General features: G+C 62.9%; 51 protein-coding genes (2 of these 51 running past the window's edge). 27 read left to right on the top strand and 24 right to left on the bottom strand.

What is annotated here, in order from left to right:
* Window positions 1–1,808, top strand: partial view of a TonB-dependent siderophore receptor gene (locus AAZU54_RS02685; RefSeq protein WP_434726485.1) — the 3' portion only. The gene continues 589 nt to the left of window position 1, outside the view; only the last 1,808 of its 2,397 coding nucleotides appear in the window; its start codon lies off the left edge, out of view; the stop codon is at window positions 1,806–1,808.
* 126 nt (window positions 1,809–1,934) lie between these two features.
* Entirely contained in the window at window positions 1,935–2,450 is a 516-nt protein-coding gene (gene sodC / locus AAZU54_RS02680) for a superoxide dismutase [Cu-Zn] SodC (protein WP_405128939.1), read from the top strand.
* A gap of 33 nt (window positions 2,451–2,483) precedes the next feature.
* Here sodC and AAZU54_RS02675 read toward each other — a convergent pair whose 3' ends face one another.
* Complete coding sequence (locus AAZU54_RS02675) at window positions 2,484–4,073, bottom strand: rhodanese-related sulfurtransferase (protein ID WP_434726484.1); 1,590 nt, start codon at window positions 4,071–4,073, stop codon at window positions 2,484–2,486.
* On the bottom strand, window positions 4,070–4,678 hold the full coding sequence (locus tag AAZU54_RS02670) for a cysteine dioxygenase (RefSeq protein WP_186553477.1): 609 nt from the start codon (window positions 4,676–4,678) through the stop codon (window positions 4,070–4,072). Before AAZU54_RS02670 ends, AAZU54_RS02675 begins: the two co-directional genes overlap by 4 nt.
* 259 nt (window positions 4,679–4,937) lie before the next feature.
* On the opposite strand from AAZU54_RS02670, the gene AAZU54_RS02665 reads away from it, so the two are divergent.
* The 6 genes from AAZU54_RS02665 (at window position 4,938) to AAZU54_RS02640 (ending at window position 11,472) form a co-directional block, all read left to right on the top strand.
* Entirely contained in the window at window positions 4,938–6,008 is a 1,071-nt protein-coding gene (locus AAZU54_RS02665; protein WP_186553476.1) for an LLM class flavin-dependent oxidoreductase, read from the top strand.
* Between the two features lie 81 nt (window positions 6,009–6,089).
* Window positions 6,090–7,046, top strand: coding sequence for an ABC transporter substrate-binding protein (locus AAZU54_RS02660; RefSeq protein ID WP_405128937.1), 957 nt, complete (start codon window positions 6,090–6,092; stop codon window positions 7,044–7,046).
* A complete protein-coding gene (locus AAZU54_RS02655) occupies window positions 7,043–7,510 on the top strand; it encodes a tripartite tricarboxylate transporter TctB family protein (protein ID WP_312156524.1) in 468 nt (155 codons plus the stop codon). The genes AAZU54_RS02660 and AAZU54_RS02655 overlap by 4 nt, the downstream gene beginning before the upstream one ends.
* Before the next feature lie 9 nt (window positions 7,511–7,519).
* On the top strand, window positions 7,520–9,022 hold the full coding sequence (locus AAZU54_RS02650; RefSeq protein WP_405128935.1) for a tripartite tricarboxylate transporter permease: 1,503 nt from the start codon (window positions 7,520–7,522) through the stop codon (window positions 9,020–9,022).
* A 144-nt stretch (window positions 9,023–9,166) separates the two neighbouring features.
* Window positions 9,167–10,129, top strand: coding sequence for a Bug family tripartite tricarboxylate transporter substrate binding protein (locus AAZU54_RS02645; protein WP_405128934.1), 963 nt, complete (start codon window positions 9,167–9,169; stop codon window positions 10,127–10,129).
* A gap of 20 nt (window positions 10,130–10,149) precedes the next feature.
* Window positions 10,150–11,472 carry an LLM class flavin-dependent oxidoreductase gene (locus tag AAZU54_RS02640; protein WP_434726483.1) on the top strand — a complete coding sequence of 441 codons (1,323 nt, stop codon included), beginning with the start codon at window positions 10,150–10,152 and terminating at the stop codon, window positions 11,470–11,472.
* Window positions 11,473–11,496: 24 nt separating this feature from the next.
* Here the strand turns inward: AAZU54_RS02640 and AAZU54_RS02635 are convergent, their stop codons facing one another.
* Together AAZU54_RS02635 and AAZU54_RS02630 are read right to left on the bottom strand one after the other, a co-directional pair.
* Entirely contained in the window at window positions 11,497–12,090 is a 594-nt protein-coding gene (locus AAZU54_RS02635) for an eCIS core domain-containing protein (RefSeq protein WP_434726482.1), read from the bottom strand.
* On the bottom strand, window positions 12,077–12,640 hold the full coding sequence (locus AAZU54_RS02630) for a TetR/AcrR family transcriptional regulator (RefSeq protein ID WP_434726481.1): 564 nt from the start codon (window positions 12,638–12,640) through the stop codon (window positions 12,077–12,079). The genes AAZU54_RS02635 and AAZU54_RS02630 overlap by 14 nt, the downstream gene beginning before the upstream one ends.
* 89 nt (window positions 12,641–12,729) lie before the next feature.
* Between AAZU54_RS02630 and AAZU54_RS02625 the strand changes: the two genes are divergently transcribed.
* Together AAZU54_RS02625 and AAZU54_RS02620 are read left to right on the top strand one after the other, a co-directional pair.
* Window positions 12,730–13,461 (top strand): SDR family oxidoreductase, encoded by a 732-nt coding sequence (locus AAZU54_RS02625; protein WP_186553469.1) that lies wholly within the window; start codon window positions 12,730–12,732, stop codon window positions 13,459–13,461.
* Between the two features lie 27 nt (window positions 13,462–13,488).
* A complete protein-coding gene (locus AAZU54_RS02620; RefSeq protein ID WP_434726480.1) occupies window positions 13,489–14,079 on the top strand; it encodes a 2-hydroxychromene-2-carboxylate isomerase in 591 nt (196 codons plus the stop codon).
* 139 nt (window positions 14,080–14,218) lie between these two features.
* Here the strand turns inward: AAZU54_RS02620 and AAZU54_RS02615 are convergent, their stop codons facing one another.
* The 6 genes from AAZU54_RS02615 to AAZU54_RS02590 all read right to left on the bottom strand — a co-directional run bounded on the left by AAZU54_RS02615 (window position 14,219) and on the right by AAZU54_RS02590 (window position 19,427).
* Entirely contained in the window at window positions 14,219–15,451 is a 1,233-nt protein-coding gene (locus AAZU54_RS02615; RefSeq protein ID WP_405128930.1) for a DUF1835 domain-containing protein, read from the bottom strand.
* 145 nt (window positions 15,452–15,596) lie between these two features.
* The gene (locus AAZU54_RS02610) at window positions 15,597–15,890 is read right to left on the bottom strand and encodes a DUF7693 family protein (RefSeq protein ID WP_186553466.1); all 294 of its coding nucleotides are present in this window, start codon (window positions 15,888–15,890) and stop codon (window positions 15,597–15,599) included.
* An 8-nt stretch (window positions 15,891–15,898) separates the two neighbouring features.
* Window positions 15,899–16,444 (bottom strand): cupin domain-containing protein, encoded by a 546-nt coding sequence (locus AAZU54_RS02605; protein WP_186553465.1) that lies wholly within the window; start codon window positions 16,442–16,444, stop codon window positions 15,899–15,901.
* 108 nt (window positions 16,445–16,552) lie between these two features.
* Entirely contained in the window at window positions 16,553–17,758 is a 1,206-nt protein-coding gene (locus AAZU54_RS02600) for an MFS transporter (protein ID WP_405128929.1), read from the bottom strand.
* 86 nt (window positions 17,759–17,844) lie between these two features.
* Window positions 17,845–18,378 (bottom strand): cytochrome b, encoded by a 534-nt coding sequence (locus tag AAZU54_RS02595; RefSeq protein ID WP_392468597.1) that lies wholly within the window; start codon window positions 18,376–18,378, stop codon window positions 17,845–17,847.
* Window positions 18,375–19,427 carry a catalase family peroxidase gene (locus AAZU54_RS02590; RefSeq protein WP_434726479.1) on the bottom strand — a complete coding sequence of 351 codons (1,053 nt, stop codon included), beginning with the start codon at window positions 19,425–19,427 and terminating at the stop codon, window positions 18,375–18,377. The genes AAZU54_RS02595 and AAZU54_RS02590 overlap by 4 nt, the downstream gene beginning before the upstream one ends.
* Window positions 19,428–19,552: 125 nt before the next feature.
* On the opposite strand from AAZU54_RS02590, the gene AAZU54_RS02585 reads away from it, so the two are divergent.
* Together AAZU54_RS02585 and AAZU54_RS02580 are read left to right on the top strand one after the other, a co-directional pair.
* The gene (locus AAZU54_RS02585) at window positions 19,553–20,074 is read left to right on the top strand and encodes a sigma-70 family RNA polymerase sigma factor (protein ID WP_186553461.1); all 522 of its coding nucleotides are present in this window, start codon (window positions 19,553–19,555) and stop codon (window positions 20,072–20,074) included.
* Window positions 20,071–20,823, top strand: coding sequence for an anti-sigma factor family protein (locus AAZU54_RS02580; protein WP_312155520.1), 753 nt, complete (start codon window positions 20,071–20,073; stop codon window positions 20,821–20,823). Before AAZU54_RS02585 ends, AAZU54_RS02580 begins: the two co-directional genes overlap by 4 nt.
* A gap of 1 nt (window position 20,824) precedes the next feature.
* On the opposite strand, the gene AAZU54_RS02575 is transcribed toward AAZU54_RS02580, so the two are convergent.
* Entirely contained in the window at window positions 20,825–21,553 is a 729-nt protein-coding gene (locus AAZU54_RS02575) for a DUF899 domain-containing protein (protein WP_186553459.1), read from the bottom strand.
* Window positions 21,554–21,772: 219 nt separating this feature from the next.
* Window positions 21,773–22,432: an HAD family hydrolase gene (locus tag AAZU54_RS02570; protein ID WP_312155522.1), complete on the bottom strand. Its 660-nt coding sequence runs from the start codon at window positions 22,430–22,432 to the stop codon at window positions 21,773–21,775.
* Window positions 22,433–22,525: 93 nt separating this feature from the next.
* On the opposite strand from AAZU54_RS02570, the gene lexA reads away from it, so the two are divergent.
* The 4 genes from lexA to AAZU54_RS02550 are packed head-to-tail and all read left to right on the top strand — an operon-like array spanning window position 22,526 to window position 28,265.
* The gene (lexA, locus tag AAZU54_RS02565) at window positions 22,526–23,143 is read left to right on the top strand and encodes a transcriptional repressor LexA (RefSeq protein ID WP_312155523.1); all 618 of its coding nucleotides are present in this window, start codon (window positions 22,526–22,528) and stop codon (window positions 23,141–23,143) included.
* Entirely contained in the window at window positions 23,143–23,760 is a 618-nt protein-coding gene (imuA, locus tag AAZU54_RS02560) for a translesion DNA synthesis-associated protein ImuA (RefSeq protein ID WP_186553456.1), read from the top strand. The genes lexA and imuA overlap by 1 nt, the downstream gene beginning before the upstream one ends.
* A gap of 9 nt (window positions 23,761–23,769) precedes the next feature.
* Window positions 23,770–25,188, top strand: coding sequence for a Y-family DNA polymerase (locus tag AAZU54_RS02555; RefSeq protein ID WP_186553455.1), 1,419 nt, complete (start codon window positions 23,770–23,772; stop codon window positions 25,186–25,188).
* A complete protein-coding gene (locus AAZU54_RS02550; RefSeq protein ID WP_434726478.1) occupies window positions 25,185–28,265 on the top strand; it encodes an error-prone DNA polymerase in 3,081 nt (1,026 codons plus the stop codon). The genes AAZU54_RS02555 and AAZU54_RS02550 overlap by 4 nt, the downstream gene beginning before the upstream one ends.
* A 93-nt stretch (window positions 28,266–28,358) precedes the next feature.
* On the opposite strand, the gene AAZU54_RS02545 is transcribed toward AAZU54_RS02550, so the two are convergent.
* Together AAZU54_RS02545 and AAZU54_RS02540 are read right to left on the bottom strand one after the other, a co-directional pair.
* On the bottom strand, window positions 28,359–29,180 hold the full coding sequence (locus tag AAZU54_RS02545; RefSeq protein WP_434726477.1) for an aldo/keto reductase: 822 nt from the start codon (window positions 29,178–29,180) through the stop codon (window positions 28,359–28,361).
* Window positions 29,168–30,073 (bottom strand): LysR family transcriptional regulator, encoded by a 906-nt coding sequence (locus AAZU54_RS02540; RefSeq protein WP_186553452.1) that lies wholly within the window; start codon window positions 30,071–30,073, stop codon window positions 29,168–29,170. The genes AAZU54_RS02545 and AAZU54_RS02540 overlap by 13 nt, the downstream gene beginning before the upstream one ends.
* 118 nt (window positions 30,074–30,191) lie before the next feature.
* Here AAZU54_RS02540 and AAZU54_RS02535 point away from each other — a divergent pair, with 118 nt between their 5' ends.
* From AAZU54_RS02535 to AAZU54_RS02520, 4 genes are all read left to right on the top strand, one after another.
* Window positions 30,192–30,890 (top strand): CoA transferase subunit A, encoded by a 699-nt coding sequence (locus tag AAZU54_RS02535; RefSeq protein ID WP_312155145.1) that lies wholly within the window; start codon window positions 30,192–30,194, stop codon window positions 30,888–30,890.
* A gap of 34 nt (window positions 30,891–30,924) precedes the next feature.
* Window positions 30,925–31,581, top strand: a complete 657-nt coding sequence (locus tag AAZU54_RS02530) for a CoA transferase subunit B (RefSeq protein ID WP_186553450.1) — start codon at window positions 30,925–30,927, stop codon at window positions 31,579–31,581.
* 151 nt (window positions 31,582–31,732) lie between these two features.
* The gene (locus AAZU54_RS02525) at window positions 31,733–33,151 is read left to right on the top strand and encodes a short-chain fatty acid transporter (protein WP_392468618.1); all 1,419 of its coding nucleotides are present in this window, start codon (window positions 31,733–31,735) and stop codon (window positions 33,149–33,151) included.
* Window positions 33,152–33,341: 190 nt separating this feature from the next.
* Entirely contained in the window at window positions 33,342–35,567 is a 2,226-nt protein-coding gene (locus AAZU54_RS02520; protein ID WP_434726476.1) for a TonB-dependent siderophore receptor, read from the top strand.
* A gap of 35 nt (window positions 35,568–35,602) precedes the next feature.
* Here the strand turns inward: AAZU54_RS02520 and AAZU54_RS02515 are convergent, their stop codons facing one another.
* Window positions 35,603–36,496, bottom strand: a complete 894-nt coding sequence (locus AAZU54_RS02515) for a dihydrodipicolinate synthase family protein (protein WP_392468624.1) — start codon at window positions 36,494–36,496, stop codon at window positions 35,603–35,605.
* A 33-nt stretch (window positions 36,497–36,529) separates the two neighbouring features.
* A complete protein-coding gene (locus AAZU54_RS02510; RefSeq protein WP_434726475.1) occupies window positions 36,530–37,312 on the bottom strand; it encodes an aldolase in 783 nt (260 codons plus the stop codon).
* 154 nt (window positions 37,313–37,466) lie between these two features.
* On the opposite strand from AAZU54_RS02510, the gene AAZU54_RS02505 reads away from it, so the two are divergent.
* Both AAZU54_RS02505 and AAZU54_RS02500 read left to right on the top strand, forming a co-directional pair.
* Window positions 37,467–38,009, top strand: a complete 543-nt coding sequence (locus AAZU54_RS02505) for a helix-turn-helix domain-containing protein (RefSeq protein WP_186553445.1) — start codon at window positions 37,467–37,469, stop codon at window positions 38,007–38,009.
* 10 nt (window positions 38,010–38,019) lie between these two features.
* A complete protein-coding gene (locus AAZU54_RS02500) occupies window positions 38,020–38,802 on the top strand; it encodes a helix-turn-helix domain-containing protein (protein ID WP_186553444.1) in 783 nt (260 codons plus the stop codon).
* A gap of 103 nt (window positions 38,803–38,905) precedes the next feature.
* On the opposite strand, the gene AAZU54_RS02495 is transcribed toward AAZU54_RS02500, so the two are convergent.
* Window positions 38,906–39,490 carry a LysE family translocator gene (locus AAZU54_RS02495; protein WP_186553443.1) on the bottom strand — a complete coding sequence of 195 codons (585 nt, stop codon included), beginning with the start codon at window positions 39,488–39,490 and terminating at the stop codon, window positions 38,906–38,908.
* Between the two features lie 277 nt (window positions 39,491–39,767).
* Here AAZU54_RS02495 and AAZU54_RS02490 point away from each other — a divergent pair, with 277 nt between their 5' ends.
* On the top strand, window positions 39,768–41,339 hold the full coding sequence (locus tag AAZU54_RS02490) for a TerC family protein (protein WP_186553442.1): 1,572 nt from the start codon (window positions 39,768–39,770) through the stop codon (window positions 41,337–41,339).
* Here AAZU54_RS02490 and rarD read toward each other — a convergent pair.
* Window positions 41,302–42,189: an EamA family transporter RarD gene (gene rarD / locus AAZU54_RS02485; protein WP_434726474.1), complete on the bottom strand. Its 888-nt coding sequence runs from the start codon at window positions 42,187–42,189 to the stop codon at window positions 41,302–41,304. The genes AAZU54_RS02490 and rarD overlap by 38 nt on opposite strands.
* A gap of 33 nt (window positions 42,190–42,222) precedes the next feature.
* Entirely contained in the window at window positions 42,223–43,803 is a 1,581-nt protein-coding gene (locus AAZU54_RS02480; RefSeq protein WP_434726473.1) for an EAL domain-containing protein, read from the bottom strand.
* 305 nt (window positions 43,804–44,108) lie between these two features.
* Here AAZU54_RS02480 and hppD point away from each other — a divergent pair, with 305 nt between their 5' ends.
* Window positions 44,109–45,185, top strand: a complete 1,077-nt coding sequence (gene hppD / locus AAZU54_RS02475; protein ID WP_186553439.1) for a 4-hydroxyphenylpyruvate dioxygenase — start codon at window positions 44,109–44,111, stop codon at window positions 45,183–45,185.
* Here hppD and AAZU54_RS02470 read toward each other — a convergent pair.
* Together AAZU54_RS02470 and AAZU54_RS02465 are read right to left on the bottom strand one after the other, a co-directional pair.
* On the bottom strand, window positions 45,182–46,009 hold the full coding sequence (locus AAZU54_RS02470) for a CSS-motif domain-containing protein (protein ID WP_186553438.1): 828 nt from the start codon (window positions 46,007–46,009) through the stop codon (window positions 45,182–45,184). The genes hppD and AAZU54_RS02470 overlap by 4 nt on opposite strands.
* A 129-nt stretch (window positions 46,010–46,138) precedes the next feature.
* Window positions 46,139–46,828, bottom strand: coding sequence for a type 1 glutamine amidotransferase domain-containing protein (locus AAZU54_RS02465; protein WP_186553437.1), 690 nt, complete (start codon window positions 46,826–46,828; stop codon window positions 46,139–46,141).
* 200 nt (window positions 46,829–47,028) lie between these two features.
* Here AAZU54_RS02465 and AAZU54_RS02460 point away from each other — a divergent pair, with 200 nt between their 5' ends.
* Complete coding sequence (locus tag AAZU54_RS02460; RefSeq protein ID WP_434726472.1) at window positions 47,029–49,143, top strand: ATP-binding protein; 2,115 nt, start codon at window positions 47,029–47,031, stop codon at window positions 49,141–49,143.
* Here AAZU54_RS02460 and AAZU54_RS02455 read toward each other — a convergent pair.
* Both AAZU54_RS02455 and AAZU54_RS02450 read right to left on the bottom strand, forming a co-directional pair.
* On the bottom strand, window positions 49,133–50,758 hold the full coding sequence (locus tag AAZU54_RS02455; RefSeq protein WP_434726471.1) for an ATP-binding protein: 1,626 nt from the start codon (window positions 50,756–50,758) through the stop codon (window positions 49,133–49,135). The genes AAZU54_RS02460 and AAZU54_RS02455 overlap by 11 nt on opposite strands.
* Before the next feature lie 99 nt (window positions 50,759–50,857).
* Window positions 50,858–51,913, bottom strand: a complete 1,056-nt coding sequence (locus AAZU54_RS02450) for a tetratricopeptide repeat protein (protein WP_186553435.1) — start codon at window positions 51,911–51,913, stop codon at window positions 50,858–50,860.
* A 605-nt stretch (window positions 51,914–52,518) separates the two neighbouring features.
* On the opposite strand from AAZU54_RS02450, the gene AAZU54_RS02445 reads away from it, so the two are divergent.
* Together AAZU54_RS02445 and AAZU54_RS02440 are read left to right on the top strand one after the other, a co-directional pair.
* A complete protein-coding gene (locus tag AAZU54_RS02445; protein ID WP_186553434.1) occupies window positions 52,519–53,895 on the top strand; it encodes a hypothetical protein in 1,377 nt (458 codons plus the stop codon).
* Complete coding sequence (locus tag AAZU54_RS02440; protein WP_434726470.1) at window positions 53,895–55,271, top strand: aminotransferase class I/II-fold pyridoxal phosphate-dependent enzyme; 1,377 nt, start codon at window positions 53,895–53,897, stop codon at window positions 55,269–55,271. Before AAZU54_RS02445 ends, AAZU54_RS02440 begins: the two co-directional genes overlap by 1 nt.
* Before the next feature lie 97 nt (window positions 55,272–55,368).
* Here AAZU54_RS02440 and AAZU54_RS02435 read toward each other — a convergent pair whose 3' ends face one another.
* Window positions 55,369–55,960 carry the 3' portion of an acetyl/propionyl/methylcrotonyl-CoA carboxylase subunit alpha gene (locus AAZU54_RS02435; protein ID WP_434726469.1) on the bottom strand. The gene runs 1,148 nt beyond the window's last position, so the window shows 592 of its 1,740 coding nt (coding positions 1,149–1,740); the start codon falls outside the window, past its right edge; its stop codon occupies window positions 55,369–55,371.

The raw sequence follows: 55,960 nt of genomic DNA, 5'->3' as shown, positions 1-55,960 counted from the left end.
GGCGCTTCGAGCAATTCTCGGTACGTGGCTTCAGCCTGTACAACAGTGACGTTGCCTACGGCGGCCTGTATGGCGTGCTGCCGACCTATTCGATCGACATGGAGATGGTCGAGCGGGTCGATATTCTCAAAGGCCCCGGTGCCTTGCTCGGCGGCCTGGCGCCCAATGGCAGTGTCGGCGGTGGGGTCAACATCGAACCCAAGCGCGCCGGCGACGCGCCGCTGACCGAGTTCACCGCGCTGTACGCCTCGACTGGCCAAGGCGGCGGCCATATCGACATCGGCCGCCGCTTCGGCCCAGAGCAGCGCTTTGGCCTGCGTTTCAACGGCGTGCGCCAGTCGGGCGATACCGAGTGGGATCATCAGTCCGTCGAGCGCGAGGCGTCGGTGCTCGGTTTCGATGTTCGCGGGGAGCGTGCCCGGCTGTCGCTGGATGTTGGCCATCAGCAGCGCGATGTCGACGGCACGATGGAGCGCGTCAGCTTGAACGCAGGAGTGAAGGTGCCGGATGCCGAGGACGTGCACAGTAACTTCGCCCAGCCATGGACCTATTCACGGGCCAAGGACACCTTTGGCGCCTTGCGGGGCGAGTTCGATGTCAACGACAACTTGATGCTCTACGGCGCGCTGGGTGCGCGCAAAGGCGACTATGACTTTTTGCGTCACGCTGTGCAGGTGGTCAACGATGCCGGGCGCTTCACCGTCAGCCCCAGGACCTTTCACCGCGAAGAGGAGGTGGTCACCGGCACGGTCGGGGCGCGCAGCTGGTTCAACACCGGTGCCGTGGGCCATACCGTGAATCTGAGCCTCAATCGCTTCGACATGACTTTCGACAACAGCGGCGCCCGCTACCGCAATGGCGTGAGCAACCTGTTCGACCCGGTGACCCTGCCCGAGCCGGGCACGCCGACCCGCGCCGACAACCCGACACACACCGAGACTGTGCTTTCCAGCCTGGCCTTGGCCGATACCTTGAGCTTTGCCGATGACAGCGTGCTGCTGACCCTCGGTGCCCGCCTGCAGCGGGTGGAGGTGAACAGCTCCGAGCCTGGCGAACAAGACCAGGTCTACGATGAGCGCGCCACCTCGCCGGCGCTGGGGTTGGTCTGGCGCACCAGCGAGCAACTGTCGCTGTACCTCAACTATATGGAAGGCCTGACCCAAGGCCAGCAGGCACCGGAAACGGCAGCCAACTACGGCAAGGTATTTGCGCCTTATCGCAGCAAGCAGGTCGAGCTCGGCGCCAAGTACGACCTGGGCAGCTTCGGCGCTACGCTCAGCCTGTTTCGCATCGACAAGCCGTCCTACTACACCGACAGCCAGAACAACCTGCGCGCCGACGGCGAGCAGCGCAACCAGGGCCTGGAGCTGAATGTATTCGGTGAGCCGCTAGCCGGTGTGCGCCTGTTGGGCGGCGCGATGTTGCTCGATGCCGAACAGACCCGCACCGCTGAGGGGCGCTTCGACGGCAATCGCGCCGTTGGTGCGCCAGTGGTCAATGCCAACCTGGGCGTGGAGTGGGATTTGCCCTACGTCCAAGGCCTGACCCTCAGTGCGCGGGCGATTCACACCAGCAGCCAGTACCTGGATGCGGCCAACCAGCAGAAAGCCGAGGCCTGGCAGCGCTACGACCTCGGCGCGCGTTATGCCCTCAAGCTCGGCGACAAGGATGTGACCCTGCGCGCCAGCGTCGAAAACGTGTTGGACAAAGCCTACTGGGCCTCGGCCAACGTTCCGGAGGGCACCGCCACCGGCCTGACCCTGTCCACGCCACGGACCTGGCTGGTATCGGCCACCGTTGGCTTCTGAGCCAGCCAGCGCATGGGTTAAGTGTTTCAGACTGTAGCTCGATGGAATCGCGGCACAGCGTTGCAGTCTCACTGCTAACGCTTGCGGCGATCATGCCCAACGCCATTCCAGCCATGGAGAAGACTGATGAAAACCCTGTTGATGACTGCATTGCTCGCCAGCGCAGGCCTGGCCCAGGCGGCACAGACCGTAGAGCTCAAGCTCGCCGGAGCCGATGGCCCGGGTAAGTCGATTGGCACCGTGAGCATCGAGCAGAGCAAGTATGGCGCGGTGCTCACCCCCGACCTCAAAGACTTGCCGCCAGGCGTGCATGGCTTCCACCTGCACCAAAAGGCCTCCTGCGCGCCGGCAGAAGAAAACGGCAAGGCGGTTGCTGCAGGTGCAGCGGGTGGCCACTGGGATCCAGACGCAACCAATGCGCACAAGGGGCCGTACGATGACAGCGGCCATCGCGGAGACCTGCCGGCCCTGTATGTCGGCGCCGATGGCAAGGCCACCTACCCGGTACTGGCGCCGCGACTGAAGCTTGCCGATTTCAAGGGCCATGCGCTGATGGTGCATGCCGGCGGCGACAACCATAGCGACCATCCGGCAAAACTCGGTGGAGGCGGCGCGCGGGTTGCCTGCGGTGTCGTCGAGTAAGCGCAACGGGCCGCATTAGCGGCCCGTACTTTTTCAGGCTTGCAGCACGCGGAAACCGTGGGTGCCATCGCGCTCCAGTTGCGCGATCAGGCCGAACTCCCAATCCAGGTAGCCCTGCATGGCTTCACGCGGGTTATCGGTGCCTTCATAGGGGCGGCGATAGCGATCGGTGCGGGGCACGGCCAGATGGCTTTCGCCGCTTTCCAGCGCCAACCCTGCGTCGATCCAGCGGGCGGTGCCGCCTTCGAGCAGATAGACCGGCTTGCGCGTCAGTGCTTGCAGGTCGACCGCAGCGAAGCGCGCCAGCAGGCTGCTGCCGCAGGTCAGTACATAGCGCTCGGCGACCGGCAGTTGCTCCAGCGCTGCCGGCAGTTGGGCGCGGATGGCCCAATGGGCGCCGGGGATGTGCCGCTTGACGTAGTTGGCACTGGTGGTGAAGTCGAGCACCACGGTGCCTGCCTCTTCAAGCCAGCTGGCCAGCTGGTCGACGCCAATCTCGTTGACCTGGGGCAGGGCAGGCAAGGGCGCTTGCCAATCGCCGGACTCGCTCAAATCGGCTGGGCGAAGGTCATCGAGCACGGCCACCTGCCAACCCAGCTGCGCCAGCCACGAGGCGCTCATGTTGGCGCGCACGCCGTCATCGTCCAGCAACACGATCCGCGCCCCACGCACGCTGGCGACATGATCGGTTTCCTGCACCAGCTGGCCACCTGGCACCGAGCGGCTGCCGGGCAGGTGCCCCGCTGCATATTCCTCTGGGGTGCGCACGTCGAACAGGTAGGTGGTGCGCGCGGTTTCAGCCTGCCAGATGTGCAAGCCCTGCAGGTCGAGGCGCAGCACGCCCGCTTTGTCAGCCACCTGGCGCGCTCGCTGCGCTGCGTTGCGGCGGGTGCTGTCGCTCACTTCGCTGAACTGCCGCGCTTGGCCGTGGGCCAGCTGTTGCCCGGCCAGGGTCCAGCCGATGGTGCCATTGCGCAGGGCGGCTACCGGGTTGGGGATGCCGGCATTGAGCAGGGATTGAGTGCCAATGATGCTGCGCGTGCGCCCTGCGCAGTTGACGATGACCTGGGTATTGGGATTGGGCGCCAGCTCAGCGACGCGCAACACCAGCTCTGCTCCCGGCACACTGATGCCACCAGGAATGCTCATGGTCTGGTACTCATCGAAGCGGCGGGCGTCGAGCACCACCACATCGGCCTTGGCATCGAGCAGTGCCTGGACCTGTTCGGCGCCCAGCGACGGCGTGTGCCGAACGCTCTCTAGCAGTTCGCCAAAGGCCTTGCTCGGCACGTTGACGTCACGAAACAGCTCACCACCCGCCTCGCGCCAGCCGGCCAGGCCGCCTTCGAGCAGGGCGACATCGCTGTAGCCGAGCGTCCGCAGGCGCTGGGCAGCGATGGCGGCCAGCCCTTCGCCGTCGTCGTAGAGGGTAATGGCGGTATCGCGGCGCGGCACGCGCGCGTAGATCTCCAGCTCCAGCTTCGACAGCGGGATGTTGGCGGCGAACAGCGGGTGGTGTTGGGCGAACGGATCCTCTTCGCGCACGTCGATCAGCGCCAGCTCTTCGAAGGCCAGCAACGCACGGCGGATGTCAGGGTAACTGCGGGTGGCGATTGTGCTCATGGGGCGGAGTTCTCTTTGGACAGGTCCCAGATATTGGGCAGTTGGCTATTGCAATAGCCGGAAATGAAGGCTTTCTCGGCGCCGTCCACGGCGTACACAGCACGATGCACCGCACCGATGTTGGCGCCGTAGACGTGGATGCTGATCGACACTTGGTCGGCGAAGGCATTGCTCACCTGGTGGATGTCGCCAATGCGCGGCGAGACCGCTTCTACCTGGCCTGGGTCCAGGCGTATCGGCGCCCCCACAGCTACCAGGGGGCCCTGTTCGCTTTGGGCAAAACCCTGGGAGTACTCGGCGCCGCGCAGCATGCCGATCAGGCCCCACACCCGGTGGTCGTGGATCGGCGTGCGCTGCCCCGGGCCCCAGACGAAGCTGACTACCGAGAAGCGCTGGCGCGAATCGCAATGCAGCAAGTATTGCTGGTAACGGTCCGGGTCAGGCTGGGCCAGCGCCTCGGGCAGCCAGTCGTCGTGGGCGACCAGGCTGCGTAGCAAGGCTTGGCCCTGGTCGAGCAGGGTGGCTTCGTCGGGGTGTTGTTCGAGCAGCTCGGAGAGGGCGCCGATGAACTGACGCAGGCGCTCCAGGCGTAACGGTTGGCTCATGGTTCAGGCTCGCTCTGACGGTTGAAGGTAACCCTAGCAAACCCTCTTGATATTCTCAAAATGCAAAATGTGCATAAGCTAATATGCAAATACTGCATTTACAGTGAGGCGATTTTGTTCTGAAATCTACGCATGTCGAATGCATGAGGTTATGCCTAAAACGAATTTCACAAGGCAAGACCAAGTCGATAACTTATAAGCATTCGATTATTTAGATTTAAAAAGCATATCTCTCTTTCGCCAAGCTAAGGTCCTTCCCATGAGCGTTCAATTCATCGGCATGATTGGCCATCGGCTGTCCTCGGAGATCTTCGCCCCGCAAGGGCCGATCTTCGACAAGGCCTACATCACCCAGTCTGCGCGCATTCACGAACAGGCCGGCTTTGACCGTATTCTGGTCGGCTACTGGTCGGATCAGCCGGACGGCTTTTTGGTCACCGCACTAGCCGGCCAGGCGACTTCGCGCATTCACTTCCTGTTGGCCCATCGCCCAGGGTTCGTCGCGCCGACCTTGGCCGCACGCAAGCTGGCGACCCTTGAACATCTGCTCGATGGTCGCTTGGCGGTGCATGTGATCAGCGGTGGTAACGACGTCGAGCAGCGCAAGGACGGCGACTACCTGGAGCATGATCAGCGCTACGCGCGCACCGACGAGTTCCTCGATGTGGTGCGCAAGGTCTGGACCAGTGAAGCGCCGTTCGATCACGCCGGCACTCACTATCAGGCGCAGAATGCCTTCTCGGCGATCAAGCCGCTGCAACAGCCACACTTGCCGATCTACTTCGGCGGCTCGTCCCCCGCCGCCCTGGCGGTGGCCGGCAAGCACGCCGATGTGTTCGCCCTGTGGGGCGAGTCGCTGGAGCAGACCGCCGAGACCATCGCCGCAGTGCGCCAGCAGGCTGCGCAGCATGGCCGCGAGGTGCAGTTCAGCGTGTCGTTCCGGCCGATCATTGCCGCCACCGAGGAGGCTGCCTGGGCCAAGGCCGAAACCATCCTTGGCCAGGCGCGCCAGCGCATCGAGCAGGCCGGGCCGGTGATTGCCAACAAACCGCAGAGCGTCGGCGCCCAGCGCCTGCTCGAGACCGTGGCCAAGGGTGATCGGGTCGATGAACGGCTGTGGACCGGCATCGCCGGATTGGTCGGCGGTGGGCACAACTCCACCGCGCTGGTCGGCACGCCTGAACAGGTGGCCGATGCCTTGCTCGCTTATTACGAGCTGGGCGTCAGCACCTTCCTCATCCGCGGCTTCGATCCGCTTAGCGATGCCGAGGAATATGGCCGCGAGCTGATTCCGCTGACCCGCGCCAAAGTCGCTGCACGCAACGCCTGAGCCCTTTTTCCAATCGATAGCGACGAGACCGCACGCGCGGATCGCCACCTGCTGTGTCGCAAGCGACACCTGGAGACGAACGTGCGTTACCTGAAAACCTGGGCCGCCGCTGTGCTGGCCACCACCCTGAGTGTCAGCGCCGCCGCGCAGACCCTGGTCGTCGGCGATCAGAGCTTCAATGCCCGCGCCGTGATGGAAGCGGCCGGGGTGCTCGACGACTTGCCGTATACCCTGGAATGGAAGCAGTTCACCGCAGGCTCGCCGGTGGCCGAGGCGCTCAACGTCGGCAGCCTCGATATCGGCCTGCTAGGCGATGCGCCGCCGCTGTTTCTCGGCGCTTTGGGCGCGCCGATCAAAGTGATTGCAGTGACCCGGCAGAACCTTGGCGGGGTGGCCATCCTGGCGCGCAAGGACTCCTCGATCCACAGCCTGCAAGACCTGCGCGGCAAACGTGCGGCGATCTGGAAAGGTTCGTGGAGCCAGCAGCTACTGTTCAGCGCGCTGGACAAAGCCGGCGTACCGCGTGACTCGCTGGAGCTGCGCTACCTCAGCGCGCTGGACGCCTCGCACGCGCTCGATGGCGGCTCGGTGGATGTGATTGCCACCTGGGAGCCCTATGTCACCCAGCAGGAGCGCCAGGGCGCGCGGGTGCTGGCGACCGCCGAAGGGCTGATCCCGGCGCAGAGCTTCGTGGTCGCCAATGCCAAGGCAGTCGACAGCAAGCGGGCGCAGATCAACGATTTTCTCCAACGGATGAAAAAGGCCCGTGAGTGGACCTTGAAGGATCCGGCCAACACCGAAGCCTATGCCGATGCCTGGGCCAAGCGCACCCGCGCCGACCGCGATATTGCCCGGGTCTGGTTCGCCCGTGCGCGCACTGAGCTAGCGCCACTTAGCCCACAGGTGATCGTCGATGCGCAGAAGACCGTGGACTTCTTCGCAGGCCTTGGGCTGATCAAGGCCTATCCTGCGGCCGACCTGTTTGACAGCTCGTTTGCCGCCGCACTGCAACCGGCCACCGCGCAGGCCAAGCCATGAACAGCCTGCGCCTGGGGCTTGGCGATGCCCGCGAGGTGATCGCCGGTGGGCTGTTTTTGTCCTTCGCCACGCTCGGCGTGGTGCTGGCCAGCGATTATCCGCTGGGCTCGGCCATGCGCATGGGCGCAGGTTACTTTCCATTGCTGGTGTCGGCGGCCTTGGGCGTGCTGGGCGTAGCCCTGCTGCTGCGCGGGTTGACCGTGCGCGTCGAGGCGCAGGCAGGCGGCACGCTGTTCAGCTGGCGGCCGGGGCTGTTGGTCAGCGGCAGCATCCTGGCCTTTGCCTGGTTGCTGCCAAGCCTGGGCCTGGCCCTGGCAACGCTGCTGATGACCGTACTCAGCGGCCTGGCCCGACGCCAGGCGCGCGTCGGCGAGCTGGCGCTGCTGGGCCTGGCGCTAGGTGTGTTCAGCGTGCTGGTATTCGCCTACGGCCTGGGTTTGAACCTGCCCGTGCTGCCGACTTGAGAGACCGATATGGAACTGCTCAACCACCTCGGCCTGGGCTTTGAGGCCGCCTTTACCCTGAACAACCTGCTGTACTGCCTGATTGGCGTCACTCTTGGCACCCTGGTCGGTGTTCTGCCGGGCCTGGGGCCGGTGGCGACCATCGCCATGTTGCTGCCGATCACCTATGGCCTGAGCCCCGCAGCGGCGCTGATCATGCTGGCGGGGATTTATTACGGCGCCCAGTACGGCGGTTCGACCACGGCCATTCTGGTCAACCTGCCGGGCGAGTCGTCGTCGGTGGTGACGTGCCTGGACGGCCACGCCATGGCGCGTCAGGGCCGGGCCGGGGCGGCCCTGGCGATTGCCGCGATCGGCTCGTTCGTGGCCGGCAGCCTGGCGATCCTGTTGCTGGCGGCGGCGGCCACGCCGTTGGCCGCCTTCGCCTTGAAGTTCGGCCCAGCCGAGTACTTCTCGCTGATGCTACTGGGGTTGGTCGCGGCCATCGTACTGGCCCAGGGCGATTTGCTCAAGGCCTTGGCCATGACCATCCTCGGCCTGCTGCTGGGGCTGGTGGGTAGCGACGTCAATTCGGGGGTGGAGCGCTTCACCTTCGGCCTGCCGCAGTTGTCTGACGGCATCAGTTTCGTGGTGATCTCCATGGGCCTGTTCGGCATCGCCGAGATCATCGCCAACCTTGAGCGCGAACAGGCCGGTAGCAGCCAGGTGGCCCCGGTTGGCCGCTTGTTGCCGAGCCGCGACGACTATCGCCGCTCGTGGAAGCCGATCCTGCGTGGTACTGGCTTGGGCGCGCTGCTGGGGATCTTGCCTGGGGGGGGCGCCATGCTCGGCGCGTTCGCCGCCTACCTGGTGGAAAAGCGCCTGGCCAAGGATCCGTCGCGTTTCGGCCAAGGCGCCATCGAAGGCGTCGCCGCGCCAGAGTCGGCCAACAACGCCGGGGCACAGACCTCGTTCATTCCGATGCTGGTGATGGGCCTGCCCTCCAACGCGGTGATGGCGCTGATGGCGGGGGCGATGATGATCCACGGCATCGTTCCCGGCCCGCAGGTGATCGACGAGCGCCCAGAGCTGTTCTGGGGGCTGGTGGTGAGCATGTGGATCGGCAACCTGTTGCTGCTGGTGCTCAACCTGCCGTTGGTGGGCATTTGGGTGCGGCTGCTGCGGGTGCCGTACCGGCTGCTGTATCCGGCCATTTTGCTGTTCTGCTGCATCGGCGTGTACAGCCTCAACAACAGCCTGTTCGACGTGGTGCTGAGCATGGCCTTCGGCCTACTGGGGTATCTGTTCATCAAGCTGCGCTGCGAACCGGCGCCGCTGTTGCTGGGCTACATCCTCGGGCCATTGCTGGAAGAGAACCTGCGCCGCGCGATGCTGCTGTCGCGCGGCGATGCGACGGTGTTTTTCACCCGGCCCTTGAGCCTGACCCTGCTGGTCATCGCTGCGCTGTTGGTGTTGCTGCTGCTGTCGCCGCGGCTGCGGGCCACGCGCAAGGTGGCTTTCAGTGAGGACTGAGGGGCTGCTAGGGCGCCATCGTGGGGCAAGCCCGCGCCTACGCAAGCAGCGCGGTGTGGGCGCGGGCTTGCCCCGCGATAGCGCCAGAAGGGCTGTAACAGACCATCAAACCACATCAAACAATGATCAAAAAATGAGCCAGCCATGAACCTAAAGAAACTCATCCTCGCCACCCTGGCCCTAAGCGCCGCCACCTTGGCCCAGGCCGACAACTGGCCCAGCCGCCCGCTCACCCTGATCGTGCCATTCCCCCCAGGCGGGGCCGCCGACACCGTTGGCCGCTACTACGCCGAACAGCTCTCGACTTCCCTTGGCCAACCGGTGGTAGTCGACAATAAACCCGGCGCCGGCACCGCGATCGCCGCTGAAGCCGTCGCCAAAGCCAAGCCCGATGGCTACACCTTGTCATTGGCCACCGCTGGCCAGTTGGCGATCCTGCCCAACTTGCAGGCAGTGCGTTACGACCCGATCAAGGACTTCACCCCAGTGGCCGTGTTGGCCTCGGTGCCCAATGTGGTCGCGGTAGGGCCACAAACCAAGATCGACAGCCTGCAGGCGCTGATCGATCAGGCCAAGGCCAAGCCCGGCGCACTGAGCTATTCCTCCTGCGGCAATGGCACGCTCTGCCACCTGTCTGGCGAACTGCTGAAGAACCTGGCCGGGGTCGACCTGCTGCACGTGCCGTACAAAGGCAGTGCTCCGGCCGTGACCGGGTTGCTCGGTGGTGAGGTGGATGTCGCCGTCGACACCCTGACCGTGCTCGCCCCGCAGATCCAGGCTGGCAAGCTCAAGGGCCTGGTGCTGACGAGTGCCGAACGCTCACCGCTGCTGCCCTCGGTACCCAGTGCCGACGAAGTCGGCCTGCCAGGCTTCGTCGCTTCCGGCTGGTTCGGTATCGTCCTGCCCAAAGGCGCCGAGCCGGCACTGGTCGAACGCCTGAACAACGCCATCGAGGTGATTGCCGACAAGCCAGAAACCGCCGAGCGCTTCGGCCAGCAGGGCATCAGCGTCGAGCGCAGCAGCCCGGCCGGTTTTGCCCAGGTGATCGCCGCCGACAAGGCGCGCTGGGGCGAGGTGATTCGCACCGCCCAGGTTCATATCGAATAAGCATCAGGAGCCGATCAGCCATGCGCAACCGACAGATCAAACTGGGCGCCCTGACCATGGGTTGTGGCGGCCCGGGCCGGCACAATCTATGGCTCGACCCTGAGCTGCCAGCCGATGCCAGCGTCAACATCGACTGGTACATCGACATTGCCCGTCAGGCCGAAGCGGCCTTGTTCGACCTGATGTTCATCGTCGACAGCCAGTACATCACCCCCGGCTCGCCGTCGCATTACCTCAACCGCCTAGAGCCGCTGACCCTGCTCTCGGCGCTGGCGGTGAGCACCCGTCACCTGGGCCTGGTCGGCACCTTGACCACCTCCTACAACGAGCCGTACAACGTCGCCCGGCGCTTGGCCTCGCTGGACCTGATCAGCAAGGGCCGCGCAGGCTGGAACGTGGTCACCAGTGGCGATGCCGGCACGGCAGGCAATTATGGCCGCGACGAGCACTATGACTACGACACCCGCTATGCGCGGGCGCAGGAGCATGTCGAGGTGGTGCAGGGGCTGTGGCGCTCCTACGAGGACGATGCGTTTCCCCGTGATCGGCGCACTGGCCAGTTTCTCGATCCGAGCAAGCTGCATGCCCTGAATCATAAGGGCACGCACTTTTCGGTCGTGGGGCCGCTGAACATCCAGCGCTCACCCCAGGGCCAGCCGGTGATTTTCCAGGCTGGCGACTCCGAGCAGGGGCGGGCGCTGGGCGCGGCCACGGCCGATGTCATCTTCACCCACGCCGCGAGCATCGAGCAGGGGCAGGCGTTCTATCGCGATGTCAAAGCCCGCGCCCAGCGTCTGGGGCGCGATCCAGAGCAACTGCTGGTGTTGCCCGGTGCGGAAATCTATGTCGGCGACACCGATGAACATGCCCGCGAAATCGAGCGGCATTACCATCAGCTCGATCACAGCTTCGAACTGGCGCTCAAGGAGTTCGGGCGCAATTTCGGCTGGCACGACTTCAGCCAGTACGAGCTGGATGCACCTTTTCCGCAACAGAGTCTGGAGTACGCGCGCAGCAGCTTCTTCACCAATGCCAAGCGCATTGCCGAGCAGGCCCGGGACAAGGGCTTGAGCCTGCGCCAGGCGGTCGAGTTCGGTCGCCAGTTGCGCCCCGGGGCGTTCGTCGGTTCGGCGCAGAGCGTGGCGGCGAAGATGGCCGAATGGTTCGAGGCGCGGGCGTTGGATGGCTTCAACATCTACATCGGCCATCCGGGGCAGTTGCGCCGCTTTACCCAGGAGGTGGTGCCATTGCTGCAAGAGCGTGGCGTGTACCGAACGGCCTATGAAGGAACGACCCTGCGCGAGAGCCTGGGGCTTGCGATTCCCCGCTTCAGCGCCAGCTGACGGCAGCCTGCGACGGGCTGGCGCTCAGCGCGCCTGCCCCGAACGGCGCTCGCGCAAGGCCTTGGCTACTTCGGCCTCGACCTTGTAGGCCGGTGCCTCCAGCGCGTCGTAGTTGCGCGTGTAGCGCCTTGCGAACTCTTCCACACCTAATTGTTGGTACTGCTGCACATGCTTGAGCTCGTGGGCCCACAGCGCGACATTGTCGTCGGCGTCCTGGGCATGGCGAAAAATGATGGTGTCGATCAGGGTCACCGCGTTGACATCAGGGTTTTGCAGCAGGGCATTGGCGGCGCTGATTTGCTGTTCATTGCCGACCCGAAAGCGCGCAGCATCGAGCACGGCGAAGTCGTACCAGCTTTCGAGCTGGGCGCGGATATGCAGCGGGATCGGCTCGGTGCCCTGGGTGTTGGCTTCATCACGCGCCTGGCGCAGGGCGAAGACCAGGCTGGAGGAGGCCATCAGCTCGACATCCTTGAGGATCTGGCCGGCCTGCCCGGGGTCGATCGGTGCGCAGAAACAACCCATCAGGCACACCTGGTACTGCCCTGGCGGGCACGCGTTATCGGCTGCGGCGGGCAACGCCAGGGCCAGGCCCAGCAGCAGGCTAGCGCGTTTCATTCAGCGCCCTGCCAACCAAACTGCGGCTGGCCTCCAGGACCTGGCCTTGGATCTCTGCGCTGGCCAGCATGCGCCCGACCACCAGCGCACCGACGCATTGGCTGATCAGTGCCCAGGCCAGCTCGGGGTCTTCCAGGGTGGTACTCCAGGCGCTGTGCAGGGCCACCAGCCACTGCTCGGCTTGTTCGCGCACCGGCAGCTCGGCGCGGGCGATCTCCACGCCAAGCGGTGGCAATGGGCAGCCGCCCTCGGCATCGCGCAAGTGGGCCAGGCTCAGGTACTGCTCAAGGCAGCGGGCCAAACGCTGGCGGTCGGCGCCGCGCTCGGCCAGGCGGGCGAGAGGGCTGTTGCTCAGCTCGCGGCGCACCACTTCGGTGAACAGATCGTCCTTGGAGGCAAAGTGGTTGTAGAAGGCGCCGCCGGTCAGGCCGATGGCGTTCATCAGCCCGGCAACGCCCGTGGTGGCAAAGCCGCCGCGCTTGGCCAGCGCGCCGCTGCTGGCCAGCAACTTCTCGCGGGTTTGCTGCTTGTGTTCAGTGGAGTAGCGCATGTGAAAACCTCAGCGCGCGGGCTTGACGATGGGGGCGATCATAACATAGCGTTCGTTTACTAAATGATCGTTCATCAATGGAGGTGTGCGTGACAGAACAACAAAAAGTCGTGCTGGTGATTGGTGCCGGTGATGCCACGGGCGGCGAGATCGCCAAGCGTTTTGCCCGCGAGGGCTACATTGCCTGTGTCACCCGGCGCAGCGCCGACAAGCTGCAGCCCTTGGTGGACGAGATCCGCGCTAGCGGCGGTCAGGCGCATGGGTTTAGCTCTGATGCGCGCAACGAAGAGCAGGTGGCGACGCTGATCGAAACCATCGAGCGCGATATCGGTGTCATCGAAGCGTTTGTCTTCAATATCGGCGCCAATGTGCCATGCAGCATTCTCGAAGAGACCCCGCGCAAGTTCTTCAAGATCTGGGAGATGGCCTGCTTTGCCGGATTCCTCACCGCCCAGGCGGTGGCCAAGCGGATGGTCAGCCGCGAGCGCGGCACTATCCTGTTTACCGGCGCCACCGCCGGCACCCGTGGCGCTGCCGGCTTTGCCGCCTTCGCGACGGCCAAGCACGGCTTGCGGGCGCTAGCCCAGAGCATGGCCAGGGAGCTGGGGCCGCGCAATATCCATGTCGCCCATGTGGTGGTGGATGGTGCGATCGACACCGCGTTCATCCGCGACAACTTCCCTGAGCGCTACGCCCTCAAGGACCAGGACGGCATCCTCGATCCGGCCCATATCGCCGACAGCTACTGGTTCCTGCATGCCCAGCCGCGTGATGCCTGGACCTTCGAGCTCGACCTGCGTCCGTGGGTCGAGCGCTGGTAAACCCTTCTCCCGTACAAGGACAGCAGCATGAGCAAACGTGTCGAGTTTTTCTTCGATCTGGGCAGCCCGGCCAGTTATCTGGCCTGGACCCAGCTGCCGGCACTCTGTGCGCGGCATGGCGCCGAGTTGGTGTATCGGCCAATGCTTCTGGGCGGGGTGTTCCAGGCAACCGGCAATGCCTCGCCGGTGATGGTGCCAGCCAAGGGTAAATATATGTTCGTCGACCTGCAGCGTTATGCCGAGCGCTATGGCGTGCCGTTTGGCCTGCCGCTGGGTTTCCCGATCAATACCCTGGGCTTGATGCGTGGGCTGGTTGCCACCCAGTTGCATGCACCTGAGCGATTCGAGGCGCTGCTGGCGGTACTGTTCAAGGCGCTCTGGGCGCAGCGGCTCAATCTGGGTGATGCGCCGGTGCTCGATGCCACGTTGGACGCCGCTGGCTTCGATCCGCAGCAGTTCCGCGCGTTGGCCAGTCAGGTCGAGGTCAAACAGGCGCTCAAGCAGGTGACCGAAGAAGCGGTGGCGCGTGGCGTATTTGGCGCGCCGACCTGCTTTGTCGAGGGGCAGATGTTCTTTGGTCAGGATCGCTTGGATTTTGTCGAGCAAGCGTTGGCTTGAGCTGCTTGGGCTGGTCTGTCAGTGGCGGCCTCTTCGCGGGCAAGCCCGCTCCCACAGGGCCCGCGCTGATCTGTAGGCTAGCGGGCAACCTGTAGGAGCGGGCTTGCCCGCGAAGAGGCCGCTGCTGAATCAACTCAAATCAGCCGCGCCAAACCGGTTGCAGGGCTTCATCCAAAGCCCAGTGGCCCTCACCGGGCTGTAACCGCACACCGCCCACCCAGCGCTCGCAGCCGATCAGGTCCAGGCCATAGGCTTGCCCGGCCAAGACCTGCTCACCCAGGGCTGTAAGGCTGATGGTGCGCTGCGGCCAGGCGAGCTGGGCATCGGCCTGGTCAATCAGCGGTCGAGGGCCGTCGATCAGTGGCCGCAGCAAGGCATGGAACATCATGTCACCGAGAAACGGCAGCGGCTCGCGCTCCATCATCAGTACCGCAAACACCTTGCCCATCGGCATCGGTCCTTGATCGCGCAGAATCTGCAGGGTCAGGCGCTCAGTCAACGACAGCCCGTCGTTGATCCCGGGCAACTCCTGTAATTGGCGCAGCAGCGCTGGGCCGAGCAGCGGCAGGGCGGCGTGGCGAGCATGGGCGAGTGCCGCCCACGCCTGTGGTGAGGGGGCGCGATACGCAGCCCAAGCGTCACGGGCCAATATCAGCATGGCGGCATCCACCGGCCGGCGCTGGGGCCACAGCCAAGCCAGCACTTCGGGCGCCAGTTGGCCAATGCCGATAAAACGCTGCACCCCGGGCACCTGGTCGATGGCGATCAGGCTGAGGTTCTCCGGCACCTGCTCAAGCTGGGCCAGAACCCGCAGCAAAAACAGCTGGTCATAGGCGTCGGCTTCACACCAGAGCACACCGGGCATGCGCTGACTCAAGCGGGCCAGGGCAGCGTACTCATTATCCTGGCGCTGGCGGGCTTGCTCAGGGGCAATATTGAACGCGTGGCTGATGAAATTTGCCCGTACGGCGCGGTAGCTGGGGCCATCGAGCTGTGGCACTGGGCCCATGCACAGCGGGTCGGCGTACATCTGCAACTGGCCCTTGAAACCGGCCACTTGCAGGCTGTGCTGGATGTCGTTGCCGCAGCGCCAATGGCAGGTGTCGGGGGTATCGCTGGCGACGAAGCCAGGGTGCTTGAGGGCAAAGGCGAGGGCGTCGCAGTGGGCCTTGAGCTTGGGCCAGCTGGCAAAACCCAGGTCGCGCGCGATCAAGTATTGGGCATCGGCCAGGCGCGGCGGACGCTGCGGGTCGAGGCTGCGCAGACGCTCATCGGCTTGGCCGCTGCGCAGGCGCTGCAGCAGTTCTTTGGCACGTTTGCGTTGTTGTTCGAGGTTGAGACGGCCGTTGTCGGGCTGGGTAGTAACAGACATGCGAACTCCTTGGCGAGCCTTGTCCGCTGTCAGGCTGGAGTCGTCATGGGCGATGTTCCAAGCAGGTTCCTGGGCGCAGCCCTTTCCGCGGACGGGAGGCGTCGGAGTGCGCCGCTGGCGACTATAAGCGCCCGGCGCTGGCGGTTCAAGCCTGGGCTAACAGGCGCTCGATCTGGGTGCGCTCCCAGAGGCTCAGCAGGTCGACTGGATTGGTGCCGTAGCGCTGCCAGCGCTCGACCGACCCTTCAACCCCTTGCGGGCTGCGGCAATTCAGGCAATGGGCAAGCCCTTCGCGGTCGAGCACCAGGGTCAACTGCCAGCCGCCGCTCTCTATCTCGATTTGCCCGCTGGGGTGGCGGGCGCGGATGTCGACAGGCTGTACGCCAAGCGCAGCATCACGCAGGCATTGATAGACCTCGCGGCTGGTCGGCGCATCCATGGCTTGGGTCAGAAGTTGGCCGGGGTGTTGGCGCTGATGATCTCGGCCTCGTCCTGGCCGATGTTCTTGAAGCTGTGCGCCAAGGTGGTGGGGATGTAGTAGCCATCGCCAGAGTTGAGCACGCTGACCTGGCCATCGACCCACAGCTCGATGGTGCCACGGGTCACCAGGCCACATTCCTCGCCTTCGGCGTGAACGATCGGCTCGCCCGAGTCCGCACCTGGGGCATACAGCTCACGCAGCATGCGCATCTGCCGGCCCTCGACGCTGGCGCCGACCAGCAGCATGCGCAGGCCGTTGCGACCCAGGTCGGGCTGCTCGCCGCCACGGAATACGAAGCGCTCTTCGCGCACCGGCTCGTCGAAGCTGAAGAACTCGGCCAGGGACATGGGGATCCCTTCGAGCAGTTTTTTCAGGGAGCTGACCGAAGGGCTGACACGGTTCTGCTCGATCTGCGAGATGGTCGAGTTGGTCAGGCCGCTGCGACGAGCCAGCTCCCGCTGGGAGAGGTTGTTGCGTTCACGCACCAGTTTGAGTCGTGTCCCCGTGTCCATAGCCGCCTTTTTTAACTGAAAGAGTGTGCAGGTGAAGTGTTTTCACAGGTGTAAAAAATAATAAGCGACGCATTAAAACACACTCTTGGCGGTCACGCGCAGTGCTTGTCAGCGGCGCGGCTCAGCGGGCATTGGCCACAGCCCGACCAGCAGCAACAACACCGCCACGGCGACGAACGGCAGGCGTGGATCAAGGGCGTAGACCAGGGTTCCGGCCAGCGGCCCGATCACCGCGCCCATGCCTTGGGCGGCGCCAATGGAGCCGGCAGTGGCGCCTTGTTCAGAGGCGTGCATGGCATTGGCGGCTAAGGCCGAGAACGCCGGGAAGACAAAGCCCATGCCGGCGGCGGCGATGAAGAACGAGGCCCACAGCCACTCGGCACTGCCCGCCAGCGCCGCGGTCGCGAAGCCCAGGGCTGAGATGCTGGCGCCCACTCGGATCATCTTCAGCGGCGGCCACTCCAGCCGGCGCAGGAGGATCTGCGACAGCATCAGCGCCACGCCGACCGTGGTCAGGGCGATGCCAGCGGCCTGGGCGGCTTCGGTCGAGCCCAGTTGCAGGCGGTCGAGGGCAAAAAAGCCGACGGTGATCTGCGACACCGTCACGCTGAGCATGGCGCTGAATGCCACCAACAGTGGCCGGCGCAGGCGTGGGTCGGCCAGGCGCACCGGATTTGGCGCATGGACCTGCGCCAACGGCTGGGGCTTGAGCTTGAACAGCAGCACCACGAACGCCGTCGCTGGTAGCAGCGACATGATCCAGAACGGCATGCTCAGGCTGTGCCGGGCCAGCAGCGCCGCCACGGCAGGGCCGAGCACCAGGCCGACGGCATTGGCCGCGCCCAGCGCAGCCATGGAGCGGGCGCGCTGCTGCGGTTCGACGTGGTCGGCAACCAGGGCGTTAGCCGCCACCGGTAAGGCGGCGTAGAAGGCGCCGATCATGCCGCGCGCCAGCATCAGGCCGAGAAACGCCAGTGACGCCCCCGGCAGCCAGCGCAGGGCGCCGTCGATGAACAGGCACAGCAGCCAATAGGCCAGGGTAAAACCAGCACTGCCCAGCAGCAGCACCCGGCGCCGGCCATAACGGTCGGCGGCGCGCCCCCAGGGCCGGGCGAGCATCACCCAGACCACCCCGGCCACGGTCACCGCGGCGCCGGCTTGCCAGGTGGCCAGGCCGAGCAAGCGGGCGATCGGGCCGATCAGGGCGACGAAGGCCATCATCGACATGGTGCAGGCCATGTTGACCAGCAACAGTGGGCGCAAATCCAGGGTGCTGGCGGGTTTCAGAGAAGCAGGATCCTTTGCGACATTCATGGGCAGTCCAGGGCGATACGACGAAATGAGCGTCGATGTTAGTAATAATTATTTACACCTGTCGACCCTGGCCGCTCACTCAGCGCTCATTCGCTACGACGTACAGGTCCTGGCCACATGCTACGCAACACGCCATCGCGGCGCACCAGGGCATGCACCAACGCCGCGCCCAGATGCAGCACAATGGTGGCGAACAACAGATAGCCGGCCCAGCCGTGAGCAGTGCGCAAGATCGCGTACAGCTGCAGGTCATGCGGGGCAATCGCTGGCAATTGCAACGGGCGTGGATAGCCGCCGGCCGAGAGCATCGCCCAGCCCAGCAGCGGCATCGCCAGCATCAGTGCATACAGCAGCAGATGCGAAGCGCCGGCGGCCAGGCGCTGGAGTGGCGGTATATCGCTGGGCAGTGGTGGGTGCGGCAGGGTCAGGCGCAGGGCAATGCGCAGTAGCACCAAGGCCAGCAAGGCCAGGCCCGTGGCTTTGTGCAACTCGACCATCACGGGGTGGCGCAAGGACAGGTCGCCGACCATGCTCACGCCGATCAACAGCATGGCCACGATCAGTACGGCCATCAGCCAATGCAGCAGGCGGGCCAGGGGGTGGAAGGTGGTCGGTTTCATGGACGGGCTCCGGTGTCGAGCGATTCGCGGCTGCGCCGATTGAAGGATTCTGAATACGCGGCAGAGCGAGCGGCCAGGATCGGATCGGCGGAAGGCTCGATGCCATTGGGAAGGATCAGCGGGTCGAAGTTCAGGTCGCGGCAGGCACCTTGTTCGGGGGCATCGACGGTTTCGATGACCAGGGTGCCGGCGTCGATACTGCGCCGTTCGGCAGGCCAGGGTCGGGCGGGGTCGTCCACCGCATCGCCAGGCTCGGCCAGCACCAGGCGCAAGGTCCAGCGCAGCGGGCCTTGCTTCAGGCGCTGAGCAAGGTCGTGCTGCAGGTAGCGGTTGTCCTCGACCTGGGCGGGCAGGGCGGCGAACGGCGTCTGCGCCTCGACCTGCCAGCGCACCGGCTGGGATGAGCCGTTCGCGTCGATCAGGCGAAAGGCATTGATGCTGTGATAGTGGGTGCTGGCGAAACTGTCGCTGGGCTTGTATCCAGCCGCCCACTGGCGAAACGCCGTGCTCTCGGGATGTGCGGCGAAGAACGCCTGCATCCGCGCAGGATTGGGCTTGCGCGTGGCAGGGTCGGGGGTCATGGCCAAGACCTGCTCATAAAAGGCTTCGGGAGTACTCACCGCCAACACTGGCGGATTGTTCATGCCGGTGCGCCATACCTGGCCATCATCGCTGGAAAACTGTAGCGCCAGGCTACGCACCGGCACCCCGGTATCGGGGGTGGAGGGGTTGGCGCCGCCAATGGCAAAGCGGCCGATCACCGGCACTCGCGGTTGGGCGAATACCCGCGCGCTGGACAGGGATGCGGCCTGGCCGCTGCTCTGGAAATAGCCGCTGACGCACACGCCCTTGGCGTGGTTCTTGCGATAACCCGGATGATGTCCGGCCTGGGCTTCGAAGGTGTCGATGATGCGTTGCGGCGTTAGCGCGGGGCTACCGATCCAGCCAGCGGCATAGGCAAAGCCGGCGCTCACGGCCAGCAGGCCGGCGCCAATGCCGGCCAGGCGCCATGCCTTGGCCGGGCCGCTCAGGGGTGTGTTCATGTGCAAGGTCCGGGTGGGTGAATGTGCCGGTACGACGTGGCAGGGGGAAATTTATTCCACCGGCTTGGGAATAGATTTCGTCGCAAGGCGTCTGCCCCTTACACTGACAGCCCATGGGCCGGGACCTCACCATGCACGATCTGGACGAACATCAGTGGCGCGAGCTGCTCCTGCGTCTGCGCCGCTTCGCCTTGTGGCTGACCCGCGAATCGGCCAGCGCCGACGACCTGGTCCAGGCTACGGTCGAGCGCGCCCTGAGCCGTGGCCGCCAGCAGCGCGAGGCCGACGCCCTGCGGCCCTGGCTGTTCACCATCCTGTACCGGCTGTTTCTCGATGGTAAACGCCGTGATCGCCTGCACGCCCGCTGGCTGGCGTGGTTCGGCCGGGCGCAGCAGGGCAGTGAGCCGCTGGGCGACAACACCGAAGACATCATCCTCGCCCAGGCCGATCTGCAGGCCTTCGGCCAATTGTCGGCCGAGCAGCGCGCCTTGCTGTTGCTGGTGAGCGTCGAGGGGCTGAGCTACAAAGAGGCCGCCGTGGCCTTGAACATTCCCATCGGTACGGTGATGTCGCGCTTGTCGCGCGCCCGCGCCGCGCTGCGTGACCTGACCGAGGGCAACCCGACGCCCCCGGCCTTGCGGAGACTCAAATGACACGCCTGATCCCCACCGAGGACGAGTTGCATGCCTACGTCGACGAGCGCCTGGAGCCTGCCCGTCGGGCGGCAGTGCAGGCGTGGCTGGCGGCCAATCCACACGAGGCTGCGCGGATCGAAGCCTGGCGCAGCGACGCCCGCCGCTTACGGGCAGCCTTGGCGGGGATGGGCGAGCTGGCGCCAGGGCCGCAGCTGGATCTTGCTCAGGTACGCCGGCGTGTGCGTCAGCGCCGTCAACGCCGGCTGGCCAGTGCCGCGGTGCTGCTGCTGGCGCTCGGGGTAGGTGGGCTGGGGGGCTGGCAGGCGCGCCAGGCCACGTTGGTTGCCAGTGACCTGCCGATGGCCGATGCGGTCCAGGCCCACCGCTTGTTCGTCGGCACCAGCGCCTTGGACATCCAGGCCAGCGATCCGGCCCAGTTGCAGGCGTGGCTGGGCCGGCACTTCAACCGCGTTGGCCAGTTACCTGACTTGGCAGGCTATGGCTTCCAGCCGGTGGGCGCGCGGCTTTTGAGCAACGAGCAGGGGCCTGCGGCGCTATTGGTGTTCCAGGACCGCCAGGGCCAGCGCATCAGCCTGTTCCTGCGCTCGCCCGGTGAGCGTTTTGACAAGATGCCCAGCGGCCAACGCACCGATGGCCAGCTGGAGGCGCGCTATTGGTCGCATGGCGCCTATAACTTCGCCTTGGTCAGTGCGGCGGACGATCAGCGCAGCGAGTCGCTGCGCCAGGTGTTGGGTGTGAGTTTGTGAATCAGTCATGGCAGCAGTGTGGCTTACCCGGCTGCTGCTCATAGCGATCATGGTGACGCACCCAGTCCATCGTCCCGCCTTCATTGCGCCCTAGCGGGGCCAGGTCGAGGAAGTTGTACGCCCCGACCAGGATGTCCAGCCCACGGGCGTAGGTCGAGTAGGTGTGATACAGCTGGCCATCAGCCGCCCGGTAGAACGCGCTCAGGCCAGGCAGCTCGCTCTCATCGCCCTGGTAGGGTTCATAGTTGTACTGCTCGCTGCCATCGGTGGCGACGCTGACCGCAAAGTCGCGATTGAAGCTGCTGCCGTGCGATGAATACCAGGGGAACTGCCAGCCCATGCGCCTGCGAAACGCCTGAAACTCGGGATAGGGCGCCTGAGACACGGCGACCAGCGCGACATCGTGGTGGGCCAGGTGCAGGTTGGCACCGTCGAAGTGATCGGCAAGGAATGAACAGCCAGGGCAGCCTTCGCTCCAGCCTTCGACGAACATGAAATGGTACAGCAGCAACTGGCTGCGCCCGCCGAACAGCGCGGCCAGATCGACTTCGCCCTCGGGGCCATGGAAGCGATAGTCGTGCTCGAGCTTGACCCAGGGCAGGGCTTGGCGGGCGGCACTGAGTTCATCGCGTTGGTGAGTGAAGGCCTTCTCATGCAGCCACAGTTGGCGGCGCGCGGCGAGCCATTGGCTGCGCGAGACCACCTCGTGCTTGGGATCTGAGTTGCTCATGGCGTGGGCTCCAGGCTGTGGGGTTCAGCACTGGTCGAGCAGCGAACGGGGGATTCGACAGGTTGGGCTTGGGTAAGCGACGGACGGGTATTGGAGTGGCGGCGCCCGAAAACGCCGTCGAGATCGAGCGCCGCCGCCCCCCCACATGGGCCTATATGATTTGGCTGAGTAGCCCTGGCGCAGGGTGACAAATTGCAATCACGATTGTGAGTTCAATGTTCAAGGATGCATGGATTCAATCAACGCCCAAAGCCGCGGATCATTGAAATCGTCGATCACCAATTGCGCCCCAGCAGCCAGCAAGCGCTCTTGGGTCTGCGTAGTGGCAATGCCCACGGTAAAGATCCCGGCGCCGCTGGCAGCCTGTACGCCGGGCAGGGAATCTTCGAACGCCAACGCTTGCCTGGCACTGGTATTGAGCTGCTGCAGGCCAGTGAGGTAGGGCAGCGGATCAGGCTTGGGACGGGCCAGCTCCTCGGCCACCAGCACATGCTCGAAGCGCTCGCCCAAACCCATGGCATTGAGCATGTGCTCAGCGTTCAGGCGTGGCGCATTGGTCACCACGCACATGCCGATGTGCTGCGCCTGGGCATGTGCGAGCAGACGCAACAGGCCTGGCAGCGGTTGCAACTGCGGCGACATCTCGCGGAACAAGGCTTCTTTGCGGTCGGCCAGTGCCTGGCACTGCTGGCTCGTGGCCTGTGGAAACAACTCCTTGAACAGCGCGCCATTGGCCCGTCCACTGACCTGGTCATCGAACTGGGCCTGGCTCAGCTGGCGCCCGTCGTACTCGTGCAACAGCTGGCGGAAGGCTTGCAGGTGCAAGGTGTCGGTATCGGTGAGGGTGCCATCGAGGTCGAACAGCAGGGCATTGAGCATGGGGCTTCCAAGGGCTTAAACGTTTAATCCTGAGCATCATAGCCAAAGCCGACGACGAAGGGGGCTGTTCAGTGTTCTCCAAAAAGAGTACAAATGTGCTCCATGGACACTATGACCCCCAAACGCCGCGCCATCCTGGCCTTCATCCGTGAGCGCATCACCGATCATGGCCAACCGCCGAGCCTGGCCGATATCGCCGAGCGCTTCGGTTTTGCCTCGCGCAGCGTGGCGCGCAAGCACATCACCGCCCTGTGCCAGGCTGGATACATCGACGTCACGCCCAACCAGGCGCGTGGCATTCGCCTGGCCGAGCCGTTGCGCCGCCCGGAAATCCTCGAACTGCCCGTGCTCGGGCAAGTGGCCGCCGGTGCGCCGATCGGCCCTGACCTGGACATCCACGAACAGCTGCTGCTCGACCCCAGCCTGTTTCGTCGCACCCCCGATTACCTGCTCAAGGTGCGCGGGGAGTCGATGATCGATGACGGCATCTTCGATGGCGACCTGGTCGGCATCCGCCAAGAAGGCGAGGCCCGCGATGGGCAGATCGTCGTCGCCCGGCTGGACGGCGAGGTGACCATCAAGCGCCTGCAACGTACCCCCGGCGGCTATCGGTTGCTGCCGCGTAACCCGGCGTACGCTCCGATCGAGGTAGGGCCTGAGCGTGAGTTGGTTATCGAAGGTGTGTTCTGCGGCCTGTTGAGGCGTGACTGATGGGCGCGGTAGTCGATCTGGACGGCTTGCTCGATCAGCGGCGGATTTGGCGTGGTCGGCAAACCCAGGCACGCCCGCTCGGCCTGCAACCGACCGGGCATATGAGCCTGGACCAGCGGCTGCCGGAAGGCGGTTGGCCCGCTTCGGCGCTGAGTGAGTTGCTGCTGGCCAGCCCCGGTTGTGGTGAGCTGCAGTTGCTTTGGCCAAGCCTGGCGCGGTTGACTGCTGAAGGTGGCCGGGTGGTGCTGGTAGCGCCGCCGTTCATACCCTACGCACCTGCCTGGCAAGCGGCGGGGGTGGATTTGCGCTGGTTGGTGCAGATCGAGGCCGAGCCCGCAGACGCGTTGTGGGCTGCCGAGCAATGTTTGCGCTCCGGCAGTTGCGCAGCGGTGCTGTGCTGGCCCGAGCGTGCTGATGACCGGGCCTTGCGCCGTTTGCAGGTGGCCGCCGAAACCGGCCAGGCGCTGGCCTTTGCCTGCCGACCGCAGCAGGCTGCGCACAACCCTTCACCTGCGGCGCTGCGCCTGGCGATCGATACCCGTCCGGCCCAATGGCGGGTGCTCAAGTGCCGGGGTGGCATGCCGCCTGCTGCGCCCATCGCCAGCTCAGCTCACTGAGGGTGAAGTATGCTTTGGGCCTGCATTGTCTTTCCTCAGCTGGCGCTGGATACGGTATTGCGCGAGCGTGATGAGCCCGACTGCGCCTTGGTCTTGATGGGTGGCCCGAGCCAGCGCCGGGTGCTGCAATCGGTCAACTGCGCAGCAGCGAAGCTGGGCCTGCGCGCCGGGCAGACGCTGACCGCCGCACGGGCACTGGCCGATGGCTTTACTTGCGTTGAGGTCGATCCTGCGCGGGTTGATCAGGTCCAGCAACTGTTGGCCGCCTGGGCCTATCGCTTCAGTGCCCAGGTGAGTTTGCACTATCCACGCGCCTTGCTCCTGGAAGTGGGTTCGAGCTTGCAATTGTTCGGGCCGTGGCCGCTGTTCGAAGCGCGCCTGCGTCAGGAGCTGGAGGCGTTGGGCCTGCGTCACCGGATTGTCGTTGCCAGCAACCCGGTGGCGGCACGGATGCTCGCCAATGCCCATGATGGCTTGGCGGTGACCTGCGCCGAGCAGACCCGCGCCGCCTTGTTGCAGCTGCCTATTGGCAAGATCGGTCTTCCCGCTGATACCGCCCAGGCCTTCGCCCGCATGGGCTTGCGCCGCCTGGGCGAGGTCTTGGCCTTGCCGCGTGAGGCGCTGGCTCGACGCTTCGCCGCTCAGGTGCAGTTGCATCTGGATCAATTGTTGGGTGTGCGCAGCGTGGGCCTGGATTTCTATCAACCACCGGATCGCTTCGAAACGCGGCTAGAGCTGAATTTCGACGTCGAATCCCATCAGGCCTTATTGTTCCCCTTGCGGCGGATGATCGGCGACCTGGCTGCGTTTCTGGCCGGCCGCGACTGCGGCGTGCAGCGTTTCGAGCTGCACCTGGAGCACGTCGAAGGGCCAGACACGCGGCTCATGGTTGGCCTGCTATCGGCCGAACGCGATGCAGCCATGCTCTTTGAGCTGGCGCGGGGTCGGCTGGAGCCGCTGCGCATCCCGGCACCGGTGCGTAACCTGCGCCTGCTGGCCGAAGACCTGCCAGCGTTCGTGCCTCAGCATCAGGCCCTGTTCGACCCCAGGGCGCAGCAGACCCAAGCTTGGCCGCAACTGCGCGAGCGGTTGCGCGCACGTCTGGGCGACGAGGCGGTCAAGGGCCTGCGCGCCGAAGCCGATCATCGTCCTGAGTGCGCCTGGCAGTTGAACGACCTGGGAACGTGCGGGGCATTGCAAGTCACTCCAGGCAGTCGTCCGGGCTGGTTATTGGCGGCACCACAGCGGCTGCCGGAGTCTGGCGTTCAACTGTTGGGGCAGGCCGAGCGCATCGAGTCGGGTTGGTGGGATGGTGGCGATGTGCGCCGAGACTATTACCGCATCGAAACCCGCGAAGGCTTGCGCGGCTGGGCTTATCAAGACCTCGCCGCCCCCGGCCCGCTGTGGCTGCAAGGCTGGTTCGCATGACTGCGCTGGCTTACGCCGAACTGCACTGCCTGTCCAACTTCAGTTTCCAGCGCGGTGCTTCCAGCGCCGATGAACTGTTTCGACGGGCCCGTGAGCAAGGTTATCAAGCCTTGGCCATTACCGACGAATGCACCTTGGCAGGTATCGTGCGCGCCTGGCAGGCGGCCAAGGCGCATCAACTGCGCTTGATCGTCGGCAGTGAGATGCGCGTGCAGGATGGCCCCAAGCTGGTGTTGCTGGTCGAGGATCTCAGTGGCTATCAAAGCCTGTGTGCGCTGATCACCCGCGCTCGTCGGCGTGCACAGAAAGGCGAGTATCAGGTACTGGCCGATGACCTTCAGGCCCACGCCAAGGGCTTGCTCGCGCTGTGGATCCCAGACGATCCAGATGAGCCTGCAGCGGGTCAATGGCTGCAGTCGTTGTTTGCCGAGCGCCTGTGGCTAGCGGTGCACCTGCATCGGGGCAGTGATGATGCTGGCCGGCTGGCGCGCCTGCGTGCACTGGCCGCTCGGCTAGGGATTGGCGCGGTGGCCTGCGGCGATGTGCACATGCATAGCCGCGGTCGGCGCGCCCTGCAAGACTGCATGACCGCCGTGCGCCAGCATTGCAGCATGGCTGAGGCGGGCCGTTATCTGTTCGCCAATGGTGAACGCCACCTGCGTCCTTTGGCGCAATTGAGCGAGCTGTATTCGCCCGAGCTGCTCGCTGAAAGCCTGGTCATCGCCGAGCGCTGCCAGTTCGACCTGGGCCAGCTCAAGTACCAGTACCCCCGCGAGCTGGTACCAGCAGGGCAGAGCCCGGCCAGTTGGCTGCGTCACCTGTGCGAGCAAGGCGTGCCCAAGCGTTGGCCGAATGGCCCAGGCGCCAAGGTGTTCGAGGCTTTGCAGCGAGAGTTGGCGCTCATCGAGGAGCTGGGTTACGAGAGCTATTTTCTTACCGTTCACGACATCGTCGATTTTGCCCGCAAGCAGTCGATCCTTTGTCAGGGCCGCGGTTCGGCGGCCAACTCGGTCGTGTGTTTCGTGCTCGGTATCACTGAACTCGATCCGATGGAGCACCACTTGTTGTTCGAGCGTTTTCTGTCTCGCGAGCGCAACGAGCCGCCGGACATCGACGTCGACTTCGAGCACAACCGCCGCGAGGAAGTCATCCAGTACGTTTTCCGTCGTTATGGCCGGCACCGCGCCGCACTGACTGCGGTGGTCAGCACCTATCATGCTGCCGGGGCGGTGCGCGATGTGGCCCGGGTGCTGGGGCTGCCCGCCGATCAGGTCGACGCGTTGGCCAAGTGTTGTGGCCGCTGGAGTGATCGCATCCCCGATGCCGAGCGCCTGGCCGAGGCCGGTTTTGAGGCCCAAAGCCCGTCGCTGCGGCGCATTCTGGTGCTGGCCGGGGAGTTGATTGGTTTTCCCAGGCACCTGTCGCAGCACCCCGGTGGCTTCGTCATCTGCGAGCAACCGCTGGACCAGCTGGTGCCTGTGGAAAATGCCGCCATGCCTGAGCGCACGGTAATCCAGTGGGACAAGGACGATCTGGACCTGGTCGGGCTGCTCAAGGTCGATGTGCTCGCCTTGGGCATGCTCAGTGCCTTGCGTCGCTGTTTCGATCTGATCGCGCTGCATCGTGGTCGGCAGTTGAGTTTGGCCACCATTCCCAGCGAAGACCCCGCCACCTACGCCATGATCAGCCGCGCCGAGACCATGGGCGTGTTCCAGATCGAGTCGCGGGCACAGATGGCCATGCTGCCGCGTCTGAAACCAACCACGTTTTACGATCTGGTCATTGAAGTGGCCATCGTCCGCCCAGGGCCGATCCAGGGCGACATGGTCCACCCCTACCTGCGCAGACGTCTCAAGCAAGAGCCGATTACCTATCCCTCGCCAGCCTTGAAAGCGGTTTTCGAGCGCACCTTGGGCGTTCCGCTGTTTCAGGAACAGGTGATGGAGCTGGCCATGGTCGCCGCCGACTACAGCCCTGGCGAGGCCGATCAGCTACGCCGCAGCATGGCCGCCTGGAAGCGCCATGGCGGGCTGGAGCCGCACCGCGAGCGGCTGCTCAAGGGCATGCTGCGCAATGGTTACGAGCTGGCGTTCGCCGAGCGCATTTTCGAACAGATCAAAGGCTTCGGCAGTTATGGCTTCCCCGAGTCGCATGCGGCCAGTTTTGCCTTGCTCTGCTATGCCAGCAGCTGGTTGAAATGTCACGAACCGGCGATCTTCACCTGCGCCCTGGTCAACAGCTGGCCGATGGGCTTCTACAGCCCTGATCAGTTGCTGCAAGAAGCCCGTCGCCAGGGCATCGAGGTGCGTCCGGTGGATGTCTTTCACAGTGACTGGGATTGCACGCTGGAGCCGTTGGGGCAGGGCGCTTTGGCGATTCGCCTGGGGCTGCGGCAGATCCGTGGGTTTGCCGAAGTCGATGCCCGCAGGCTTGAGCAGGCCAGGGCGCAGCGGCCCTGGCGCGATGTCGAAGACTTGTGCCTGCGCGCTGAGCTCGACAGCCGGGCGCGCACCCGGCTGGCCGATGCCGGGGCATTGCGAGCGCTGGCCCAGGATCGCCATCAAGCCCGCTGGCAGGTGGCTGCGGTGCAGGCGCAATTACCCTTGTTCGCAGAGGTGCAGGCCAGCCCTGAGCGCGCGGTGGCGCTGCCCGAGCCGACAGTGGGCGAGGATCTGCTGGCGGACTACGACACCCTCGGCACCACGCTTGGCCCCCATCCGTTGACTTTGCTCAGGCCACGCTTGCGGGCGTTAGGCTGCCGTAGTTCAAGTGAGCTGGCCGAGCTCGAGCATGGCGATCACATTGCCGTGGCGGGTTTGGTGGTGGGCCGCCAGCGGCCACAGACGGCCAGCGGGGTGACGTTCGTCACCCTTGAAGATGAGTCGGGGATGGTCAATGTGGTGGTCTGGCGCGAGCTGGCCGAGCGCCAACGGCGGGCGCTGGTGGGGTCGCAGTTACTCAAGGTCAGCGGCAGGCTGGAGCAGGAGAATGGCGTCAGGCACCTGATTGCGCGCAAGCTGGAGGACGTCAGCCCGCTGTTGCTGGGGCTGGATGTGCGTAGCCGGGATTTTCATTGAGGTCTTGTGCTCTATAGTACCGCCCTCATCGCGGGGTTTTGTGGGAGCGGGCTTGCCCCGCGATGAGGCCGGCACTGACAAACAACTACTCGCTCAAACCATCGCCAACCGCTGCTTGCGTGTCGGCGCTGGCAACGCCTGGTCAATCGCCCGCAGATCCTCTTCGCTCAATTTCAATGAGGCCGCCCCCGCATTGAGCTGCACATGCCGCGGGTTGACCGCCTTGGGGATGGCAATCACCCCATCTGAGCGGGTCACCCAGGCCAAGCTGACTTGCGCAGGAGTTGCCCCAAGGCGCTCGGCAATTTCGGCCAAAAGCGGATGCTTGAGCAATCGCCCGGCCTGCGCCAGTGGGCAGTAGGCCATGGTCGGCAAGCCATTGGCCTGGCTCCAGGGCAGCAGGTCGAATTCGATGCCGCGCTCAGCTGGGTTGTACAGCACCTGGTTGGTGGCGCAGTCGCTGTTATCCAGTTCATGCAAATCGTCGAGATCGAAGTTGGACACCCCCCAACGGCGAATCTTGCCTTGCTCGCGCAGACGCTCGAAGGCCTCCACGGTTTCTGCCAGCGGATACTGGCCGCGCCAGTGCAACAGGTACAGGTCGATGCAGTCGGTGCCCAAGCGCTTGAGGCTGCGCTCGCAGGCCAGCGGTAGAGCACGCTGGCTGGCGTTGTGCGGGTAGACCTTGCTGACCAGAAACACCTGCTCGCGACGGCCGAGCATGGCTTGGCCGACGACCTCCTCGGCGCCACCCTCGGCGTACATCTCTGCGGTGTCGATCAGGCTCAGCCCCAGCTCGATGCCTTGCTGCAGGGCGGTGACTTCGGCGCGGCGCCGAGCAGGATCTTCGCCCATGTACCAGGTGCCCTGGCCAATGGCCGGAACGCTTATGCCTGCAAGCTTTACTGAACGCATGTCACCTCCGGTAGATGGGTATTGCACAACACGACCTCGAGCAGCGCCTCGGCTGCGGTGGACAGCTTGTGGTCGCTTAGTGCCATGACGCCGATGCGCCGCTCAACGCTCGGCTCGACCAGGGCCACGCAGCGCGCACCGAGCTCTTGCATCTGGTTGATGCACAGCGCCGGCACCGCGCTGACCCCCAGCCCATTGGCAACCATGCGGCCGATGGTCGACAGTTGATGGCTCTCGAACGCCACTGTCAGCTTGCCGTGCCCGGCGGCAATGTTCTGCTCCAGCAGCAAGCGCACCGCCGACGGGCGTTGCAAGGCGATGAAATCTTCGGCCAGCAGTTGCTGCCAGGTGACTTGCGGCTGCCGGGCCAGCGGCGAGTCGCCAGGTACCACGGCGACGAAGCGATCCAGGTACAGCGGATGAAAGCGTAGCCCATCGAGGTTGTCCGGCTCGAAGCCAATGCCCAGTTCGACGCGCCGGTGGCGCACCAGTTCCAGCACCTGTTCGTTGATCACGTCATGGACGGTAACGTTCACCTTCGGATAGCGCTGGCGGAACACTTTCAGCGACTGTGGCAGCAGGTTGCCAGCAAAGGCTGGCATGGCCGCGACCGACACCCGGCCAAGCTGCAAGGTAAAGCGCTGGCGCAGCATTTCTTCGGTGTCGTCCCAATCGGCCAGCAGGCGCCGGGCCAGCGGCAGCAGCACCTCGCCTTCTGGGGTCAGGCTGACGCTGCGGGTGGTGCGGGTGAGCAGGGCGCCGCCGAGGTTGTCCTCCAGCGCCTTGATGGTCAAGCTCAACGCCGGTTGCGAGACGTGCAGGTGCTCGCCGGCCTGGGCGAAGCTTTGATACTTGGCCACGGTGATGAAGGCGCGTAGCTGCTTGACGTTCATGCGGGGCTCGACCTTTGTTTTGGAAAAGTTATCAATCGATGACGAAAACAAAATTAACAAATCAGTCGCCAGCGGTGAAGATGGCTGCACGCACAAACAACTACAAAGGCGGATCAGCATGGCCGGACTGGACAAGCGCGTTGCAACCTACGAACAGGCCCTCGAAGGCCTGACCGACAACATGACGGTACTGGCCGGCGGCTTCGGCCTGTGCGGCATCCCCGAGAACCTCATCGCGCAAATCAAGCGTCTGGGCGTCAAGGGCCTGACCGTGGTTTCCAACAACTGCGGCGTCGATGGCTTTGGCCTGGGCGTGCTGCTCGAAGACCGGCAGATCCGCAAGATGATCGCCTCCTACGTCGGCGAGAACGCCGAGTTCGAACGCCAGCTGCTCAGCGGCGAGCTGGAGGTCGAGCTGACCCCACAAGGTACCTTGGCCGAGAAAATGCGCGCCGGTGGTGCTGGCATCCCGGCGTTCTATACCGCCACCGGCTACGGCACCCCGGTTGCCGAAGGCAAGGAAGTGCGCGAGTTCAACGGGCGCAAGTACATTCTCGAAGAAGCCATCACCGGCGACTTCGCCATCGTCAAAGGCTGGAAGGCCGATCACTACGGCAACGTGGTGTACCGCAACACTGCGCAAAACTTCAATCCACTGGCGGCCACCGCCGGCAAGATCACCGTGGTCGAAGTCGAGGAAATCGTCGAGCCTGGCGTGCTGTTGCCCAGCGAGATCCACACCCCAGGCATCTATGTCGATCGGGTCATCGTCGGCACCTTCGAGAAGCGCATCGAAAAGCGCACCGTCAAGGCCTGAGCGCCGTCCACAGAACAACAAAGAGATCCAGACCATGGCACTGACCCGCGAACAGATGGCTCAACGCGTTGCCCGTGAACTGAAGGACGGCTACTACGTCAACCTCGGTATCGGTATCCCGACCCTGGTGGCCAACTACGTACCCGCCGACATGGACGTGATGCTGCAATCGGAAAACGGCCTGCTCGGCATGGGCGAATTCCCCACTGAAAGCACCCTCGACGCCGACATGATCAACGCCGGCAAACAAACGGTCACCGCCCGCCGCGGTGCCTCGATCTTCGATTCGGCGCAATCGTTCGCCATGATCCGTGGCGGCCACGTCGACCTCACCGTGCTGGGCGCGTTCGAAGTGGACGTGGAGGGCAACATCGCCTCCTGGATGATCCCCGGCAAGTTGGTCAAGGGCATGGGCGGGGCGATGGACCTGGTCGCCGGTGCCGACAACATCATCGTCACCATGACCCACGCCTCCAAGGATGGCGAGTCCAAGTTGCTGTCGCGCTGCAGCCTGCCGCTAACCGGTGCTGGTTGCATTCGCAAGGTGTTGACCGACCTGGCTTACCTTGAGATCGAAAACGGCGCGTTCATCCTGCGCGAGACGGCGCCTGGGGTGAGCGTCGAGGAAATCATCGAGAAGACCGCAGGCAAGCTGATCGTGGCCGATGATGTGAAGGAAATGACCTTCTGATAGCCGCTTGAATACCGTGGGAGCGGGCTGGCCCCGCGATAGCCTTGATCGGGACAACTGGGTTGTCTGTCGGCACGCTATCGCGGGGCCAGCCCGCTTCCACGGTTTTTGCGTTTGTTACAGCCAATAAAATCAATAAAAGGAAAATCCCGTGGCCGCTGAAATCCAAGACAGCCGCTCCGCTCGCTTTGCCCTGCGTTGCTCGAACTGGGCTGAACGCTGGTTCCCTGATTCCTGGGTGTTCGCCGCCCTGGCGGTGGTGCTGGTGTGTATCGGCGCACTGGTGATGGGCGCCAAGCCGACCGACACCGCCAAGGCCTTTGGCGATGGTTTCTGGAGCCTGATCCCGTTCACCATGCAGATGGCTTTCGTGGTCATCGGCGGCTATGTGGTCGCCAGCTCGCCACCGGCGGCGCGGCTGATCGATCGCCTGGCGCGCATCCCCAAAAATGGTCGCTCGGCGGTGTGCTGGGTGGCGCTGATCTCGATGCTCGCCTCGTTGCTCAACTGGGGCTTGTCGCTGGTGTTCGGCGGTTTGCTGGTGCGCGCGTTGGCCCGTCGTACCGACCTGAAGATGGACTACCGCGCAGCCGGCGCAGCAGCCTACCTGGGCCTGGGCGCGGTGTGGGCGCTGGGCCTGTCGTCCTCGGCGGCGCAGCTGCAGGCCAACCCTGCCAGCCTGCCACCGTCGATCTTGTCCATTACCGGGGTGATCCCGTTCACCGAAACCATTTTCCTTTGGCAATCCGGCGTGCTGCTGGCGGCGCTGGTGATCGTCTCGCTGGTGGTCGCCTATGCCACCGCGCCTGGCCCAGGCAGCGCCCGCAGCGCCGAGGCGTGCGGCGTCGACCCAAGCTTTAGCGCGCCGCCACCGCCGCAGCGCACCCGTCCTGGCGAATGGCTGGAATACAGCCCGATCCTGATCCTGCTGTTGGTGGCGCTGGCCGCCGGTTGGCTGTACCAGGAGTTCGCGACCAAACCTGCGATCACCGCTATCTCCGGCCTGAACACCTACAACCTGCTGTTCATCATGCTCGGCGCCTTGCTGCACTGGCGTCCGCGCAGCTTTCTCGATGCGGTGACCCGCGCGGTGCCGACCACCACTGGGGTGCTGATCCAGTTCCCGCTGTATGGCTCGATCGCCGCCATCCTCACCCAGGTCAAGGGTGTGGATGAGCAGACCCTGGCCCACCACATCTCGACCTTCTTCGTGCAGATCGCCTCGCACGACACCTATGCCGTGCTCATGGGGGTGTACTCGGCGGTGCTGGGCTTCTTCATCCCGTCCGGTGGCGGCAAGTGGATCATCGAGGCGCCTTACGTGATGCTGGTGGCCAATGACCTGCACTATCACCTGGGCTGGGCCGTGCAGATCTACAACGCCGCCGAGGCGCTGCCGAACCTGATCAACCCGTTCTACATGCTGCCGCTGCTCGGGGTGCTGGGACTCAAGGCGCGCGACCTGATCGGCTTCTCGTTCGTCCAGCTGTTGGTGCATGTGCCATTGGTCCTGGTCTTGCTTTGGGCGCTGGGCACGACGCTGCAGTATGTGCCGCCTGTGATGCCTTGATTTAACGCGCCGGCCTCCTTACAGGGGGCCGGACGCGATCGCAAGAGGAGGGGCGCAGAAGAAGTCCGCTCGTGTTCGAATTTTGTTGATTTGTCGATAACTATTCCCAACCGAGAATCGTTATCACTGGGATGCCGATCAACCCGGCAGCCAAGGACATTCATCAAATCGAACAAGGAGTATGGCAGCGATGTTCGCGCCCTTTAGCCGTTCCATGACCCTCACCCTGGGTCTATGTGCCACCGCCATCAGCCCGTTGTCACAGGCTGAGCAGACCGAGCCGAGGTCTGCGGACGGGGTGCTGGAGCTCGGCTCCACCGAGATTCTCGCCCAGGGCCTGGGCAGCACCACTGAGCACACCGGCTCCTACACCACCGGTAGCATGAGCGCTGCCACCCGTTTGAACCTGTCGATCAAGGAAACCCCACAGTCGGTTTCGGTGCTGACGCGCCAGCAGCTCGACGATTTCCAGCTCAGCACCCTGTCCGAAGCCATGGCCCACGTCACGGGCGTCACGGTGCAGCGCAACGACTCCGAGCGGCCGGCGTACTACGCGCGCGGCTACGCCATCAACAACTTCCAGATCGATGGGATGCTCAACACCTTCTCGGGCCTGAAGTCGGACTCGGACACCATCATCTATGACCGCATCGAGGTGGTGCGCGGGGCTACCGGCCTGACCACTGGCGCCGGGGATCCCTCCGGGACCATCGCCATGGTGCGCAAACGCCCGACCCATCAGCTGGCGGTCAAGAGCGGCGTCAGCGCTGGCAGTTTTGACAACTACTACAGCTACCTGGATGTCGGCGGGCCGCTGGGCTGGGATGGCCGCCTGCGCGGGCGGACGGTGCTGGCTTACCGGGATGCCAAGTCACATATGAACAACTACGCCACCCAGCGTGAAGTGGCGTACGGCATCCTTGAAGCGGACCTGACCGACAGCACCGTGTTGGCGGTGGGCTATGACTACCAGAACAAGCATGTCCAGGGCTCCTCCTGGGGTACGGTGCCTTACTGGAACGCCGATGGCAGCAAGGCCCATCTGCCGCGCTCGACCAACCTGGCCGCGCCTTGGTCGTCCTGGCCGCTGAAAGACCAGACGGCCTTCATCACCCTCGACCAGCAGCTGGCCAACGACTGGAAACTCAAGGCTGCCTACACCCATCGCCAGAGCGACACCGACGGCAAGGTGTACTACGGCGGCAATGGCTTTCCCGCAGCGGACCGCAGCGGCATGCGCGCCTGGTACTCGCACTTTGCCGGCGAGGAAAAAATGGATGCGCTGGACCTCAACCTGGCCGGCCCTTATCAACTGCTGGGGCGCAGCCATGACTTCATGGTCGGCTATGGCGTTTCGGAACGGCGCAACCGTTCACCGCACTTTGCCGGTAGTACTGTTCCACCCGGCTACGATGTGATCCCTGACTGGAAATATCTCGGCTCGGTGCCCAAGTTCAGCGACTACGACACCGGCCTGGACTCGTCGCGTTCGAGCACCAAGCAGAAAGCCGGTTACATCGCGACCCGGCTGAACCCGACTGACCGCCTGCATTTCGTTCTCGGTAGCCGCTATGGCAGTTGGCAGAGCGAGAGCAAGTCGTGGAAGTACGACGCCGACCTCAATGTGACCCGTTCTACTCGCAGCCAACAAACCCAGAATGATCAATGGACGCCGTACGCCGGGGTGCTGTACGACCTGAGCGAGCAGTTCACCGCGTATGTCAGCTACACCGATATCTTCAACCCGCAGACGCTCAAGGATGTCAGCGACAAGTACCTGGAGCCTATCGTTGGCAAGGTCTATGAGGTGGGCCTGAAGGGCAGTGTGTTCGATGATCGCGCCAACGTGAGCACCGCCGTGTTTCGCAGCAAGCAAGACAACGTTCCCGAACTCGACGACTCGATTCCACGCGGGCCCAATGGCGAGCAGTACTACAAGTCTGGCGGCAAGGGGGTAGTCGTCGAGGGCTTCGAGGCAGAGATTTCCGGTGAGGTGATGCCGGACTGGCAACTGACACTGGGCTACACCTACACCCACGCGGTCAATGGCGAAAAGCAACGCAAGAACACCGAGCAGCCGTTGAACCTGGTGCGCTTTTCCAGCACTTACAAGGTGCTGCCAAAGCTGACGTTGGGGGCTAGCCTGGACTGGCAGAGCGATACCTTTGGCGAGGGTTCACGGCCGGTGGGGCGCAATGCTGCGGGTGAGATCGTTACCGTCGACGACCGTATCACCCAGCAGGCATTCGCCGTGGTTGGGGTGATGGGGCGCTACCAGTTCGATGAGCATCTGTCTGCGTCGCTGAACGTCAAGAACCTTTTTGACCAGCACTACTTCAACAACGTCGGTTTCTATAACGGTGTGTACCACGGGGAGCCGCGGACCATGATGCTGAGCTTGGATTGGACCTTGTGAGTTAGATTCTGGGGCCGCAAAGCGGCCCCAAAATCTCAAAGCGCTACGCCAAGCTCATCCAACATTCCGCGCAACGTCGCCCGCCCTTGTTCATCCAGGCCAAACACCGGCCGCCGCGGCTCGCCCACTGCCAGCCCCGTCAGCGCCAAACCGGCCTTGATAGTGGCCGGCAAACCACCCTTGAGAATGAAATCGAGCATCGGCAATTGCTGGTAGAACAGCGCTTTGGCCTGCTCCAGCTCACCCGCTCGAATCGCCTGGTACAAGCCCAGGTTGAGCGCTGGTATCAGGTTGGGCGCCGCCGTGCACCAGCCTGTGGCGCCCGCCACGAACGCCTCCAGCGCCAGCGGGTTGCAGCCGTTATAAAACGGTACCTGGCCTTCGCCGCGCAGCTGCAACTGGTGCATGCGCTGAATGTCACCGGTGCTTTCCTTGACCATGGTGACGTTCTCCACCTCGCGCACGATGCGCAAGATCAACTCCACCGGCATGTCGGTGCCACTGGTGGCAGGGTTGTTGTAGAGCATGATCGGCAGGTCGACGGCAGCGCCAATCGCCCGGTAGTGCTGGAGGATTTCCGTGGCGCTGAGCTTCCAGTAGGCAGACGGCAAGACCATGACGGCATCGGCGCCATGGGCCTGGGCGAAGCGCGCGCGGCGAATGGCGCCGGCAGTGGTGAGGTCGGAGACGCTGACGATGCTCGGCAGCCGCTTGCCAATCTGCGCCAGGCTGTACTCGGCCACTTGCTGCCACTCAGTGTCACTGAGGTAGGCGCCTTCACCTGTGCTGCCCAACGGGGCGATAGCGTGCACACCAGAGGCGATCAGGCGCTCGATGGACTGGCCCAGTGCCGGCAGGTCGAGTTGTTCGCCGTCGTTGCTGAACGGGGTGATGGTGTAGCCGATGATGCCGTGAAATTCTGTAGTCATGGTTGTGGGCTCCGCAGGCAAGGCATTGAAAGGTCAGTTCAGGCAATCGGCATGGATACGCAAGGTTTGGCGCGCGTAGTAGTTGAACGCAGCGGCGTGACGCTTGGGTCGGTCGATCCAATCGTGAGCTTCGCGGCCCAGCGCCGGGGCGATGGGCTTGATGGTGCCAGCCGCCATCGCCAGCAGTTGCAGGCGTGCGGCGCGTTCGATCAATTGGGCGTACACGCAGGCTTGCTCGACGCTGCTGCCGGTCGACAGTTGGCCATGGTGCGAGAGCAGGATGGCGCGTTTGTCACCCAGCGCCTGGCTGATGATCTCGCCTTCTTCGTTGCCAACCGGCACGCCTGGCCAGGCTTCAAGAAACGCGCAGTCGTCATACAGTGGGCACAGGTCCATGTGCGAGACCTGCAACGGCACTTCCAGCATCGACAATGCGGCGACGTGAGTGGGGTGGGTGTGGATGATGCAATTGACGTCTGGGCGGGCGCGGTACACCCAGCTGTGGAAGCGGTTGGCCGGGTTGGGCATGCCCTGGCCTTCGAGCACTTGCAGGTCTTCGTTGACCAGCAGCAGGTTGCTGGCGGTGATTTCGTCGAAACCCAGGCCCAACTGCTGGGTGTAGAAGGTGCCTGGCTGCGGGCTGCGGGCGCTGATCTGTCCGGCAAGGCCCGAGTCATGGCCATGCTCGAACAGAATTCGGCAGGTCAGGGCCAGCTTTTCCCGTACAGTCCACGTATTATCGGCGAGCGAGCCTTGCATCTGCGTCAGGGCCTGGCGCACCAGTTGGTCTTTGCTGTGAGTCAGGGTCGTTGCCATGGGGAAGGTCCTCGGTGGCGTGATGGTAGAGGTCACTGCTTGCCCGCCTAACTGCTTTGGTCGGTGGAAGGGCGGTCAATCAGATGACACAAATGATCTTATATGACACAAAGTGTCATTCGCAACTGCGTTTTGCCTGGGAAAGCTGCGTCACATGTCTATCCGACTGAAACTGCTGAGAAAAAAACTGGGGATTACCCTGGAGGTGCTGGCTGACAAGGCCGGCATGACCAAGAGCTACCTGTCCAAGGTCGAGCGGGGGCTCAATACCCCTTCCATCGCCACGGCGCTCAAGCTTGCCCGGGCGTTGAACGTCAATGTCGAAGAGCTGTTCGCCGATGATCCCTCAGGCGAGGCGCGTTACAGCCTGGTGCGCGGCACTGAGCGCCAGGCCCTGGTGGGCAGCGGTGAGGGGCCGGGCTACGCGGTGTTGACCTCGCAGGTCGGCCTGCGCAGTTTGTTGCCGTTCATGATCCAGCCGCCGAGCGAATTCAGCGACCCGACCTTCAAGGCGCATGAGGGTGAAGAGTTTCTGTTCGTCCACCAAGGCCAGGTCGAGGTGGATTTCATGACCGAGCGGCTGCTGCTGGAGCAGGGCGATGCCTTGCACTTCAATGCCCAGACGCCGCACCGCCTGCGTTCGGTCGGGCCACAGCAGGCGCAGTTGCTGGTGGTGGTGCAAGGCAGCGGCGAGTGAGGGCAGGGCGATGATCGAGGTGTCGCGGTTCTGGCGTGATCCGGCTTTGCCATTCGTCGAAGCGCGGCGTGTCGGTGATGGGCGCCAGGTCTGCTATGGCGCACATTCTCATGAGAGTTTTTCCATGGGTGTGATCACCGGCGGGCGCAGTACCTATGTGACCGGCGACAGCTGTCATGAAGTCGCAGCAGGGGCGACGGTGCTGATGAAGCCGGGCGTGGTGCACGCCTGCAATCCGATCGAGGGCCAGCCTTGGTCGTATGTGATGTTGTTCGTCGATGTGCCGTGGTTGCAGGCCCAGGGGATCAATCTGCCGGATGCAACGCTGAGCACCTCGCCAGCCCTGTACAGCCACTTGTTGCAAGTGCTGGCGGGGTTGTTCGATGGCGACACGCCAGGTCGTGAGGCGCTGTTAGCGGGTTTCTTTCAGGTATTGCCGGGCTATCTGGATCGCCCCTCGGTCACTCGATCTGTGCAGCATCCGCGCCTTGAGGCCGCAGCTGCGTTCATCCGCGCACATCGACTGGATCCGTTGAGCCTTGAAGAAATCTGCGCTGCAGCCGGACTGTCGCGTGCTTACTTGATCCGTGCGTTCCGCCAGCGTTTTGGCCTCACTCCGCATGGTTATCTGCTGGATCAGCGCGTGCAGCATGCGCGTGCTCAACTGCGTGTGGGCCGGCCGATTGCCGAGGTCGCGCTGGAGGCGGGGTTTGCTGACCAGGCGCATTTGCAGCGGGCGTTCAAGCAGCATCTGGCGGCAACGCCTGGGCATTATCGGCAGGCTGTCAGGTAAGGTCGCCTGTTCGCAGTTGAACCGATCCCACAACTACCGCTACAGCGCGATCCCTGTAGGAGCGGGCTTGCCCGCGAAGAGGCCGGTACAGACAATACGTTCATCACTCCATAACCAGATACAGGGCACTGGCAACCAGTAGCGCGGCCAGCGTACGATTGAACACCCTCATGTACCTTGGATTGCCCAGATACTGGCCAATCACACTCCCAGCCCAGGCCCAGCTGGCGATCGACACGAAGCAGATCGGCCCATAGATCCAGATAAACAGCCACAACAGCTGCTGTTCACCGCCGGTATAGGCACCCACCCCAGCCAGCGCCGCCAGCCAGGCTTTCGGGTTGAGCCATTGCATCGCCGCACCGTGCCAGGCCGACGGTGCGCGCAACTCCCCCTGGTTGCCGAGCCCACCCTTGTCACTTGCCAGTCGCCACGCCAGGTACAGCAAGAACAGCACTCCACCCCAGTGCAGTCCCAGACCGATCAGGGGCCAGCGTACTAACAGTTCATGCAGGCCCAGGCCAACCACGATCAACAGCAGGCAAAAGCCCAAGCTGGCTCCGACCACATGCCTGAGACTGGCGCGCAGGCCATGCCGTGCCCCGCTGCCAAGCGCGACGATATTGACCGGCCCCGGTGAAATCGAAGCCGCCAGGGCGAAGGCGGCCATGGACAATGACAGGCTCATGGATGACATCTCGTGTTGGAAGATGTCCGCTATCCTGATCAGCAAGCGCGGCGGCGTATTGAATAAAAGTGCCCTGATAGGGTCGCTGCATGCACAGCTGTTACAGGTTTTGTAATAGTTTCGCGCTGTGAGAAAAAGCGTCTGTGATTGTAGGATCTCCATCCGTATTTTCTATCAAGGTATGTATGAGCACCTTCTCGGAGCCCCCCAGTTTCAGGCCATCCTGGCCTTCCTTCTCCCCCCGTCCTCGTGACGCTTGCTTCGTGAGTACCCGCTAATGGAATGGCTAGCCGACCCCACGGCCTGGCTGGGCCTGCTGACGCTTATCGTCCTCGAGCTGGTACTGGGCATCGACAACCTGGTATTCATCGCCATTCTGGCTGACAAGCTGCCCCCGCATCAGCGCGACCGCGCGCGGGTAATCGGCTTGACCTTGGCGCTGGTCATGCGCCTGGGCTTGCTGGCGAGCATCTCGTGGATGGTTACCCTCACCGCGCCGCTGTTCGAGATCTTCGACAAGAGCTTCTCGGGCCGCGACCTGATCATGCTGTTTGGTGGTGTGTTCCTGTTGTTCAAGGCGACCATGGAGCTGCATGAACGGCTTGAGGGCCATGTCACCCAATCCAGTGGCGCCCTGCGTCATGCCGCGTTCTGGCCCATCGTGGCGCAGATCGTGGTGCTCGATGCGGTGTTCTCGCTCGATGCGGTAATCACTGCGGTAGGTATGGTCGAGCACCTGTCGGTGATGATGATTGCAGTGATCTTCTCGATCGGCATCATGATCGTCGCCAGCAAACCGCTGACCCGCTTCGTCAACGCCCACCCCACCGTGATCATGCTGTGTCTGGGCTTCTTGATGATGATCGGCTTCAGCCTGACCGCCGAAGGCCTGGGCTTCCACATCCCGAAAGGCTACCTGTATGCGGCAATTGGCTTCTCGATCCTGATCGAGCTGTTCAACCAGTTGGCCCGTGCCCGCCGCAAGCGCAGCTTGCAGCAGCATCGGCCGCTGCGTGAGCGGACCGCCCATGCGGTACTGCGCCTGATGGGCGGTCGCCGGGTCGAGGCCGACGAGGTCGGTGAAGAGATCGCCGATCTGGTCGAGGGTGGCGAAGAGCAGGTGCTGTTCGATCGCCGCGAACGGGTGATGATCAGCGGCGTGCTGAACCTGGCCGAGCGGCCGATTCGCACGGTGATGACGGTGCGTGCCGAAGTCGATGCGATCGACCTGGCGCAAGCGCCCGAAGCCATTACCCAGGCCCTGGCCAACTCGCCATACTCGCGCCTGCCGTTGATTCGCAATGGGCGTATCGAGGAACCGTTGGGCTTTGTGCACAAGAAGGAGTTGCTCAAGGAGCTGCTCGACGGCAATCAGCCGGACCTGGAACGCATGGCCCGCGCGCCGCTGAACCTGCTCGAAAGCTTCACCCTGCTCAACGCTTTGGAACAGATGCGCAACCAGTCGACGCACATTGCTTTCGTGGTTAACGAGTTCGGTGATTTCACCGGCGTGCTGACCATGACCGACATCCTTGAGTCGATTGCGGGCGAGCTACCCGACGCCAGCGAGGTCGAGGGGCCGGCGATCATCGAGGAGGAGGGTGGCTTCGTCGTCAGTGGCGCCTTGAACCTCAGCCAGGTGCAGGCGCGCATTGGCTTCAGCGCGCGTGCCACTGAGGACTACCAGACCCTGGCGGGCCTGGTGATGAGTCTGCTGGATCGGCTGCCGGTGGTCGGCGACCGCCTGGCCTGGAACGGCTGGAGCATGACCGTGGTGGCGGTGGAGGAGCGCCGCGTGCGTCAGGTGCGCCTTACACCGAACGCCGACGTTGACGCAGCAGGTGCTTGAAGCCTTCAAGCACCAGCACCAGGACTGCGGCCCAGATCGGCAGGTAGGTCAGCCACTGGTCGGGGCCGATGGTCTCGCCCAGTAGCAGGGCCACGCCCACCAGCAACACCGGCTCTACATAGCTGAGCAGCCCGAACAGGCTGAAGGGCAACAGCCGACTGGCCAGCACGTAGGCGATCAGGGCGCAGGCACTGATCGCCCCGAGCAGCGGGATCAAGCCGTACAAGCCTGGGTGTTCGACCAGGTCAGCCGCCGACAGCGGCCCCTGGATCACGAAGTACAGCGCCCAAGGCAGCAACAGGCACATGTCGCACCACAGCCCGCCCAGGTGATCGGTGCGGCAGCGTCCGCGCAGCACGAAGTAGATCGGGTAGCCGATCATCACCAGCAGGGTTTCCCAAGCGAAACTGCCATTCTGATACAGCTCATGGCCCACCCCCAGGGCTGCGCAGCTCACCGCCACTTTCTGCAAGCGAGACAGACGCTCGCCGTACACCAGTCGCCCGGTCATGACCATGGCCAGCGGCAACAGGAAGTAGCCCATCGACACCTCAAGGCTACGCCCATGCAGCGGCGCCCAGAGGAACAGCCACAGCTGCACGCCCATCAACCACGAGGTGCCGACCATGCCGAGCAGCAGCATCGGCGTTTGTCGCACCCTGGCCAAAAGCTCGCCGACCCGTTTGAAGTCTTTGCTGACCAGCATGAACAAGGTCAGGCAAGGCAGGGTCAGCAGGGTCCGCCAGCCAAAGATCTCCTCACCGTCCAGCGGTGCCAACAAGGAGGTGTAGAAATACATCACGGCGAACAAACACGACGCCATGACCGACGAAAGAATGCCTTTTGACACGAATGCCTCGGTTACAGGAGATGAGCGGGTGGATCAGCCGCGCATGATCTCAGGGCGCGCTGGTTGCGGCAACCGCGAGCTTTGTGCGGCCAAGGCACGCAGGAACTCCTCCAGCGGCATCGGCCGGGCAAACAGGAAGCCTTGCTGGAAATCTACCTGGCGCTGTTCGAGGTAGTCGCGTTGGGTCTGGGTTTCCACTCCTTCGGCGACAATGCCCAGGCCTAGCTTGGTCGACAGCTCGATGATGCTGTCCAAGATGTGCTGGGACAGCGCATCGCCGCCGATCATGGCGACGAAACTTTGGTCGATCTTCAGGTAGTCGACGTTGAACTGGCGCAGATAATTCAGGCTGGACTGGCCGGTGCCGAAGTCATCCAGGGCAATCATCACGCCCATTTCGTGGAGTTTTTCAAACAACTCCAGGGTCACTGGCGTGGCTTCGATCAACTTGCGCTCGGTCAGCTCCAGGGTCAGCTTCACCCGGCCTGGCTCGAAGTGCTGCAAGAAGGTCCGGCAGTCATCGAGCAGGCGCAGGTCGCGGCAATGATCGGCAGTGATATTGATGCCAATATGGAAACCGTCTTCGATCAGCGTTGCGTACGGCGCCAAGCCTTGGGCGGTATGCAGCATCAGTGCGCGGGTCATGGCGACGATCTGGCCACTGTGCTCGGCATACGGGATGAACAAATCAGGGCGCACCAGGCCTTCGCGCGGGTGATTCCAGCGCATCAGCACTTCGGCGCCGGCCCAGCGATAGTCGCCTTTGCGTACTACGGGCTGGAAATAGGGCAGGAATTCATCTGCTTCCAGGGCGCGATCCAACTCGCTGCGCGGCGACGAGGCGCGGCGGATCTGCCAGCGCACGACACTCCCGGCCACTACCCCAAGCAGCAGCAACAGACTGAGCAGCGCAGGATAATGATCGCGCATCAGCTCAGCTTGTTTATGTGCGCCATAGCCGCCATGCACACTGAACGGATAGCGCGCCGAGGCTTGCAGCACTGCTGCGGTCGCGGCCGTCGGCGGGGTACCGTGACGAACCACGCCGTCCTTGCCCATCCAATTATTGCCCACCTGGATCTGCAGGTCCTCGTCCCTACCGAGCATGCGCAGTACCGTGAGCAGGTGATCGCCGTCCACCGTGGTGATGGCGCCGCGTGCGCCTTCACTGGCGCGATAGACCAGCAGCGGGTGGCCAGGTGTTACCGAGTTGCCATCCATCAGCCACAACCGGCCTTCGGTGTAGTCAGCCGCGTTGACGGGTTCGTCAAATTCGCCAAACAGCGAGTTGCAGTAGAGCGTGTTGCGTTCGAACAGGTTGGTCGAGCGCACGAACGCATTGCGCGTCACCTGGCTGCGCAAGGCCACCTCGACCTCAGCGCAGGGCTTGCCGACCAGGGGAAACAACGACCTGGCAGAGGCCGACAAACTGTCCAGGATCTGCTCGATGTGCTGCACCACCTGCTCGGTGGTGGCCTGGCTGCTCTCGCGCAACTCACGCTGCGCCTGCCAGTTCATCACCGCCGCCCCACACACCAGGGGCAGTGCGCCGACCACCCAGGGCAGCAGGGCGCGCCAGCTCCAGCGGGCGGGACGTTTAACGGAAAGGGGCATGCTGACCTAATCTTGAGGAAGGAATACGCACAGGATAGCCGTTTGTCGGTTGGCTTGACGCACTTAAAACGCGACAAACCGATTTACGCCAGATAGAATCGGTTTACGAATACAACAATAAGGTTCTCCCTCCCGGAGGATCAAGCCCGCCGAGAATGGGGCCATATGACATATCATGGGTTCACGTTGATCATAGGTGGCTTCCTCGCCCGCAGCGTGCGGGGCATCCCCTGCTCACCACCACGTCTGTCCGACATCCCAAGCACCTGACCAACCGTTAATGCGCTGTAGATGAGGACACGAACATGGCTGATATCTTTGACAATCCAATGGGTCTGATGGGTTTTGAGTTCATCGAGCTCGCCTCGCCGACCCCGGGTGTGCTGGAGCCTGTATTCCAGATCATGGGCTTTACCAAGGTGGCGTCGCACCGTTCCAAGGACGTGCACCTGTACCGCCAGGGCGGTATCAACCTGATTCTGAACAACGAACCCAAGAGCATCGCTTCCTACTTTGCCGCCGAGCATGGCCCGTCGGTGTGCGGCATGGCATTTCGCGTGCGCAATGCCCATGAAGCCTATGCCCGCGCCCTGGAACTGGGCGCCCAGCCGGTCGAGATCGAAACCGGCCCGATGGAGCTGCGCCTGCCCGCGATCAAGGGCATTGGCGGCGCGCCGCTGTACCTGATCGACCGCCATGAAGAAGGCAGCTCGATCTATGACATCGACTTCAAGTTCATCGACGGGGTCGATCGCAATCCGGTTGGCGCAGGCCTCAAGCTCATCGATCACCTGACCCATAACGTCTATCGTGGGCGCATGGCGTACTGGGCAGGCTTCTACGAGAAACTGTTCAACTTCCGCGAGATCCGCTATTTCGACATCAAGGGCGAATACACCGGCCTGACCTCCAAGGCCATGACCGCGCCCGATGGCATGATTCGTATCCCGCTCAACGAGGAGTCGTCCAAGGGCGCGGGGCAGATCGAAGAGTTCCTGATGCAGTTCAACGGCGAGGGCATCCAGCATGTCGCCTTCCTCACCGATGACCTGATCAAGACCTGGGACGCCCTCAAAGGCTTGGGCATGCGCTTCATGACCGCCCCGCCGCAAACCTACTACGAGATGCTCGAAGAGCGTCTGCCTGGTCATGGTGAGCCGGTCGATCAGTTGCAGGCCCGCGGTATCCTGCTCGATGGTGCCTCCGAGGCCGATGACAAGCGACTGCTGCTGCAGATCTTCTCGGAAACCTTGCTGGGGCCCGTGTTCTTCGAGTTCATCCAGCGCAAGGGTGATGATGGCTTTGGCGAGGGTAACTTCAAAGCCCTGTTCGAATCGATCGAGCGCGATCAGGTGCGTCGCGGTGTGCTCAGCACCGATTAACTACTGGCACGCCCCCGTCTTGTGTTCAGGGCGGGGGTTGCCCTGGTTTTATGCCTTTTCCTGTGAATTCCCCAATAGGCCATCGCAGCGGTCAGCACGCCTACCAGCGCCAGTGACGGGAGCGTTCCCAGTAGGGAATGGTGTATCTCGTGAGCCGTGTGACCGGTGGGATAGCCTGCTTTAAGCGTGTAGCCGTGTTTGACTGATCGCGCACTCTGGAAGAACTCCGATTGCGATGGCCGCGTCGGCTCCCGACTGTCTCCTCGGGCCCAGATGTACTTGTCATCGAACTCCAGCAGCATCACCAAGTCACCCTGGAAGCCATACAATGCGTTGCGCAGCGCAAGGCCATAGGCGGTGGCGACGACGCCTGAGTTGTTAGCTGCTAACCAATACTCCACGACCACCCCATTCGGGGTGCTAGGAGAGGTCAAATTAAGCCTGACATTCGGGCTTTGGGTGTCAGAGTGGTGCAGCTTTGGATAGGGAGGCGGTAAAGTGCTGCAATAACCTATGTTGTTGCGCGTCAACATCAGTGAACTAATTCGCGAGTCCTTGGCTGTGCGGGCTTTCAACGCACCGATCACGCGGTCGCAGGGTCTACCGGCATATGCCAAGGTGTCGCTGGCGGCGCTAAGCAAGTTGTCTAACACCCGATCAATGACCACCACGGCTTCGCTGGCCGTTACCCGAGCGTGCTCGTCAAGATTGTTCTCCAGCTGATATACCATCACTGTCAGCCCGGAAGCCACAGGCACCAGCCCAACCCCCATAATCAGCAAAAGCTGCAACAGGCTTCGTGCTGCATACTTGAGTTTCGACATCGGCTTACCCTCCTTGTCAGAGCTGTCCATTGTTGGACAGATGCTGGGGGAGGGTACGGGGGACATCCTCTCTGAGCTGTAGTCTTGAGCCGGTTTAACTCTGGTAAATGTGGTCGCGCGCTGTGGGAGTCAGCTCTTCTTGCCGAGCGTTTCTACAACTTTTTCCGCCACCAAGGCGCTAGAAGCTGGGTTTTGGCCGGTAATCAACCGCCCATCGCACACGACAAACTCAGCCCACGGCTCATCGTGCTTGGTGTATCTACCGCCTCGTGCGCCCAGCTCGTTCTCAGTCAGATAGGGAACTACCTTATCCAGCTCAGCGAGCTTTTCTTCGGTATTGGAAAAACCGGTGACTTCACGGTCTTTGATCAACAGCGTGTTGTCACTAAGTTTGATATTCAACAAGCCGACTGCTCCATGGCACACCGCCGCGACCACACCCCCTTTTTCATAGATGCGCCGCGCCAGCTCTTGCAGCGCCGCGTTATCCGGGAAATCCCAGATAACCCCATGGCCGCCGGTGTAGTAAATCGCGCTGTAATCATCAGGTTTTACCTGGCCTGGGCTGAGGGTAGTGCCCAAGCGGTTCATGAACTGCTTGTCGTCATACCACTGCCAATCCAGATCAGGCGCCATCTGCAGGCTGTGCGGATCAATGGGAATGTATCCGCCGTTGGGGCTGACATAGTCAACGGCGTAGCCACTTTTTTCGACCACCTCGACAAAGTGGACCGCCTCGCCCAGCCACAGGCCGGTTGCGCGTTTAAGGGTGGGATATTTGGCGGTGTTGGTCAGCACGACTAGGATTTTCTTGCTCATGACCTCGCTCCATCGACAGGAAAGGGCCCGGTGACTCCGGGAACGCATGGCAAAGCCTAATCAGCATAGCTGGCACTGAGCACGATGCCATCGGTGTGATAGTGGCAATGTGCTAGCCTTGGGTCTATGCACGATTGAGGCGATTAAGGTCGGCTTAGTCAGTGGTTAACCAAATGTTGCAGTACGCCTTGTCCAGGCAGATGATGCTGGGCAGCCAGCCACGTCAAGGAATGAACAAATTGGTCGCGAAAGGTAAGTCATCCGAGCCTGGACTCCAGGTAATTAGCCTTACGCCAGCCGTCCCCTTTGCTGAAAGCATGGACAAGTCGATTAGCCAGTTCGACTGGAGCACAACATCCTTGGGGGCCTTACCCCAATGGCCGCCGGCCCTACGCATTGCCGTCGACATGATGCAGCATTCGCCGTTCCCCAGCGCACTGGCATGGGGTGCGGAGCTGACGGTGATCCATAACCAGGGGTATCGAGGCCTATTGTCGGCAAAACGGCAGACCTTGGGCTGTTCTTTCGATGCGTTGTGGAGCGACGAACACTGGCAGGTGATCGGCCCTTGTGTGTTCAAAGCGCTGCAAGGTCAGGCCAGTTTCGTTGAAGACACCCCCATTCGCATAGACCCTGGCAACGGCATGGGCCAAGCCTGGTATGCCTTCAGCTACACCCCCATCAGGGATGATCAGGGGGCAGTAGCGGGCGTACTGCATACGGTCATCGATACCACCGCGAGCATGGAGACCATTGGCCAGTGGCGAGAACTGGCGACAACCTTCGAAAAGCAGATCGCTCGCTACATGGCGGACCGAGACCACATCTGGCAGCTTTCGCGCGATGCCATGGTCATGCTCAAGCGCGACATGCGTCTGCACGCGGCCAATCCTGCGTGGCAGCAGATATTGGGTTGGAGTGAGGATGAAGTGGCGGGCATGCCGATCCTGGAGCTGGTGCATCCAGCCGACCGCCCGCAAATCCGTAGTGCGGTCCTGGATGTCCTGCATGGCAAAGGGGTCGAGCAGATCGAAACCCGGCTACGCCACAAAGAAGGGCATTACCGTTGGTTCAGCTGGAGCGGCAGGCTGGAAGGCGATGTGTTGACGGCGGTGGGGCGCGATATCAGCCAAGAGCGCGAAGACGCCATTCGCCAGAGTGAGATGCTCCTGCGCAACAGTCAGCGAATGCAAGCTGTAGGGCAGTTGGCGGGTGGTATGGCCCATGAGATGAATAACCTGTTGTCGGGTATCGGCGGTAGCCTTGAGCTGTTGCAACGGCGCTTGGCGCAAGGGCGTTTAGAGCGGGTCGACAACTATGTGCTATTGGCGCGTGATTCAGTCCAGCGGGCGATGACCCTCACCCATCGATTGTTGGCCTTTTCCAGAAGCCAACCACTGTCACCGGACAACGTGGATATCAACCGCTTGCTGGAAGCCGCCGAGCCGTTACTGCTGCAGGCACTGGGGCCGGAGATGCGCTTGCAGTGGCAATTGGATACGGCGCCATGGCCGGTCTATCTGGATGCCGCGCAATTGGAAAATGCATTGATCAATCTGTGCGCCAATTCCCGCGATGCCTGCCGGGACCGCGGCCAGCTGACGATTCGCAGTGTCAACCAGCGTCTGACGGGCTCGCAGGCCAGCGATAGCGGTTTGCCCAACGGCGATTATGTGACCATTCATGTCGAGGACAATGGCCATGGCATGTCGAGAGAAGACGTGACACGTGCGTTCGAACCGTTTTTCACCACCAAACCGGCTGGTCGAGGGGCGGGGCTTGGGTTGCCGATGGTCTACGGTTTTGTCAGGCAGTCTGGTGGCCACGCTTGGGTTGAATCGACCTTGGGTAAGGGCACCCGGGTGTCAATGATGTTTCCGCGTGGTGAGGCGTTGCCGGAACCAGAACAGACCTCAGCAGCGTTACCAGCAAGCACCGCACGTGGACGCGGCGAGCGCGTGCTGTTGATCGACGATGAGGCCAATCTACGCAATTTGATGAAAGAGGCATTGGCGGACTTTGGTTTTGATGTCAGCGATGCTACCGATGCCAATTCTGCTTTGGGGCAGTACCGGCTCGCTGGCACATTTGATTTGGTCATCACCGACATTGGGCTTCCGGGAGGATTCAGTGGACGTCAGGTAGCCAAGGCCATGCGTCTGCTCAACCCCGAACAGAAAATTCTATTCATTACCGGATTTACCGAACAACCCATAGAGCAGCAATTGCTCAGCCAGTCAGGAACTGCGCTGATGCTCAAGCCATTCACCCTGGAGAGCTTGGTAGAGCAGGCCCAACGCATGATTAGTTGTTAGCGCCGCTTGAGCGTTTGCCCAGCATCCCGGCAACCCTCTGTTGCAGGTGGTTGAGTTCAAACGGCTTGCAGATCAATTGCATGCCTGGCCCAAGAAAGTTTTCCCTGGCCATCGCCGTTTCTGCGTAACCGGTGATGAACAGCACAGGCAGGTCCGGGCGCAACTGCTGGGCAATTTCGGCCAATTGCCTGCCGTTCATTCCGGGGAGCCCGACATCACTGATCAGCAAGGCCAAGGGGCGAGGGGAGTGCAGCACGCGCAGCGCCTCGTTGGCGTTGCTCGCTACCTGGCAATCCAAGCCAACTTCGGCAAGTGCCTGGCACACCAGCAGGCGCACATGTTCGTCGTCTTCGACTATCAGCACATGCTGATCAGCCTTGGCAGTGGGGGCGGGTGGGTGATTGGCCTGGGCTTGAGGCTGCACATTGCCTGGATCGCGTGGCAGATACAGGTCAACTCTACTGCCTCGGCCAATTTCACTGTGCAGCGCTACGTGGCCATGCGACTGCTTACTGAAGCCATAGACCATCGACAACCCCATGCCGATGCCCTGGCCAACCGGTTTGGTGCTGAAAAACGGCTCAAAAGCCCGCTCCAGGGTGCTTTGCGACATCCCTTGGCCGTTATCGCTAATGCTGATGCGCAGATAATCACCGCGGGCCAGGCCTTCATGGGCCAAGCGTGCCTTGTCAACGCGCAGGTTGCTCGCCTCGATGGTCATTTCGCCGCCGCTGGGCATCGCCTCCGCAGCGTTGGTCAGTAGATTGTCCAACGCTTCGCGCAGCTGCTGATCATCCGCCTGCACCCGCCAGAGGTTCTTCGGCAGGCGTACTTGCACGTTGATTGCGCCGCCTAAGTCAGTCAATGGCATCGACTCGAGCAAGGCGCTCAGGTCGACACTGCGGCTGTCCAGTGATTGCCGGGAGGAAAACGCCAATAATCGATGGGTCAGGCGGGCGGCACGCGTAACGGCTTCCTGGCCCATGCGCAACACCCCGCCAAGCTTGTCGGTGCGGCCCTGTTGCAGGTACCGGTCAATTAACTCGAAGCTTCCGCCGATGCTGGTCAACAGATTATTGAAGTCGTGGGCAACGCCGCCGGCCAATTGACCAATGGCTTCCATCTTGCGCGTTTGGTGCAGTGCCTGGACTTCTTTTTGCCGCTGCTGTGTCTGATTGTGCAATTGCTGCTGCAACTCGAGCAATTGGTCGCGAGCAACGTACTGACGGCGTCGGGCACGAAGGGCCGATTGGCTGAGATTTAGTAGCTGGCAATCATCAAAAGGAAGCTGCAGCAACAGCAAGTTACCCAAGCGCTCTCGCGGTGGACCGGTGGTCGGCGAGTGGACATTGGCCAGCAACACAATGGGCAAGTCGGACCATTCAGGTTGGCCATCTATGAATTGATGCAAAGGCGACTTCTGATCGTCGGACAGGCTCTCTTCAGCGACGATTGCCAGGCCAACACCCTCAGACAGCCAGCCACACAAGCGCGCCAGATCGGTTGTACGTTGGCAGCCGATTCCTGCAGCCGCAAGCATTCTGCTGGTCTCTGCCCCCAGACGTGCTGGAGCCAAGATCAGTGCACGCTCGTCCAGTGACAACGAAGCGGCCAAGGCAGCTCTCCCGAAACAGTTGGCGGGTCGCAAGTGACCCTGCCAATATCCACTGGACCATGGCGCCGGGACTGGGGTTCAAACTGTTTCAGGATTTCTCTAAAGGCCTTGCTGGAGTATTGGATCATCCGGGTTTTGTCGCTCAAGTTCGGCCAGTAGCACCTGAACATTTTGCAACTGCCCGGTTTCTTTCCAGTATTGGATCAGCAATAGCCGCGCCTTGCGATTGGCCGGCTGTCGACTCAATACCGTCTCCAGCTGTTTTTGCGCGGCCTCAACCTGCTCCAACTGGTGCAGGGTTAGCGCCAGCGCATAGCGATAGTCGGGGTCGTCAGGCTGCAGTTCCACTGCGCGGGAGAACGCCAACAATGCGTACTCGTGCTGATCGTGGCGAGTCAGCCAGAGGCCTAGTTGGTGCTGCAGAAAAGCTGAGTCTGGCTGCAAGGCCAGGGCCTTGCCCAGCACCTGCCGAGAAGCATCGTGCTGACCCTGGCGCTCCAACAAACGAACTTGGGTGGCTAACGCCTCCAGACTCTCCGGCGACGCTTTCAGGCTGCGTTGCAGGGCTGCGTCAGCACGCTGGTAGTCGTGTTCGTGCAAATACAGGCGTGCCAGGTGGATTTGCGCGGCGGGATCTTCCGGTTGTGCTTCAAGTGCTTGCTGGAATTGGTCAAGGGCCTGTTGCAGTGGACCGAAGTACAGGCCAATCGCATCGGGATCCAGGCCCAGCAAGGCGTCCACTGCGGCAAAGCGAACACTCTGGTCATCGTCATCAAGCAGTGGCCCTAGCACCAGGCTGCGCTGCGTCGCGGGCAATAGCTGGCGAATGCTGGCAATGGCGGCGCGGCGCACCAGCGGTTCGTCGTGCTGCAGATCAAGCTTGGCCAGCTCCAGCGCTTTGGGTGAAGGGTAGTTGGCCAGTTCGGCATACAACGCCGCGCGACGAATGGGCGCCAGGTCGTTGCGCTGCAATTGCTGATAGAGCACACGGGCGGCGCCCGGTTGGCCGTTATGGGCCATGCGAAGGGCTTTGGCGTAGCTATGTGGCGGCAGGGTGGGTGCGGTAGGCGCCTCGCTGCGCGACAAATAGCCGATCACCACCGATACCAGAATCAGCAACAGCACGGCGATCAGGTAGTGACGGTGTCGGGGCATCGGCGAGTCCGTTGAGGCAGAGGGGCTGAGCTTGGGCGAGCTTGAGGTGAATTGCAATCTTGGGGAGGGTGTGTTGCGTGAAGGGCCGTAGCGCCAATGGCTCTCTGCAGCCGCAGGGCCGCTTGACCGACCACGACACGCTAAGTGATCAAGTATGCGGAGATGTATGCGTTTTTTCGGATGCTTCCTACATGTTTCGAAGTAACGGATTACGGTTGTTTGTGTTTTCGTAAGTTGCAAGTCTACTTTTTCTATTTGTGCGTTTGTTTTGTTCGGTCAATTTTATGGGCAGATCCTTGGTTGTTCCTTGCTGAATGGTTTTTTTACCGAGATCTGTATCTTTTATTCGTCGGGCAAGGATTGATAATGGCCCGGTGATAGTCAGCTCCGGGGAGCGCTGAATGAGCATGCACGTCGATATGCAGCAGGGTAGAGGGCGGTTGAGGGCGATGGTGGTGCGGATTTTTTTCAATGGTTTGGCGGCAGTAAGTTGTCACTTGCCTGGCTCCTAAATAGATGTAAGAAATGTCCGATAAGCGGGAAGCTAACTTGATTTTGCGCGCTATTTAGTGGTGAGCAGAAGTCCTCGAAAGGAAGGGGTGCCCATGAGTGATATTCATGACCAAGCCATGCAATACATTTATCAGCAAGTGCTGGAGCGCTTGTTGAAGCATATGTCCCAGGCCCAGCGTGCATCTATGCAGTTATTGATCCAACGACTGCTAGTGGCGGCTGGAGGCGTTGAGTACATTGGCCAGTTTCAGTTGCTAGTGGTGCACGGGGAGGACCGACGAAGCGCCCATTTGCTAGCCTGCTTGCGTGCTGCGCAGTTGACCATCGCCTTGCGTGCGCCTGCCACCTTTCGACTGCGCGTGGTGGTCGCCGCGCTGCCGGCCATCAGCCAGAAGACTCTGATCAACCACGAGCGCAGCTTCGGCAAACTGTTTATGCAAGATGATGCGCGGGTGGAGTTGCTGATGATCGAAGGGCAAGCGGTGGTGCCCTTTCGCGTCCGCCCAACGATGTCGATAGAGACTTGGGCGCAATCGCGCCAAGCGTTGTTGGTTTTTGGCCACCTGACCGCAGGCCAGCCTGAAGCCATGTTCGGTAGCCGCCTGCACCTGCAGCTGGCCAATGCTTTTTGCCTGGTGCTGGAGAATAGTCAAGGTGCGAGCGCCCTGATCACGCTCATCCCTGAGCGCCAGCGCCTGCTCTATCTGGCGTGGAGTCGGCGCTGCCTGCGTCTGGCGGGGGAGTCGGGCCTGCATGGCACGTATCTGAATCTGGCGACGCTGGCTGAGGCGCTTGGCTGGCTGCAAGCATTGGCAGACGCACCTTTGGACGCCCCCCGCAGCCCTGCGACCATGGCAAATCCAGACAGCCCACTGCGGGTGATCGCGGTGGACGACTTGCTGCAGGACAGGCTCGACGACAGCCAGTTGCAGCAGATGCTCGGCGTGCACCTCGAACCTTCCAGGCCCCAGGCAGCCCTGATGGCTTACTTTGATCTTGACGCATTGCTGCACCTGCGCCAATTGCGCGGCCGTCAGCAGCGCAAGAGGCACAAAGAAGGGCGCCTGGGGCTGGCGGTGCGCGATCGTGCTCATTCCACGCAGGCGAATGACTCGGCCCAGGCGCGCTTTCTGAACCTGGCCGGGTTGACCGAGCAGCAGTTGGTTTGCCTGATTCATGCCCCGTTCGCCGATCATGGGTGCGGGCTTGAGGGTTTCGTTGAGTATTGCCATCCCGGTATGCGGGTCGCCTTGCCCTATCTGCATCGGGCCTTGCAGGGCAAAACCTGCCCAGAGCCGGTGCAGCAGTGGTTGATGGATATCAGCGGTCTGAGTTTGGCGCAGCTCAAGGCAATCTATGCCCGGCGCATGGGCCAGCCGGCCAGACGCGTAGTGGCCAATCTGGCGCGACGTGACCTGGCCCTGCGTCTGCAAACGAGCGCTAGAGCGGTGCCTCAGGTCGCGACCTGATGAGCCGGTCGGCCCGTGGTGAGTTCGCCTACCAGACGGTTTATCGCTATCTTGAGCGCTTGATTGGTGAAGCAGACCGCAACGGTGAGGGGCGTTTGCCCTCGCTACGCGATTTGGCACGTCGTCTGCGCGTGTCGCTGGCGACGGTGCAAAGTGCCTACAGCCTGCTCGAGCATGAGGGGCGGGTACGTTCAGTGCCCAAGTCGGGTTATTTCGTACGTGCTTGTCTGAAGGACGAAGCTCAGGCGGCTAACCCACGCCCGCAGCCGTTGTCGGCATTGCACGTGCCGCTGTCTTGTTCAGCTGCGCTGGAACGCGCGTTGCTGCTGCAGGAGCGTCGCTTGTCGCGCCAAAGCGCGTGCGAAGAAAGTGGACTACGGCGAGCGGTGGGGGGCGCGCAACTGCGTAACGCGCTGGCGGCGCGCTATACCCGCTCTTCGCGCCTGTGCTGGAGCGCAGAGGATGTGCACCTGGCCACCGACGTCCAAGCACTGCTGCAAACCCTGCTCTGCGCCTTGCACCTGCGTGGCGCCACAGCGCTGGTCGCATCGCCCTGTTGCTGGCGACTGCTGCGCGGGTTGCAGTTGGCCGGCCTGCGTGTGCTGGAGGTTCCGCTGGACGCCGAGTGTGGCTTGGACCTGGAGGTATTTTCGCGGCTGTTGGCGCGTGAACCGGTGCGACTGGTGGTCATGCCTGCGTACCTGAGCTTGCCGACCGGGCGGCTGGTGACTGAGCTTGAACAACGCAAGATTGCCGCGCTGCTGGCTGAGCATCCGGCCTGGTTGCTGGAGAACGACCTAGACAGTGAGCTGTGCTTCGCGGCGCCCGCGAACCGACGCCTGCGCGATTGGCTAGAGCCTAAGGGCGTGCTGGTGCTGGGGTCGTTGGAAGCTGCCGTGGGGGCCGAGGCACCCTATGCCTTTGTCTTGTGCCGACATGCAGGCGTCGCTGAAAAGTTTGCCCAGCGAGGTTTTTTGCTGCCGCCGCTGCGCCAGCAGGCGTTGGCCCAGTTGTACGTGAAAGGCGAGGTGGATTGCCATCTGGCGCCCTTGCGCAGGGAACGCGAGGCGCGCATGCAATTGCTCTGTCAGCAGGTCCAGCTGCATTTGGGTGAACGGGTGGGTTTTTGTATGCCGCAGGGAGGGCAGGCATTGTGGGTACGCTTGCACCAGCCGTTGGCCAGTAATCGTGCATTTGAGGTACTGGCGGGCAGCGACCTGCTGATTGTCCCCGGTGATCGGTTCAGTTTGCAGGGGCGCTTTCATCAGTGCCTGTTGTTGGTCTGGGAGGGCAGCAACGAGCAAAACCTGCAGCATGCGCTCCGCCTGCTCGACCATGTGTTGCAAGAGCAAGTGCCTCCAGAAGATCAAGGGTGAACGTCAGGCTGGCGCGCAGTGGTGTTCACCTGAATGCGGCGCGGCAACCGGGTTGCTACCCAGCTACCGTGCACGTTACGCAGATTTTGCCCGGGCCTCAGTCTGGCGCTTGGATACGGCCAATCACCGACCTGGCTTCAAAGTAGGCGCCAGGCTGCTGGCCAATCTGCAACTGACCTGCACAGGGTGCGAGGATGGACGTCTCCATTTTCATCGCTTCCATCACCGCCACCACTTGCCCAGCCTGCACCGCTTCACCGTTGGCAACGAGCCAGGTATGCAGGTTGCCCGCAACCGGGGTGATTATCGCCTGTGGGTCTAAGGGTTCCACCTGGGCTTGGCCAATTGTGCTCTGTGCGGCCGAGTTCAGGCTCAAACCGCCTAGAAGCGCCGCTGGCAAGCCCAGTTGGTGACGCTTGCCGTCAATCTCGACGAAGCTGCGCAGCACGCCGGGGTCGGCAGCATTGGCACTGCGCGGGGCAATTGCTAGCTGATCGGCGAAGTCGGTCTCGATCCAACGGGTGTGCACCGCGAAGGTATCGGCGGCGGTGAAATCGGCATGCGCCATCACCGCCTGATGGAACGGCAGCACGGTGGCGACGCCCTCCACCTCGAACTCGGCCAAGGCGCGCCGGGCACGGGCGATGGCTTGCTCGCGGGTCGCGCCAGTCACGATCAGCTTGGCGATC

The sequence above is a fragment of the Pseudomonas sp. Je.1.5.c genome, assembly GCF_051129895.1.
In the GTDB taxonomy this organism is placed as follows: Bacteria; Pseudomonadota; Gammaproteobacteria; order Pseudomonadales; family Pseudomonadaceae; genus Aquipseudomonas; species Aquipseudomonas urmiensis.
Note: the sequence above shows the minus strand (reverse complement) of the source record. Positions and strands in the feature narration are given on the sequence as shown.

Excerpts from the sequence above, each read along its gene's own strand:
- sodC (WP_405128939.1), top strand. The coding sequence starts at position 1,935 with ATGAAAACCCTGTTGATGACTGCATTGCTCGCCAGCGCAGGCCTGGCC.
- AAZU54_RS02675 (WP_434726484.1), bottom strand. The coding sequence starts at position 4,073 with ATGAGCACAATCGCCACCCGCAGTTACCCTGACATCCGCCGTGCGTTG.
- AAZU54_RS02670 (WP_186553477.1), bottom strand. The coding sequence starts at position 4,678 with ATGAGCCAACCGTTACGCCTGGAGCGCCTGCGTCAGTTCATCGGCGCC.
- AAZU54_RS02665 (WP_186553476.1), top strand. The coding sequence starts at position 4,938 with ATGAGCGTTCAATTCATCGGCATGATTGGCCATCGGCTGTCCTCGGAG.
- AAZU54_RS02655 (WP_312156524.1), top strand. The coding sequence starts at position 7,043 with ATGAACAGCCTGCGCCTGGGGCTTGGCGATGCCCGCGAGGTGATCGCC.
- AAZU54_RS02650 (WP_405128935.1), top strand. The coding sequence starts at position 7,520 with ATGGAACTGCTCAACCACCTCGGCCTGGGCTTTGAGGCCGCCTTTACC.
- AAZU54_RS02645 (WP_405128934.1), top strand. The coding sequence starts at position 9,167 with ATGAACCTAAAGAAACTCATCCTCGCCACCCTGGCCCTAAGCGCCGCC.
- AAZU54_RS02640 (WP_434726483.1), top strand. The coding sequence starts at position 10,150 with ATGCGCAACCGACAGATCAAACTGGGCGCCCTGACCATGGGTTGTGGC.
- AAZU54_RS02635 (WP_434726482.1), bottom strand. The coding sequence starts at position 12,090 with ATGAAACGCGCTAGCCTGCTGCTGGGCCTGGCCCTGGCGTTGCCCGCC.
- AAZU54_RS02630 (WP_434726481.1), bottom strand. The coding sequence starts at position 12,640 with ATGCGCTACTCCACTGAACACAAGCAGCAAACCCGCGAGAAGTTGCTG.
- AAZU54_RS02620 (WP_434726480.1), top strand. The coding sequence starts at position 13,489 with ATGAGCAAACGTGTCGAGTTTTTCTTCGATCTGGGCAGCCCGGCCAGT.
- AAZU54_RS02615 (WP_405128930.1), bottom strand. The coding sequence starts at position 15,451 with ATGTCTGTTACTACCCAGCCCGACAACGGCCGTCTCAACCTCGAACAA.
- AAZU54_RS02610 (WP_186553466.1), bottom strand. The coding sequence starts at position 15,890 with ATGGATGCGCCGACCAGCCGCGAGGTCTATCAATGCCTGCGTGATGCT.
- AAZU54_RS02605 (WP_186553465.1), bottom strand. The coding sequence starts at position 16,444 with ATGGACACGGGGACACGACTCAAACTGGTGCGTGAACGCAACAACCTC.
- AAZU54_RS02600 (WP_405128929.1), bottom strand. The coding sequence starts at position 17,758 with ATGAATGTCGCAAAGGATCCTGCTTCTCTGAAACCCGCCAGCACCCTG.
- AAZU54_RS02595 (WP_392468597.1), bottom strand. The coding sequence starts at position 18,378 with ATGAAACCGACCACCTTCCACCCCCTGGCCCGCCTGCTGCATTGGCTG.
- AAZU54_RS02585 (WP_186553461.1), top strand. The coding sequence starts at position 19,553 with ATGCACGATCTGGACGAACATCAGTGGCGCGAGCTGCTCCTGCGTCTG.
- AAZU54_RS02580 (WP_312155520.1), top strand. The coding sequence starts at position 20,071 with ATGACACGCCTGATCCCCACCGAGGACGAGTTGCATGCCTACGTCGAC.
- AAZU54_RS02575 (WP_186553459.1), bottom strand. The coding sequence starts at position 21,553 with ATGAGCAACTCAGATCCCAAGCACGAGGTGGTCTCGCGCAGCCAATGG.
- AAZU54_RS02570 (WP_312155522.1), bottom strand. The coding sequence starts at position 22,432 with ATGCTCAATGCCCTGCTGTTCGACCTCGATGGCACCCTCACCGATACC.
- lexA (WP_312155523.1), top strand. The coding sequence starts at position 22,526 with ATGTGCTCCATGGACACTATGACCCCCAAACGCCGCGCCATCCTGGCC.
- imuA (WP_186553456.1), top strand. The coding sequence starts at position 23,143 with ATGGGCGCGGTAGTCGATCTGGACGGCTTGCTCGATCAGCGGCGGATT.
- AAZU54_RS02555 (WP_186553455.1), top strand. The coding sequence starts at position 23,770 with ATGCTTTGGGCCTGCATTGTCTTTCCTCAGCTGGCGCTGGATACGGTA.
- AAZU54_RS02550 (WP_434726478.1), top strand. The coding sequence starts at position 25,185 with ATGACTGCGCTGGCTTACGCCGAACTGCACTGCCTGTCCAACTTCAGT.
- AAZU54_RS02545 (WP_434726477.1), bottom strand. The coding sequence starts at position 29,180 with ATGCGTTCAGTAAAGCTTGCAGGCATAAGCGTTCCGGCCATTGGCCAG.
- AAZU54_RS02540 (WP_186553452.1), bottom strand. The coding sequence starts at position 30,073 with ATGAACGTCAAGCAGCTACGCGCCTTCATCACCGTGGCCAAGTATCAA.
- AAZU54_RS02535 (WP_312155145.1), top strand. The coding sequence starts at position 30,192 with ATGGCCGGACTGGACAAGCGCGTTGCAACCTACGAACAGGCCCTCGAA.
- AAZU54_RS02530 (WP_186553450.1), top strand. The coding sequence starts at position 30,925 with ATGGCACTGACCCGCGAACAGATGGCTCAACGCGTTGCCCGTGAACTG.
- AAZU54_RS02520 (WP_434726476.1), top strand. The coding sequence starts at position 33,342 with ATGTTCGCGCCCTTTAGCCGTTCCATGACCCTCACCCTGGGTCTATGT.
- AAZU54_RS02515 (WP_392468624.1), bottom strand. The coding sequence starts at position 36,496 with ATGACTACAGAATTTCACGGCATCATCGGCTACACCATCACCCCGTTC.
- AAZU54_RS02510 (WP_434726475.1), bottom strand. The coding sequence starts at position 37,312 with ATGGCAACGACCCTGACTCACAGCAAAGACCAACTGGTGCGCCAGGCC.
- AAZU54_RS02505 (WP_186553445.1), top strand. The coding sequence starts at position 37,467 with ATGTCTATCCGACTGAAACTGCTGAGAAAAAAACTGGGGATTACCCTG.
- AAZU54_RS02500 (WP_186553444.1), top strand. The coding sequence starts at position 38,020 with ATGATCGAGGTGTCGCGGTTCTGGCGTGATCCGGCTTTGCCATTCGTC.
- AAZU54_RS02495 (WP_186553443.1), bottom strand. The coding sequence starts at position 39,490 with ATGAGCCTGTCATTGTCCATGGCCGCCTTCGCCCTGGCGGCTTCGATT.
- AAZU54_RS02490 (WP_186553442.1), top strand. The coding sequence starts at position 39,768 with ATGGAATGGCTAGCCGACCCCACGGCCTGGCTGGGCCTGCTGACGCTT.
- AAZU54_RS02480 (WP_434726473.1), bottom strand. The coding sequence starts at position 43,803 with ATGCCCCTTTCCGTTAAACGTCCCGCCCGCTGGAGCTGGCGCGCCCTG.
- hppD (WP_186553439.1), top strand. The coding sequence starts at position 44,109 with ATGGCTGATATCTTTGACAATCCAATGGGTCTGATGGGTTTTGAGTTC.
- AAZU54_RS02470 (WP_186553438.1), bottom strand. The coding sequence starts at position 46,009 with ATGTCGAAACTCAAGTATGCAGCACGAAGCCTGTTGCAGCTTTTGCTG.
- AAZU54_RS02465 (WP_186553437.1), bottom strand. The coding sequence starts at position 46,828 with ATGAGCAAGAAAATCCTAGTCGTGCTGACCAACACCGCCAAATATCCC.
- AAZU54_RS02460 (WP_434726472.1), top strand. The coding sequence starts at position 47,029 with ATGATGCTGGGCAGCCAGCCACGTCAAGGAATGAACAAATTGGTCGCG.
- AAZU54_RS02450 (WP_186553435.1), bottom strand. The coding sequence starts at position 51,913 with ATGCCCCGACACCGTCACTACCTGATCGCCGTGCTGTTGCTGATTCTG.
- AAZU54_RS02445 (WP_186553434.1), top strand. The coding sequence starts at position 52,519 with ATGAGTGATATTCATGACCAAGCCATGCAATACATTTATCAGCAAGTG.
- AAZU54_RS02440 (WP_434726470.1), top strand. The coding sequence starts at position 53,895 with ATGAGCCGGTCGGCCCGTGGTGAGTTCGCCTACCAGACGGTTTATCGC.